This is a genomic window from Candidatus Buchananbacteria bacterium CG10_big_fil_rev_8_21_14_0_10_42_9 (assembly GCA_002773845.1).
Classification (GTDB): domain Bacteria; phylum Patescibacteriota; class Patescibacteriia; order Buchananbacterales; family 21-14-0-10-42-9; genus 21-14-0-10-42-9.
This window is the reverse complement of sequence record PEZZ01000029.1, coordinates 1-47,966: the sequence shown is the minus strand read 5'-3', so window position 1 is coordinate 47,966 and position 47,966 is coordinate 1. Positions and strand designations below refer to the sequence as shown.

At 40.9% G+C, this 47,966-nt stretch carries 38 protein-coding genes and 1 tRNA gene; 6 read left to right on the top strand and 33 right to left on the bottom strand.

Annotation, left to right across the window (positions count from 1 at the left end; all coding sequences use genetic code 11):
* The 6 genes from COT81_03810 to COT81_03785 all read right to left on the bottom strand — a co-directional run.
* Nucleotides 1–797: hypothetical protein (locus COT81_03810; protein ID PIS04972.1), on the bottom strand; the 797-nt coding region annotated here is incomplete at its 3' end.
* Nucleotides 798–802: 5 nt separating this feature from the next.
* Nucleotides 803–1,384 (bottom strand): hypothetical protein, encoded by a 582-nt coding sequence (locus COT81_03805; GenBank protein ID PIS04971.1) that lies wholly within the window; start codon nucleotides 1,382–1,384, stop codon nucleotides 803–805.
* Complete coding sequence (locus tag COT81_03800; protein PIS04970.1) at nucleotides 1,374–2,015, bottom strand: hypothetical protein; 642 nt, start codon at nucleotides 2,013–2,015, stop codon at nucleotides 1,374–1,376. The genes COT81_03805 and COT81_03800 overlap by 11 nt, the downstream gene beginning before the upstream one ends.
* Before the next feature lie 3 nt (nucleotides 2,016–2,018).
* Nucleotides 2,019–3,824, bottom strand: coding sequence for a hypothetical protein (locus tag COT81_03795; GenBank protein PIS04969.1), 1,806 nt, complete (start codon nucleotides 3,822–3,824; stop codon nucleotides 2,019–2,021).
* Nucleotides 3,821–4,576, bottom strand: coding sequence for a hypothetical protein (locus COT81_03790; protein PIS04968.1), 756 nt, complete (start codon nucleotides 4,574–4,576; stop codon nucleotides 3,821–3,823). Before COT81_03790 ends, COT81_03795 begins: the two co-directional genes overlap by 4 nt.
* Nucleotides 4,576–5,355: a prepilin peptidase gene (locus COT81_03785; protein PIS04967.1), complete on the bottom strand. Its 780-nt coding sequence runs from the start codon at nucleotides 5,353–5,355 to the stop codon at nucleotides 4,576–4,578. The genes COT81_03790 and COT81_03785 overlap by 1 nt, the downstream gene beginning before the upstream one ends.
* Nucleotides 5,356–5,410: 55 nt before the next feature.
* Here COT81_03785 and COT81_03780 point away from each other — a divergent pair, with 55 nt between their 5' ends.
* A complete protein-coding gene (locus tag COT81_03780) occupies nucleotides 5,411–6,196 on the top strand; it encodes a hypothetical protein (protein ID PIS04966.1) in 786 nt (261 codons plus the stop codon).
* A gap of 46 nt (nucleotides 6,197–6,242) precedes the next feature.
* Here the strand turns inward: COT81_03780 and COT81_03775 are convergent, their stop codons facing one another.
* The 9 genes from COT81_03775 to COT81_03735 all read right to left on the bottom strand — a co-directional run bounded on the left by COT81_03775 (nucleotide 6,243) and on the right by COT81_03735 (nucleotide 14,570).
* Nucleotides 6,243–6,767: a hypothetical protein gene (locus COT81_03775; GenBank protein ID PIS04965.1), complete on the bottom strand. Its 525-nt coding sequence runs from the start codon at nucleotides 6,765–6,767 to the stop codon at nucleotides 6,243–6,245.
* Nucleotides 6,768–6,897: 130 nt separating this feature from the next.
* The gene (locus COT81_03770) at nucleotides 6,898–8,103 is read right to left on the bottom strand and encodes a hypothetical protein (protein PIS04964.1); all 1,206 of its coding nucleotides are present in this window, start codon (nucleotides 8,101–8,103) and stop codon (nucleotides 6,898–6,900) included.
* Nucleotides 8,104–8,134: 31 nt separating this feature from the next.
* Complete coding sequence (locus COT81_03765) at nucleotides 8,135–9,211, bottom strand: hypothetical protein (protein PIS04963.1); 1,077 nt, start codon at nucleotides 9,209–9,211, stop codon at nucleotides 8,135–8,137.
* Nucleotides 9,212–9,213: 2 nt separating this feature from the next.
* Nucleotides 9,214–9,600 carry a response regulator gene (locus COT81_03760; GenBank protein ID PIS04962.1) on the bottom strand — a complete coding sequence of 129 codons (387 nt, stop codon included), beginning with the start codon at nucleotides 9,598–9,600 and terminating at the stop codon, nucleotides 9,214–9,216.
* Between the two features lie 27 nt (nucleotides 9,601–9,627).
* A complete protein-coding gene (locus COT81_03755; GenBank protein ID PIS04961.1) occupies nucleotides 9,628–11,373 on the bottom strand; it encodes a hypothetical protein in 1,746 nt (581 codons plus the stop codon).
* Nucleotides 11,374–11,376: 3 nt separating this feature from the next.
* Nucleotides 11,377–11,685 carry a hypothetical protein gene (locus COT81_03750; GenBank protein ID PIS04960.1) on the bottom strand — a complete coding sequence of 103 codons (309 nt, stop codon included), beginning with the start codon at nucleotides 11,683–11,685 and terminating at the stop codon, nucleotides 11,377–11,379.
* The gene (locus tag COT81_03745; GenBank protein ID PIS04959.1) at nucleotides 11,682–12,380 is read right to left on the bottom strand and encodes a hypothetical protein; all 699 of its coding nucleotides are present in this window, start codon (nucleotides 12,378–12,380) and stop codon (nucleotides 11,682–11,684) included. Before COT81_03745 ends, COT81_03750 begins: the two co-directional genes overlap by 4 nt.
* Before the next feature lie 3 nt (nucleotides 12,381–12,383).
* Complete coding sequence (locus COT81_03740; protein ID PIS04958.1) at nucleotides 12,384–13,352, bottom strand: hypothetical protein; 969 nt, start codon at nucleotides 13,350–13,352, stop codon at nucleotides 12,384–12,386.
* A 30-nt stretch (nucleotides 13,353–13,382) separates the two neighbouring features.
* Nucleotides 13,383–14,570 carry a hypothetical protein gene (locus COT81_03735; protein ID PIS04957.1) on the bottom strand — a complete coding sequence of 396 codons (1,188 nt, stop codon included), beginning with the start codon at nucleotides 14,568–14,570 and terminating at the stop codon, nucleotides 13,383–13,385.
* A 257-nt stretch (nucleotides 14,571–14,827) separates the two neighbouring features.
* On the opposite strand from COT81_03735, the gene COT81_03730 reads away from it, so the two are divergent.
* The 5 genes from COT81_03730 to COT81_03710 are packed head-to-tail and all read left to right on the top strand — an operon-like array spanning nucleotide 14,828 to nucleotide 20,697.
* Nucleotides 14,828–15,379 carry a hypothetical protein gene (locus COT81_03730; protein ID PIS04956.1) on the top strand — a complete coding sequence of 184 codons (552 nt, stop codon included), beginning with the start codon at nucleotides 14,828–14,830 and terminating at the stop codon, nucleotides 15,377–15,379.
* 47 nt (nucleotides 15,380–15,426) lie between these two features.
* Nucleotides 15,427–16,314 (top strand): zinc metalloprotease HtpX, encoded by an 888-nt coding sequence (locus COT81_03725; GenBank protein ID PIS04974.1) that lies wholly within the window; start codon nucleotides 15,427–15,429, stop codon nucleotides 16,312–16,314.
* Nucleotide 16,315: 1 nt separating this feature from the next.
* Nucleotides 16,316–18,775 (top strand): ATP-dependent Clp protease ATP-binding subunit ClpC, encoded by a 2,460-nt coding sequence (locus COT81_03720; GenBank protein PIS04955.1) that lies wholly within the window; start codon nucleotides 16,316–16,318, stop codon nucleotides 18,773–18,775.
* Nucleotides 18,776–18,777: 2 nt separating this feature from the next.
* Nucleotides 18,778–20,052, top strand: a complete 1,275-nt coding sequence (locus COT81_03715) for a hypothetical protein (GenBank protein PIS04954.1) — start codon at nucleotides 18,778–18,780, stop codon at nucleotides 20,050–20,052.
* Complete coding sequence (locus tag COT81_03710) at nucleotides 20,053–20,697, top strand: hypothetical protein (GenBank protein ID PIS04953.1); 645 nt, start codon at nucleotides 20,053–20,055, stop codon at nucleotides 20,695–20,697. It begins immediately after the preceding gene.
* Between the two features lies 1 nt (nucleotide 20,698).
* Here COT81_03710 and COT81_03705 read toward each other — a convergent pair whose 3' ends face one another.
* From COT81_03705 to rsmA, 18 genes are all read right to left on the bottom strand, one after another.
* Nucleotides 20,699–22,783 carry a DNA helicase RecG gene (locus tag COT81_03705; GenBank protein PIS04952.1) on the bottom strand — a complete coding sequence of 695 codons (2,085 nt, stop codon included), beginning with the start codon at nucleotides 22,781–22,783 and terminating at the stop codon, nucleotides 20,699–20,701.
* Nucleotides 22,784–22,785: 2 nt separating this feature from the next.
* Nucleotides 22,786–23,310, bottom strand: a complete 525-nt coding sequence (locus COT81_03700) for a hypothetical protein (GenBank protein PIS04951.1) — start codon at nucleotides 23,308–23,310, stop codon at nucleotides 22,786–22,788.
* Nucleotides 23,311–23,399: 89 nt separating this feature from the next.
* Nucleotides 23,400–23,471: transfer RNA gene (locus tag COT81_03695), tRNA-Arg, on the bottom strand.
* Between the two features lie 80 nt (nucleotides 23,472–23,551).
* Entirely contained in the window at nucleotides 23,552–24,058 is a 507-nt protein-coding gene (locus COT81_03690; GenBank protein ID PIS04950.1) for a hypothetical protein, read from the bottom strand.
* A 79-nt stretch (nucleotides 24,059–24,137) separates the two neighbouring features.
* Nucleotides 24,138–24,854, bottom strand: a complete 717-nt coding sequence (locus COT81_03685; protein PIS04949.1) for a hypothetical protein — start codon at nucleotides 24,852–24,854, stop codon at nucleotides 24,138–24,140.
* Nucleotide 24,855: 1 nt separating this feature from the next.
* The gene (locus tag COT81_03680; GenBank protein ID PIS04948.1) at nucleotides 24,856–25,443 is read right to left on the bottom strand and encodes a hypothetical protein; all 588 of its coding nucleotides are present in this window, start codon (nucleotides 25,441–25,443) and stop codon (nucleotides 24,856–24,858) included.
* Between the two features lie 7 nt (nucleotides 25,444–25,450).
* Nucleotides 25,451–27,343 carry a conjugal transfer protein TraC gene (locus COT81_03675; protein PIS04947.1) on the bottom strand — a complete coding sequence of 631 codons (1,893 nt, stop codon included), beginning with the start codon at nucleotides 27,341–27,343 and terminating at the stop codon, nucleotides 25,451–25,453.
* Between the two features lies 1 nt (nucleotide 27,344).
* Nucleotides 27,345–27,971 carry a hypothetical protein gene (locus tag COT81_03670; GenBank protein PIS04973.1) on the bottom strand — a complete coding sequence of 209 codons (627 nt, stop codon included), beginning with the start codon at nucleotides 27,969–27,971 and terminating at the stop codon, nucleotides 27,345–27,347.
* A 100-nt stretch (nucleotides 27,972–28,071) separates the two neighbouring features.
* Nucleotides 28,072–28,509: a hypothetical protein gene (locus COT81_03665; GenBank protein PIS04946.1), complete on the bottom strand. Its 438-nt coding sequence runs from the start codon at nucleotides 28,507–28,509 to the stop codon at nucleotides 28,072–28,074.
* A gap of 2 nt (nucleotides 28,510–28,511) precedes the next feature.
* Nucleotides 28,512–29,879 carry a hypothetical protein gene (locus COT81_03660; protein PIS04945.1) on the bottom strand — a complete coding sequence of 456 codons (1,368 nt, stop codon included), beginning with the start codon at nucleotides 29,877–29,879 and terminating at the stop codon, nucleotides 28,512–28,514.
* Nucleotides 29,880–29,881: 2 nt separating this feature from the next.
* Nucleotides 29,882–31,054 (bottom strand): methionine adenosyltransferase, encoded by a 1,173-nt coding sequence (locus COT81_03655; GenBank protein PIS04944.1) that lies wholly within the window; start codon nucleotides 31,052–31,054, stop codon nucleotides 29,882–29,884.
* Nucleotides 31,055–31,064: 10 nt separating this feature from the next.
* A complete protein-coding gene (locus COT81_03650; GenBank protein PIS04943.1) occupies nucleotides 31,065–32,372 on the bottom strand; it encodes a hypothetical protein in 1,308 nt (435 codons plus the stop codon).
* 2 nt (nucleotides 32,373–32,374) lie between these two features.
* Nucleotides 32,375–35,209, bottom strand: coding sequence for a hypothetical protein (locus COT81_03645; protein ID PIS04942.1), 2,835 nt, complete (start codon nucleotides 35,207–35,209; stop codon nucleotides 32,375–32,377).
* Nucleotides 35,206–36,036 carry a hypothetical protein gene (locus tag COT81_03640; protein PIS04941.1) on the bottom strand — a complete coding sequence of 277 codons (831 nt, stop codon included), beginning with the start codon at nucleotides 36,034–36,036 and terminating at the stop codon, nucleotides 35,206–35,208. Before COT81_03640 ends, COT81_03645 begins: the two co-directional genes overlap by 4 nt.
* Before the next feature lie 2 nt (nucleotides 36,037–36,038).
* A complete protein-coding gene (locus tag COT81_03635; GenBank protein ID PIS04940.1) occupies nucleotides 36,039–36,299 on the bottom strand; it encodes an excinuclease ABC subunit C in 261 nt (86 codons plus the stop codon).
* A 23-nt stretch (nucleotides 36,300–36,322) separates the two neighbouring features.
* Nucleotides 36,323–46,144, bottom strand: a complete 9,822-nt coding sequence (locus COT81_03630) for a hypothetical protein (protein ID PIS04939.1) — start codon at nucleotides 46,142–46,144, stop codon at nucleotides 36,323–36,325.
* On the bottom strand, nucleotides 46,145–47,023 hold the full coding sequence (locus COT81_03625) for a hypothetical protein (GenBank protein ID PIS04938.1): 879 nt from the start codon (nucleotides 47,021–47,023) through the stop codon (nucleotides 46,145–46,147).
* A 218-nt stretch (nucleotides 47,024–47,241) separates the two neighbouring features.
* The coding region (rsmA, locus tag COT81_03620) for a ribosomal RNA small subunit methyltransferase A (protein PIS04937.1) at nucleotides 47,242–47,966 on the bottom strand (725 nt) is incomplete at its 5' end.

Here is a 47,966-nt window from a genome sequence, read left to right as displayed (position 1 = left end):
TTAAAGAATGTAAAAACTTCATCTAAATTTTTACACTCCTTTTCTTGGCGGTGCACTTTAAAACCTAATTGTCTAGCCAGGTCGTGCAATTCGTGATGATGGCTTTTAGCGGCGGCACCATCAACCACATCATAAGCAGCGAAGTCCAATTTACGCGAAGCGGCTAGTTTGGGGTCAAGCTGACGAATTGATCCAGCCGCTAAATTACGCGGATTAGCATAAAGTTGTTCTCCGGCAATCTCTCTCTGTTTGTTTATGCGATCAAATTCTTTTTTGCTTAAAAAAACTTCGCCGCGAATCTCGCATGTTAAATTTTGGCGCAAACGAAGTGGAATCGCATCAATGGTTTTTAAATTTTGAGTCACGTCCTCGCCAACCGTACCGTCGCCGCGAGTTGAACCACGCACAAAAAGTCCTTTTTCATATTCCAGTGAGACAGCAAACCCATCAATTTTTAGCTCGCAAAAATATGTAAATTTGTCTTTGACTAATTTGGAGATACGTTGTTGCCAATTTTCCATATCCCCCCGCGAAAAAGCGTCAAACATGGAGTACATTGGAATTTTATGAGGTACTTTAGAAAATTTATCTAACGGTTTACCGCCAACGCGCTGGGTAGGAGAGTCCGGCGAAATTAAATCCGGAAACTGTTGCTCTAAATCATCAAGTTCTTTTTTAAGTGAATCTAGCGCCGCATCAGAAATTTCTTGCGTATCTAAAACATGATAAAGATAGCGATGATGATTAATTTCCTCGCGCAGTTTTTCTATTCTTTTTTTAGCTTCGCTTTTTTGCATATAACTTAAGGATAAAGCTCATCCCAATGTTCTTGTTGCCATTGCCAATTACTAAAACTTATAATGCTTTGGCAATGCGGCCACGGATAACTGCCGTCATCCCAACAATCAATAAATGGCGGTAAAAGATTGATTCTTGAAGTGTGAAACATCACATCTTCTTGAGGTGTATCATATTTACCAAAGGTATAAATTATTTTTTGGCCGCCTGCGGAATCATAAGCATAGCAAAAACTCCCCCCGCCAATGTCCGGATCAGCATACCAATTTGTATCGCCGCAGTTTTCTGCTGCTGTAAATGTTCCAGTCCCTCCATTTAAAATATAATAATCAAGCAACAATTGCTCAACTCCGGAATCAACCACATAAGATGCTTGTATAGAATTTGAAACATTATCATAAAAACCGCCCACGCCGCCAACTACATCATAAGGGATAAATCGACCTTGTAATACAATATCGTTGATCGTCAGTGCCCACAGTAAAATAATGGTAACAATAAGCGAAACAAAAATAATTACATAGCCTTGCTCGGGCTGATGTGGCTTTGGCTTTTTTTGTTTTCTAAATAAACGATTAAATTTCATATAAGGCTTCTGTAAAAATTCCGTCATAGTTACGTGGCGCGACCGTGCTTTGAATAGTAATCGGTGCAATGTTAACATCGCGTGGCTTTGCGCTTAAAGTAAATCTAATCAGAGAATGATCATCCCCTAGATAGGATGAAACTTGCCAACGAAAATTAGTCACTTCTATATTGCTTGGCGTTAAATCCCAAGTCCCACCGTTTATGCAATCACTGCCGGCTAAGGGATTAGCTTCTTCGGTAGTGTTGATGCATTGACGGGTTCGTAATACTCCGTCTTCTACAAACACGGCGTGGGCCCTAAAGTCATTTTCGATTCGATCAATTAAAGTTGAATATTTTAACACCCATTCATTCCCCGAGTCAGTTGGGTGAGAAAATAAATTGTACCCAAAATCAGGCGGCCCTTCCTGTTTTTTAACTCGAACGGGATTTTTCATCTCCCTCACTAAATATTCAGTTGCTTGCTGTAGGGCATAAATAGTTTCACTTTCACCTTTTACTCTTTTGACAATGCCAATATAATAATTAAATCCGCCAAACACCAAAAGGGCAAAAAATGAAAAAACTGTGAGCGTTACAAGTAACTCAATGAAAGAAAAACCTTGGTTATTTTTGATTTTAAGAAGCATATTTTATTCTCCGGTAACAATTTTATACATCTCTTGGTCAGACAAAGCGCGCCTATAAATTTGAACCCAGGATAATCGTCCCCAATATGGCAATTCATTAACCTCAACACCACTTTTACCCAATACTCTGTCCTGAGGTCCAATGACATTGTGAACTGGGGCTATGGTGGCAGTTGAATCGCTGACAAATTGGCCGTTAATGTAAAAACGAACATTATTGCTTGGTAAATTAAGATCCCAAGTCACGCCAATTTGTGCAAAAATGGTTTGGGTGCCCCAGTCAGGAATTTGGGGGCCGCAATGAACTTCAAAATCATTACCATCACCTATCACAAACGATAGTCTGCGAGTATCGCACACATCCTTGCCGGGTACTCCAGAATCAAAGCCATAGCCAAAAGCGTAGGGATTGTCTTCAAAATCCGCCGTGCCCGCGCCAAAATCCGCTTCTGTTACCTCATGGCCTAAAAAGAAAGCCTCGTCATTGCGGGTATTAAAAATCCATAAACTAATACTCCCTTCGGTCGTTAAATCTAATAAATCATCGCCGGCGTCTTCATCAATTTTTTCTGGCAATAAAACATAATCACTATCCACTCCAGGGAAAGAAAGTGACCCGGAGCCGCCAACCCGGTAAGGCGCGCTCTCCCCGGGCATTAAAAAGTAAGCATTGGCAGAAGTAGTGTAATCAATATCGCGTAAATTTGGATCAGAATTATTTTCATCGCGGACCGGGTTGTAATCACACACACCGTCATCATCATCGCAAAAACCGTCATCAATGCCGTTCACGCAATCAGAATCGTTAGAGCAGGCATTACCATTATTAAATCCACCGGCACAGACAGAATTTAAATCGTCACAGTTATAATCATCACCACAAAATTCACCGTCCCGTTCTCCGCCATAGCAATACATCGGAAATTTACCTGAAGCGCTGTTATCATTACCCTCCCAGCCCTGGATAAAACCATCTGCCCCCCATTCAGTTATTTGATCATCAATTACCTGAACAGATTTATTGTGCGGAAAGCTATATCCCGTCATAAACATGTCCAGAGCCAAGCTCTCCTCTACCCAATTATATAAAGAGCTTGCCAAAGAAACTTCTTGCTTGCCGTTATTCCATGAGACCTTGCTGGTAACTAAAATATATTCGCTGGATAGGCCAATATTTTTACGATCAATTTCTAAGTGCCGCTCAAATGGCGTATTGGCAATATCTTTAGGACAGTGCTCATAATAACCGTCCGCACCTAAGCAAATTGCGCGCCAATTGTCATCGTCTGGATTAGGGTCACCTAAGCCATCGCGCCAACGGTCGCTACAGGTGACCGATAAAAAATTATCTAATAAGGATCTTTTCTCTCGATTCGGCGGAAAGCTATTGTAGTTGCCGTTCCATTGGATACAAACATCGTTACCAAATCCATTGCCTTGGCTGATTGGCACACAATTATAAGGCGTGCCGTATTCATCGCAGTCAGCTTGCTCGACGCAAGTAAAACCGTAAATGTCATCGCCACCGTCGCACATATTAAAGTACCTATCCCAATGGCGATTTCCAAAAAAGGCCACATCCCGTTGCATTTTAGCTAACTCTATCCCTTCAGCCGCAAGATAAGTTGCGATAATTTTTTCACGATTGCCGCGCTGGACCTTAATACTCTGGTTAATTAAGGCGATGGGGCCTAAAATGCCGATGGAAAAAATGACAATTGAAATTAAAAGTTCTATCAAAGTAAAACCGCGCTGTTCGTCTACGGCATATTTATTTATAACTAATAATTTTTTAAACCTTTTACTCACAGTTTTTCAACTTGGATATTCAAAATCCGATCAATAGTTAATTTGCGCCATTCACTCTTATACTCATAGTAAATATCAATTTGCTCTGGACCCGGATTAATAGTGTCGTCCGGATCAGAGGCTTCATAATCTAAATTAGCAAAGCCTAAAGGATACAAACTTCCCTGCTCTATGCCGGGCGGGTGAAAAGTTATTATAGTTTCATCATTTGGGCTGGAGCAAGGATTTGACGGCAAACCGAAAGCGTCAAGCGTGGCTGAGCTAAAATAGCTTTTAGAACACTGGGTTCCATCCCTATCACGATTAACAATTACCATTGGCTCCATATCGGTTGGTGGCTTAATATTTCTGCCACTAGCGCCGCGATAAAAAACCTCGTATTCATGAGCGTTTAAATCTAGCGTCGGGTGGCCAACGGTAATAATTAAATAATTTTCTAAATCATTTTGACCCTCTACATTTGGATACAGGCGCCAAGTTGCACATGGCGGATTTGCCCCGCCGCAACTTGGGCTAGAATCTGATATGGGGGCAGATAATGAAAACTGCGATGCCGTTTTTAAATTCTGAATATCACCTACCAATTGGGTGACCGCTTCATCAAACCTAACATTTTTTTTATTATAATCAACCGTTGTTAGCCCCACAAAAGTCAACAAAACAACAATGCTAATTACTACAATAAGCTCAAAGATTGTATACCCGTTCTGGCTCTTGAGGGCGGCTCTAAAATATAATTCTAAAAAACGCATTAAAAAATATTCAAATACCAATTAATTATCTGTTCTCCCCAAAGCAGGGCCACTATGGTCGCGGCTGCCAAAAACGTTCCGAACGGCAGTTTGCTTTGCATTGATTTTTTCTTAATTGCAATTAAGGTCAGGCCAAAAATTGAACCAGATAAATAAGCTAAAAATAAAGCGACCAGTAAACTTTTCCAACCCAACATAAACCCCGCCGCTAATCCCAGGCGGATATCACCGCCGCCGATCCAAACGCCCTTGGACACAATAAATTGAATTAAAAAAAATCCAGACCCAATTGCCCCGCCAAGCAGTAGGCTTTGCCAGGGATGACCTAAATACAAGTTAAATAACAGGGCAATCACCGCGGCAGGCAGGCTAACTTTATCCAATATCAAATACCAACGCAGATCATAAACGAAAATAACGACCAAAAAGCAAGCAAAAAGCAAAAAAGCTAACAGTTTTAAAGTTAATCCTAGTTGCCAAAGTCCGATAATAAAAATTAAACCCGTGACTAGCTCAACTAAAAAATATTGTTTTGAAATTGGCTGGCTGCAACTGCGACATTTACCCTGTAAAATAATAAAACTCAATAATGGTATATTATCGTACCATTTAATCGGCTGCTTACACTCGAGGCAGGCTGAGCGCGACCATAAAAAAGAGCGCCCTTGATGCATACGAATAATTACCACATTTAAAAAACTGCCCACAAAGGTGCCAAGCACAAACAGGATAAGTAATTGAAGTTCAAAATTTCTGAAAAAAGGCTCTAGATCAGGCATTAAGTTGCAATATTAACCGTTTAATTATACCATATTTTAACATATCCTAATCATCATGAAAGTATCCATTATTATTGTTACGTTTAACTCTTGGCCAGAAGTTCAAAATTGCCTAAAGTCAATTTTTGAGCATACTTCAAATTTAGAAATTGAAGTGGTGATGGTAGATAATGCTTCTAACGACCGCACTGCCGCTAAAGTCAAAACACAATTTCCTCAAATTAAGTTAATTGAAAATTTAAAAAATTTAGGTTTTGCCGCCGCTAATAATTTGGGAGTAAAAAATAGTTCTGGGGGCTTTTTACTTTTTTTAAACCCTGACGTTGAATTGTTTAAAGATGCATTAAATCAACTACTGCAAGCTAGCAAAAATGATACTTCTGCCGGAATCATTTCCGGTTTATTGATTGACCAAGGTGGTAAAATTCAAACCACTTACATCCGCAATTTTCCAACGCCGCTTAAAACAATTTTATTTGATACTAAACTAAAAGTTATTGCCGAGCTAATGCCCGGCCTTAAAAGATGGTATTACCCAAAAATTAATATGGGGTTAAAAAAACAAAAAGTCGACCAGCCGGCTGGAGCGTGCATGATGATTCGGCGCGAGACATTTAAAAAAATTGGCGGCTTTGACGAACAATTTTTCTTGTTTTTTGAAGACGTGGATTTGGCTTACCGCCTAAAGCAGGCGGGTTATAAAAACTATGTCTTGCCAAAAGTTAAGTTAAAACATTTGGGCGGCATGAGCATTGCCAAAGAGCGTAAAAGTAAAATTAGGTCTCAATTTTTAAAATCAGCCAAGCAATATTTTAAAAAGCAAAAGAAGCTGAGGAAATAAAAACAAGGGCCTAAACGACCCTTGTTTTAAACTTTATACTTATAGATTACGGACAAGCTCCGTTAGCAATGCCATCCTGAGTTGCACATATCAAGCTACCGCTTGATGCACCTAGGTTTCCAACTGTACCTTCAAGATAGGCTTCAATGTTGTAAGTTGTAGCGGTTAATTGCTCGTAAGCATAGTCACAAGTAGCTGTCGAAGCACCAGTACAAGCCGAGGCAGCACCTGTCTCGCTTGGATCGCGAGGTACGGAACCCATATATACCTCCCCAGCTGCCGTATCAGCAAATCCATTAGTTTCACTTAGGGTATCAGTACTGCCTGATATACCCAAAGGATCAGGCGTACCATCTACGGCTTCGGCCGGATATGCTTGCGTGTCATTAAATAGCAACTCCAAGGCAGTTTGAATTTGTTTCACGTCAGCCACCCGTTTGGCATCTCGCGCTTTTTCACGCGCTGAGTTTAAGGCAACAATTGCAATCGTTGACAATAATCCGATAATTGCAATTACCACAAGCAATTCAACTAAGGTAAAACCTTTTTTATTCGTGGTTAATTTTTTCATTTTGCCACCCCCTTTCGTTTAAAATTTTAGTCGCGCCCAAAGCGCAAAATTTATTAATTATTGTTTGTTATTATAATGCAATTCTACAAAACTTATCAACAGCAAATATATTATATCACTTTTTGATAAACTAACCAACTACCGCTAAATTATAAATTGGAATAATTATAGCCGCGACCATCGCCCCAACGGCTACCCCCATCGCAATAATAACTGCCGGTTCTATTAGGCTAACTAAATTACTTACTAAATTATCAACTTCGCGGCTATAAAAATCACCCACCCGCTCAAGTACGCTACTAACCTTACCGCTCTTTTCGCCAATACCTATCATTTGGGCCACCATATAAGGCATATTTTTATTAGTGCTCAAAACATTTGAAATTAAATTACCGTCTTCGACTTCACGTACTACCCGCAATAACAAATCATGATAAACGGTATTGCCCACAGTGTCAGCAGTAATTTGTAAACTTTTAGACAGTGGTACTCCCCCTTCTAGTAATGTGGATAAACATTGAGCCATCTTTGTTACTGCGACACCTTGAAATAATTGGCCAAAAATTGGCAAGCGTAGCAAACCCAAATCCCACCAATATTTAAATGCAGGGTATCGTAAAGCAAATCTAATGGCCACAATAATGGCCACAATAACAATAATTAAGACTATCCACCAATTGACAAAAAAATCAGAAAGGCCAATCAGCAATCTAGTTGCGATTGGCAATTCAACTCCGCTTTCAGTTAAAATGGCAGTCAGGCGAGGAATTGTAAAAACCATCATTAAAATTCCAACCGCGAAAAGGCTAGTCAAAACCAAAGCCGGATACATCATTGCCCCGCGGATTCGATTTTTCAAATCATAATTTTTCTCCTGGTAATCAGCTAAATACTTCAATACTTCATCCAATCCACCCGAGGTTTCGCCAGACCTGACCAAGTTGATATAAAAATCGCTAAAGACTTTAGGGTTGCTCGCGAGCGCGGCGGAAAGCTTTGACCCACCCTCAACTTCAGAGGCAACATCATCAATAACTTTTTTAAAAGTTTCGTCGCTAGTTTGCCGAACTAAAATTCTCAATGCTTGGACCAGCGGCAGGTTAGCCGAAGTCATAGTTGACAGTTGCCGCGAAAAAATCACTACCGACTTATCCGATACTTGATTTAAAAAACCAAAAACATTTTTTAGTTTAAAAGTTGATTCTTTTTTAAGTTTTAGAATAGTTAAAGCCTTATCAATTAAAATATCGCCAGCCACAAGTTCACTCGGGGCTTGAATCTTGCCGGAAACTCTTTGATTGTCTTTATTTAAAGCGATGTATGAAAAAATAGCCATACTAGTTTAGACTGGCATTAACTGATTTTATTTATCTGGCAATCAATGACCTAAAATTTTGTTTATCAAATGATTCTTTCTCAGCATCTTCAACTAAAACTTCCCCGGAACGCACTAAATCTACCAAGGCTTGATCTAAATCAACCATACCTTCATTTTTAGAAGTTTGAGCAATGTTTATTAAGTTTTTGTATTCCCCCTTCCGGATAGAAGTTTTAACCGCATCATTGTTAATTAAAAGCCCGGCGGCTAGTTTTTTGCCGCCGCCGCCAACTTGGGGCAGTAAACGTTGAACTAAAATCGCGCGTAGGCTATCTGAAAGCAATTTTTGGGCTCGTTCCTTTTCTTCAACTCTAAAATTACCAATTAAATATTCAACCGTTTGGAGAATACCGCTCGTGTTTAGAACCAAAAAAACTAAAACATTATTGTTGGCTACTTCTAAAATTGAAGGGATTAATTCAGGTTCATGGTTTTCGCCAACGGCGACCACGTTAACATCTTCACGCTGGCAATGCAGTAAGGCATCATGAAAACTATTAACATCAACCCCAACTTCACGCTGTTCAATAATACTTTTTTTATTTGTAAACAAATATTCTATCGGTTGTTCAATTGTGACAATATTATGATCGCGCTTTTGGTTGATATGCTCAATCATAGCGGCAACCGTAGTAGTTCTACCGGCGCCGTATGGTCCGGTTACCACAATTAAACCTTTATCATTAGCTAAAATTTTTTCAATGCCGATTGGCAAACCAAGGCGTTGTATGTCTGGCACCGAAATTGGTATATAGCGCAGTGACACAGACGGTTTGCCTCGCTGATAAATTATATTAACTCGAAAACGTAGATTTTGCGCAAACTCATAGGTAAAAATTAAATCTTTATTCTTGGCTAATTGCTCCTTTTGGCCTGAGGTTAAGACACTATCGATCATATCTAAAATAAACTGCTGTTTCACCGCCGGGTAATTTGCCATCTCAACCAAATCATTGCCAATGCGCATAACCGGGGGGCTGCCGGCGGACAAATGTAAATCCGAAGCTTGATTTTTAGCCGCGGTGGTCAAAATTTTATTTACTTCCAAACTGCCAGCTGTTGCCATAATTACTTTTTATCTAAAATGTTTTTTATCTTGGTAATTACTTCTGACGGCATAAAATGAGCCTTAATTAAGTAATCATCAGCGCCCAGATCAAAACCTTTTTTAACTTCATCTTTTTGCGATAAATTAGTCAACAAAATAACGGGTATATTTTTAGTTTTACTGTTTGATTTCAACTTACTTAAAACTTCAAACCCGTCCATTTTAGGCAAAATAATATCTAACAACACTAAATTAATTGTTTTTTCGCTAACCAATTTTAAAGCGCTTGCGCCATCTTTAGCTAGGGCCACTTCATAGCCCTCTAATTCCAATTTTGTAGCATAAAGCTCAGCCAAAAATTCGTCGTCTTCAACCAGGAGAATCAATTGAGATTTTGATTTTGCCATTTTTTTGTTCGTGCTTACTTATTATAGCTATAATTGAGAAATGCGTAAAACTTCATCAACTGTGGTGTCTCCGCGAAGCGCCTTAATCACACCATCTTGCATTAAAGATAAAAAATTTTGTTGCTTTAAATGCTCCCGCACATGAGGCCCGGGGTCTTCTTTATTAATATCTTCTTTAATTTGGTCGGTAACGACGACAATTTCGGCCACCGCAACTCTACCCTTATATCCAGTCCCGCCGCATTTATTACAACCATCCCCCTTCCAAAAAGTAAGTGGTTTGTCTATTTGAGCGTCAACTAGGTATTTAGGCGGCACCTGCCCGAGTACCTCAATCATCTGATTTTCGGTTTTGGCCGGAAGTTTGGCCTTGGTTTTACATTGAGTACAAATACGCCTGGCCAAACGCTGGGAAATAACTAAACGTAAGGTTGAGCCAAGTAAAAATGGCTCTACTTCCATATCAATTAACCTCGGAATAGCACCGACGGCGTCATTTGTATGCAAGGTGGAGAAAACCATGTGCCCGGTCAAGCTGGAATGAATTACCAGCTCAGCCGATTCGTTATCTCGAATTTCTCCAAGCATAATCACATTTGGATCTTGACGTAATATTGACCGCAAGCCGGAAGCGAAACTATAACCAATTTCAGGGCGAACTTGAGATTGGTTAACGCCTTCCATATAATATTCAATCGGATCTTCTAAGGTAATAATGTTGGTATCCTCATTATTGAGCTCTTGCAAAATAGTGTACAAGGTGGTAGTTTTGCCGGAACCAGTCGGGCCGGTAAGTAAAATTAATCCGTGTGGTTTTTTAATTTGATCTAAAATAATTTTTCGGAACTCGGCGTTAAATCCAAGCTCCTCTAAAGTCGGAACTTTTTTAGAGGCATCCAGGATGCGCAACACTACCTTTTCGCCCTCAGCTACCGGCAAAGTAGAGACACGAAAATCAACCATCTTATCATCAATGGCCAAACGAATTCGCCCGTCTTGCGGCTTTCTGGTCTCGTCAAGCTTGAGGTTGGCCAAAACTTTAATGCGTGACACTATCGCTGAATGAATGTACTTGGGTAAAACTAATGAAACACGCAGCAGCCCGTCAATGCGATAGCGCACCTTAGAGGCGTTAAAATCTGGTTCAATATGAATATCAGACGCGCGGCCTTCCTGTGCGTGTTTTAAAATAACTAACACCATTTTAGCCACCGGAGCAGATTTGATAACTTTTTCTAAATCTTCCTTGGTGTCAACCTTGACGTCGGGCACCCTCTCGGTAAAACGAGCCTGCTCACCAACGTTTTCCAAAACTTCTTTGGCCTCTTCTACCAAAGCGGAATACATGCGCGACACTCGATCAAAACTTTCTTGCGAAATCACGTAGTATTGAGGGTTTAAATTTTTTTCATTAGCCACAAACTCGACCGCCTCTACCGCTTTAAAATCTTGTGGGTCCAACATGCCTACTTTCAAGGTTGACTGGTCACGTTCAAAGGCGATAAATTTATAATTTTCAGCAATCTCTTGAGTGAATGTATTTAAAACTTCGTTGCTTATTTTTTTATCCCGCAAATCAGCATACGGAATGTTTAGTAGCTCGGCTTTAACTTGAGCCAGGGCTTCGCCATCAACCAACTTATTGGCCAGTAAATAATCCTCCAAGCTTTGCTGATTTTTTTGAGCAGCATTAATCACATGCTGCTGCTTGTCGCTTGGCAATAATTGTTGCTCGACTAATTTTGAAACTAACTGTTTTTGATCTACCGCCATATATTAAGGCTCAACTATTAATTCCGAAAAAGGCGCAAACGGCTCACGGCTTCCGGTTGGTATAAAATAATCAATTTCATAACCATAAGGCTGCAAATTTAAATAATCTTCATCCGTTAAAAAATCTTTTTTAACTTCCCCGTTAATCGGTGTAAAAAACTGAGCCGCTTCGTCAGGGCGTAAAAAAGTGCTGGTTATCGGACTTAGTCCCGGAAAGGTAAAGCCGTTATCATAATTTCTATAAATTAAATACCCTGAAATTACAAAATTGATAACAATAATCAAAGTTAAGATAACATTTTTTTTGCTCATGCGCTCGGGTAATAATAAGTTATCATATTTAAAGTTACGCTATCTTGGCCGGGGGTAAAAGTGATCTGCCTTAAGTCTAACAACCGCAAGCTTGACTCAACCGTCTGCAAAAGTTGCTTATAATTTTCATAGGCTAAGTCTCCCTGCATAGTGACAACAACTGACAATTCAACCACCTGCCTTGAGCCGCTGCCATTGGCCGCCAAACCTGCGCCATTAGCGGTAGTATTGGCTGAATCGTTGCCCAGTAATATCCCCAAGTCAACTATATTTGATTGGCTGGAACCCACGGCATTCCCAGCTTGAGCTTGAGAATTTATCGGCGTATCGACTGCCACGCTTTCAAGCGTTAAATTATTTTTTAAGGCAATATCTTCAAACATGACATAAAGTTCAGCAATTTTAGGTTCTTTTGGTAAAACCGAATCTAATCTTTGGTTTTGCTCGGCAGTGACCGAAGAAATGGCCTTGTTGAAACTTTTTAATTTAGCCAAATATGCCTGCTGTTCTATCAGATAAGCTTGACTTTCTTTCAAGCTAAAATCATTGGTCGTTCTGGTTTTTTGATAGGCTGGCTGCAAAAAAAGCATGTAACTTAAGCCCACGATAGCTACAAAAATTAAAAGTAAAATCCAATTGAAAAAATTATGAATAATTTCTTGGGGGCTATTCTTTTTACTTAAAAACTGTCCCATAAATTATTGGCTGGGCTTAAAAATACTTGGATTAACTTTTAAGTTAATAACAAAATTAACTAGTTCTTCCGCTTCAACAACTGATTCGGTAATTTCAGCATCGCCTAAAAATATCTCCCCCTGGCTACGCTTAACTTGATTTACTGTCACATTACTAAACATGTCCGGCTGCCTCTGAAAAGCAACTAGCTGTTCAGCCGCCGCCTTAAAGCCGCGGCCAATCGCTTCAATGGTCACGTTGCCTTGAGCATTCGCCGACATATTCGTATAAAATACGTCATGAGAGATAGAGTTTTCCAACAATTCAAAAAATGGCGACCAATAAATATGCTGGCGGAAGCGATCGTCAAAAACGTATAATCTGTTTTGCAACGCTTGGGCTTGAGACAAACCCACTTGCTCTTTATCAATTAACTCGTTCATCGACACAATTTCTTTTTCAACTGCTTGTAAGTCGCTGGCGACTTGAATTTGATACCATATAATCAGCGAGTAAGCCACACCAACCGTTATCAAAGATAAAATTACAACCAGCGCCAATAAAGAAAATTTATCTTTCCATTTAATATCGCTAGAATCAATTAAGCCTTTGGGGATTAAATTAATTCGCCCCTGAGACTTATTTTTTTTAGGCTTTTTGGGCTTGCTCGGCTTTAGCTTTTTCGGCGGTCGGGGTGGAGGCGGTATTTTTATATCGCCAGTCGATGCGGGGGCCGGAGGGCCATTTTTTTTATTGCCATTTCCCTTAGCCAAACCTTCAAAATCATATGGCACATCCTCTACGGCTGACAAAATATCAACCGGCGCTTTAGCTTGGCTGTTTGGTTTACCTTTGGGTTTAATTTTTTTATCAGAGCCCTCTTTTTTAGGGTCGGTTAAGTTAAGCGGACCTATTTGGTCTTTGACCTTGCCTTTAAATTTATCTTCTTGCCCGCGTAGATCGTCAGGCAGCAAATTGATATTATCTGCCATAGCAAATTTTATAGATTCAAAGTCTCATATTTATACAATATTCCTCATCGCCAATCCTACGGCCGGGGAAAACCTCGGCCCGATTTCATCTAGCACTGGTTTTAAATCTTGAGGATATATAACCCGTGACCACGGATCGCCGATATAGGCTTTCATATCCAGCTCTTTAGATAAATATTCCGGCAAGCCGGCTAAAAGCGATGAACCGCCAGTTAGAATAATTTTTTCAATATGTGATTTAGCGTTTTTGTTTTGATATAAATTTTTAGTGTACTTTATTTCATTCAAAACAGGGGTAAGCACTGACATTACGGTTTCCGGAACTGATTGGCTTTGCGCCCCTTCGGTTTCAAGACCAATATCATATTTAAACTGCTCAGAGCGCTGCAGGCTAATATTTAAACTATTGGCAATAGCCTTGGTGATAGTAAGCCCGCCTACATCAATACTGCGGGTCAAGTAAGGAATGCCGCCAGTGACTACCGTGATGCTGGTAGCCAGTGACCCCATATCAACTAGCATAATGGATGACTTGTCTCGCCCAACCAACGATCGGATCAAAGCAAACGTTTCAGTATCTAAACTGATTAACTGCAAGCCCGCGTGTTTAAAAATTTGCATATGCCGCTGAACTAAATTTTGGGATACGGCAGTCAGTAAAATTCTTTGCTGTTGAGATTGAGATTCTGATTTTATTTTTAAATGTTTACGCTCTTGAAAGTTTTGGGTATCGTTAGAATTTTTGCCTGGCTCAACATTTAACGTGGCGGCTAAGGCCGGCGATTCAGGCAAACTTTCATCTTCTAAAACCTGCCAATCTAAAATCATTTCTTCCGCCGGAAGCGGCACAACCTTTTTAGCCTCCCAGCGAATGGCCGAGGCAAGCTCCTTTTTGTTCATTTGAGGCAGGCTGATAATTGAGCTAAAAACTGAAAAAGCCGGCAGCGAAGAAATAACTTTGGTTGAGCTAACTTGAGCTTTTTTGCAAACCGCTTTAATCAACTCTGCCGTTTTTTCAATATTAACCTCCTTATCACCTTCAACTAAGGGGTCAGAATAGCCATAAGTTACAAGCTTGGGGCGTCCATTTTCATTTTTAAGCTCGCATATCTTTACACTTTTAGAATCAAAATCAACGCCCAGGTAGCTAACCGGTGAAGAAAAAAAGCCCATAGTTTTGTTTTTTATTTCATTAACTTTACTGCTTAGCAAAACCAATAAACAATGTTTGCCGCCAAAGCCACAAATTTACTAAATTATAACATATTTATAACATCAAAACTAACTTAGTTAGAACTAAAATATGTTAATAAGTCAACTTTCATCACGTCTCTATTCCTTTACATTTTGACGCAATGGCATCAAGCTAGTTTAGGCAATATTCTATTTAAGTTGCTTTAAAGCTGCTTTGACAAAAAGCCCATTTCTTTCTATAATTTAACTTAATAATAAAATAATAATTCTTCTCAAACACTATGGACATAACACTTGTAATCATCGCTATCGTTATAGTCATTGCTCTTTGGCTAATCGCGTTATTTAACGGTTTAATCAAGCTTAAAAACCGCACCCAAGAAGCTGCTTCTGATATTGACGTGCAACTAAAGCGGCGGCATGACTTAATTCCTAACCTGGTTGAAGCTGTTAAAGGATATGCCAAGCACGAAAAGGAAACTCTGACCAAGGTAATCGAGGCGAGGAATATGGCGATGAAGGCACAAGGTATGGGCGACAAAGCCAATGCTGAAAATATGCTCTCCGAAACACTAAAGTCAATCTTTGCCCTATCGGAGAGTTATCCAGATTTAAAAGCGTCCCAAAATTTCTTGCAACTCCAAGACGAATTATCCGACACTGAAAATAAAATCCAAGCCGCCAGACGATTTTATAACGGCAACGTCCGAGACTTTAACACAAAAATTCAAGTTTTCCCGAACAACTTAATCGCAAATTCTTTGGGATTTAATAAATTTGAATTTTTTGAAGCTAAGGCCGGGGAAAAAGAGAACGTATCAGTAAAATTTTGATCTCTACAATTTAAAGCTTGGCTTATAAGTGTTTAATTTTTGATTTTGTGTATTCGCAAATTGACAGCAATAAACGTAAATCTTGGATTCTCATTGCCTTATTTATTGTATTCATAGTTGGTTTGGGCTGGTTTTTCGGAGAGGTTATGGATTATGGCAATGAGATAATTGTGTTAGCCTTAGCAATATCTTTAATCATGTCTTTTTTTAGCTACTTCTCTGGCGACAAGGTAGCCTTAGCAACTTCCGGGGCAAAAGGGCCAATTAATAAAAATGATAATGCTTACGTTTACCGGATGGTCGAAAACCTATGCATTACCACAGGAGTACCGATGCCAAAAATTTATATTATTTCAGATCCAGCGATAAACGCTTTTGCCACCGGCCGCGACCCAGAACATGCAAGTGTTGCAGTTACTACCGGAGCAATTGATAAATTAGAAAACGAAGAGCTGGAGGGAGTATTAGCCCACGAACTTTCACACGTTAAAAATTATGATATTCGGCTAATGATGATAGTAATTGTATTAATTGGCATAGTCGTGCTTTTCTCTGACATTATGTTAAGAAGTTTCTTTTGGGGCGGCGGGAAAAAAAGCCGATCAAATCAAGGCGGCGCTATTTTATTGCTAGTCGGTTTAGTGCTAGCAATTTTAAGTCCGATTATTGGAAAGCTAATTCAATTGGCGATATCTAGGAAAAGAGAATATCTAGCTGATGCCTCGGGCGCGTTGATCACCCGCTATCCGCAAGGCTTAGCCAGCGCTTTAAAAAAAATCGGTCAAGAAAAAAGTAAGATGCGGCGCGCCAACCACGCTACCGCTCACCTATATTTCGCTAATCCCTTTGGTGGGGCGCAAAAATTCTTTGATCGCGCCTTTGCCACTCACCCGCCGCTTGATGAACGTATAAAAATTTTAGAAAACATGGCCTAACATGATTCCACAAGTAATAAAAAAATTCTCAACTAATTCCCGGCAAGTGCTAAAACGATCTTGGGTTTTAGCCCAGCATCTTAAGCATCAGGAAATTCTGCCAGAGCATTTGCTTTACTCTTTAAGCTTACAAAAGGGCAGTTTAGCGAGTGAAATTTTATTTCGGCAAAATCTATCGGCTGATAGAATCAAAGCGCTATTGTTTAAACATGAACCGACCGGTAAAAAACCAGGCGATCGTCCAACGCTTGGCAAAAATACAAAAAAAATAGTTGAGCGCGCTGTCCTTAAATCCTCAAACTTAAAACACTCTTATGTCGGCACCGAACATTTACTCGCCGCTTTAATTGATAGCGACGACATTAGACTTAAACAATTTTTGAAGAAACACTCCACTAGTGTTTATGAGTTGCATGAGCAAGTTAATACAATTTTAAACAGCACTTCAAAATTTCCAGATTTCGCCCGATCGCTAAATAATTGGCAACAGCCAACTGAAGACAGCCTGGGTGATAAGCGCTTAAAAAGCAGCCAATCCATTTTGGATTTGTACGCAGTGGATTTAACAGACCCGGTCATCCAAAAAGACATCGACCCGGTAATTTCCCGCGAAGAAGAAATTGAACGTTTAATTCAGATTTTAAGCCGCCGCACGAAAAATAACCCCATTTTATTGGGTGATCCCGGAATTGGTAAAACTGCTATTGTTGAAGGTTTAGCCAAAAAAATTGTTAACCAAGAGGTGCCCGAGGCGCTAGAGAATAAAAAAATATTTGCTTTGGATTTAACGGCTTTGGTTGCCGGTACTAGCTTTCGCGGTGACTTTGAGGGGCGCATGCAACAATTAATATATGAGTTGAAAGAAAATCCAAATTTAATCGTTTTTATTGATGAAATTCATACCATTGTGGGAACCGGTTCAGCTTCTGGCTCTATGGACGCGGCTAATATTTTAAAACCAGCGCTTGCCAAGGGACACTTACGTTGCATTGGAGCAACCACGCTACAAGACTTTAAAAAATATATTGAAACTGATCCCGCCCTAGAACGGAGGTTCCAGCCGGTAATGGTGGCACCGCCGGACCATAAAAAAGCAGTTACGATTTTAAACGGGATTAAACATAATTATCAAATTTTTCATAATGTTGAAATTACCGAACAAGCTATCACCGCCGCGGTGAAACTGTCAGAACGCTATATCCAAGACAAATCTTTGCCTGATAAAGCGATTGATTTAATTGATGAGGCGGCAGCCCGAGTCAAGGTGAGTAAAAGCAATACTGGTTCAGCCAAAAAAGTAAGGGAACTACAAAAAGAATTAGAAAAAATCCAAAACCAAAAACGCAAGGCGGTATTGAGCGAAAATTACAATGAAGCTCATATAGCTAAAAAAGAAGAGGCGGAATTAAAAAATCAAATTAGCGCTTTGAAAAACAAACAAAAAACTTCGACTGACTACATTGGCACCATTGAAGCTAATGATATTGCGGAGGTAGTTGCTCGCATCACTAAAATACCCCTACATAAAATTTTAGCCGAAGAAAGAAAGCAAATCTTGAACTTAGATAAAATTTTAGCTAAAAAAGTTATCGGCCAAGAGCACGCGATTAAAACTGTGTCTGAATTAATCAAACGATCCCGCGCTGGAGTGACTAACCAAAACCGCCCCATTGGTTCATTCTTATTCTTAGGCCCGACTGGAGTTGGCAAAACATTTTTAGCTAAAGCCTTAGCCGAACAAGTTTTTGGTAGCCCTGACAACTTAATTAGAATTGACATGTCAGAATTTTCTCAAGAATTTAATATTTCTAAATTGATTGGCTCTCCGGCGGGATATGTCGGCTACAAAGACAGCACCAAGCTAACAGATTTGGTCAAACAAAAGCCGTACTCTTTAGTACTTTTTGATGAAATTGAAAAGGCGCATCGTGAAATCTTTAATTTACTGCTACAAATTTTAGAAGACGGACAATTAACCGACGCCACCGGACGCGCCATTAATTTTAAAAATACTATTATTATAATGACTTCTAATTTAGGTTCGGATAAAATTACGTCTGGCAGTATCGGCTTTGACCGGGAAAATTTCCAAGAGGCCAAAATGATAGAACATGAGATTGCCCAACGAACCAAAGATTTTTTCTCACCTGAATTTCTAAATCGGGTGGATAAGCAAGTTATCTTCTATCCCCTATCCAAAAATGCTTTGCAAAAGATAGTTGCAATTCAACTAAGCGAGCTAAAAAACAGATTGGAAGAACACCGCGTTGACTTAAATTGGGATAAAAAAGCAATTCAGCACATAGCCCAAAAGTGCCAATCCATCCGGCATGGCGCGCGCGAAGTCAGGCGTTATATCACTCATGAGATAGAATCAGAAATCGCCGAAAAAATGCTCCAACAAAAAAATTTGGATAAAATCCCCTTAACCGCCGAGGAAAATAAGATAAAAATAAAATAAATATGCCTAATTTAAATTGGCGACTAATTGGATTAATTTCAGCCTTTTTGGGGGCAGTAGTAATTATTGGATATGTACTTTGGTTATTTTTTTTCCGGCCAGTTATTGCGCCCGCGCCAATAACTAATGTAAATGAAACACCGGCTTTGACTAATGGCGGCTTACCGGTGGCCGGACCAGGCGGGCAAATTCCAATCATTGATGATTTAGAGGGTGGTCTGCCAAGTCAAATTTTAGCTAACTTAGGTGTCAATGTTAATGCCCCGGTAGAAATTCCCACAACTCCAACTGAAGTAGCCGCTGGTGGCGTGACTCAAACCACCGCCTTAACTGCCAATACCGCATTAAGCCCTGCTTTATCAAGTAATGGACTGGACGTAAACTTTTATGATCCCAACAATCAAAAATTTTTCAAAGTTAATTCTGATGGAATTTTGCAAGAGTTATCTGACCAGCAATTTAGCAACGTTCAAAAGGTTAGCTGGGCGCCAAGTGGCAACCGGGCAATTTTAGAATTTCCCGACAATAGTAAAGTTCTTTATGATTTTTCTAGCAATAAACAAATTACCTTGCCAAGTCATTGGGAAGAATTTTCTTTCGCCGCCAATTCTGGGGGATTCGCCTTTAAAAATAACGCTTTAGATCCTGAAGACCGATGGCTTGCGGTTTCTAACCTTGACGGAACTCAAACCCGCTTAATTCAAGCGCTGGGAAATAATGGAAATATTGTTGATGTTAATTGGTCACCCAATAACCAGATGATCGGAACCTATACCAAGCCGTTAGATGGCCAACGCCAAAATTTATTTTTCTTGGGCTTTAACGGAGAAAATTTCAAAAAAACAATTATCCACGGATACAATTTTAAAGGTCAATGGTCACCAACTGGTAAACAAATCTTATACAGCGTTTCTAATGCCGCCTCTTTGTACCAACCAAGCTTATGGATAGTTGATGCCGTGGGTGACAACATTGGTTCCAACCGCACTAATTTAGGCTTGTCCACCACTGCTGATAAATGTCATTTTGCATCCAACACGGATTTATATTGCGCGGTGGCGACGGAACAGCAAATTGGTTCTGGCATTGAAGGTAATGAACCGGAAATTGGTTCAGATGTTATTGTAAAAGTTAATTTAAACTCTGGGTCAAAATCACTGGTGGCTATTCCCAACGGGGCTTTTAATATTTCCAATATTGTGACATCTGATGATGATAGATATCTTTATTTTACTGAATCCACTACCGGCCAACTTTATAACATTAAACTTCGTTAAATGAAAAAGCTTGTAATTACTTTATCAATTTTTGCTTTATTAGCAGTCGCCATGCCAGTTTTTGCGTATCAACTGCAAGTCAACATACCCGGACAAACAGTTAGCGGGGAAGGTATTGTTTTATTGCGTAACTATATAATTGCCATTTATCAATTTGCTATTGGAACTATAGGAATATTGGCAATAATAGTGATTATGATTGCTGGACTGATGTGGCTTATGGCCGGAGGAAGCCAAGATAGAGTAAAAGTCGCCAAAGAATACATTGCCGCCGCTCTTACAGGGTTAGTTATAGCTTTAACCTCTTTTGTTATTTTATACGCTGTCAACCCTGAACTCACTAGCCTTGAAGGCCCTGACTTGGGAAAGTTAAAGCCTGATATTCAATCCGATGAGCCAATAAATAATACTATTGAAACTGGAATTACTCGGGAACAATGCAAACAACGATGTGGAGATGGAAATGAAATTTGGCATTTCAATACAAAAACGCAAACCGGCACCTGCTCTTGTAAGAGCCAGGAAGCACCTCGGGGATGTTTTGATAACATAAATCTTTGCGAACCAGGCATAGAGTCGTGCTGCCCAGCAGCAGCGCCGGATCAAAATATTGGCCAGTGTGTACCAAACCCCCCTGGTTGTTAAATTACTCAAAATGAATAGCTGAGGTTAATGACTGTAGTTTTTGAGCAAGTTTAGAGTGATTTTTTAAATTTGGATCATTGCTTAATACTCTATCAGCATGTTTTTTAGCTAACTCAATTAGTTCCACGTCGTAAAAACTGGCTAAATTTAACTGCTCAAAATAGCCAGATTGGCGAATGCCATATACTTGGCCAGCGCCGCGAAACTCCAAATCCTTTTCCGCAATTACAAATCCATCGTTAGAATTTGTCATAACTTTTAACCGCTCAATTACTTTGGGCGATTTTTGATCCGTAAATAAGAAGCAAAATGATTGGTGGTGAGACCTTCCGACCCGCCCGCGAAATTGATGCAATTGCGCTAAACCAAAACGTTCAGCCCCCTCAATCATCATGACAGTAGCGTTTGGCACATCAACCCCAACTTCAACTACTGAAGTTGACACAATAATAGCTAACTTGCCGTCAGAAAATTCCTGCATCACTTTATCCTTCTCTTTAGCCGGCAATTTACCGTGCAATAATCCAATTTTTAAAGTCGGGAATACTTCTTGATTCAACTTTTCGTATTCTTCGGTTACGGCCTTTACGCCTAATTTATCGGATGGATCAATGAGCGGACAGATTACAAATGCCTGCCGTCCGGCTTTAATATTTTTTAAAATAAACTCATAGGCTTTGCCTCTGTTTTCTTCAGTCACTAATTTCGTCACGATCGGTTTTCTATCTTTAGGCATTTGCTTGATGACAGAAATATCTAAATCACCGTACAAAGTTAAATAAAGTGAACGTGGAATTGGGGTAGCCGTCATGGATAAAAAATGAGGCAACTCGTTATCTTGGCTTTTTTCTTTTAGTATTTTTCGCTGGGCCACACCAAAGCGATGTTGCTCGTCAATTACAACTAATCCTATTTTAGGCAAAAAAACATCATCTTGGATTAAGGCATGTGTGCCAATGACTAAATCAACCTCTCCTTTTTTAATCAAAGATAATAACTTAGCTTTAGTTACTTGAATTGCTCCAGTAATTTCTGAAGCATAAGCTTTTTGAGATCTAGAAAGTAATCCAATGCGTAATTTTGTGCCAAAAATTTTCTGCAGGGTTAAAAAATGTTGCTTTGCTAAAACTTCGGTTGGAGCCATTAGCACCACTTGATAGCCATTTAATACACAATTAAAAGCAACCATTGCCGCTACCACGGTTTTACCAGCACCAACATCCCCTTGCAATAAACGGTTCATCGGTTTGGGTAAAGACATGTCTTGAATTATTTGCCAACTCACTTTTCGCTGATCATCGGTTAAATCAAAAGGCAATGACCCTACAAACTCTTTTATCCGATTTTCTTTAAATTCAATCGGCGTGCGGGAAGCGGCTTGCATTTGATTTTTGGTTTGCAAAACCTGCAATTGCAGCAAAAACAATTCATTAAATTTAAGCCTTTTCAAAGCTTGTTTTTGATCTGTTAAGTTCTTTGGGAAATGAATCGCAGCGATAGCCTCATCTAATCTCATAAACTTTTGATCAGAAATGATTGCAGGCGGCAACCATTCATCAACTTTTTCAGCCAAAGGCAAAACATAACTAACCAAAAAACGAATTTGCTTTTGGGTTAAATTGCTTGTAACTGGATATATTGGAACTAAGCGGGCGGTGTGGGTGGTAATTTCTTTTTTGACATTTTCATAAGTTGGATTAGCTAAATATACACCGGCTTTATCCAGCGCTACTTTACCCGATAAATAAACTTCATCCCCAATATGCAAAACTTTACTTATATACTTTTGATTAAACCAAATAACTTTGATTGAGCCGCTTTCATCGCTTACCAAACTTTCCGTAATAAAAGTTTTTTTACGGAAACTGCGACGGCTATCCAATAATTCAATTTTAATTTTTACCGTGGCTTGCTCACCGGGAGTTAAGTTTTTTACCAAAAAAACTTTGGAATAATCATCGTAGCGAAAAGGGAAATAATAAAGCAAATCTTCAGCCGTACTAATACCTAAATGTTTTAAACGCCGGGCAGTTACCTGCCCAACCGAGGTTAATTTTTCAACGGAGGTATTAAAATCAACGGCCATAATTATCTTTTATATAAAAATATATTATGGCCATTTTTTATGGGCTGCCAATTAGGAAAGGTGAAATAGTATGAAATCACGTGCGCGCCAGGCTTTAATTCATGGCGCAATTTTTTTTCTAAATTTAACATCATGTAGCCAATGCCAAAAACGGTAATTAAATCGTAATTAGCTAAACTTACGGACCAAAAATTCTGGTTCAAAATTTTAGCCTGGCTTCCGTCTTTAACTTTTTGCCTTGAACGATAAACTAGCCATGGATTAATTTCATAGCCGGTTGTTTGAATGCCTCTCTTAGCTAACGCCAAAACTATGCGTCCATCGCCAGATCCAAGATCTGCCGCTTTATTTATAGCTGTCTGACCTTGAAGAGCTTTCACTTCTGAAATAATCAGACTTAATGTTTTTTTGTTGGTACTGGCAAAATAAGCGCCGCGAAAGACAATCAAAAAGAAAATTAACACAAATAATGCCACCGGCAAGGTGACAAATAAAGTAATGAGAAAAAAGAACAAAAGTTCGTTCATAATAAAATTATAGCGTCACGAGCAGGCCCCAAGCACCAAATGCGACTAAGTCGCATGGTACGGGGTAAAATTCAAACTTACTTATCATGTGTCCCCACGAGGAGTCGAACCTCGATCTCAGCCTCCGCAAGGCTACATTCTATCCATTAAACTATGGGGACAAATACAAATATAACTCTACGTCCAGCTCAGCTGCCTGCCCGCCGGAATGAATATGGAGACGGGAGCTAGGAGGACGTGTTTATAGTTTTAGCAAACGAGTTAATTGATCAGATAACGGTTCGTTTTCCCGCTCAAAATCTTCAGTTAAGTACTTAAGCAAAATGCGACGAATCGCGACCGGATTTTGATCAACTAAATCAACACTAATCCGCGGCTGCCAGATGCTTTTGGGCTCAAAGTACAAAGCTTTAACATCCGGCGGTTGGTAAATAATATAGAATTTATCTAATTCGTTCCACGGGAAAAAGTGTTGGGCTATTATAATGCCATCTTCGTTAATTGTAAAGTCAACCATTTGAATATTACGCTGATGCATGTATGACAACAATACGGCTAAAATCACAATTAGCGCAAAAAGCAAATTGGATGTGGCGATACCGTAAATGATTAAAAATAAAGCCAAAATTCCGGCCGCCACAAACCAGACAGCCCCTCGGTTGTGGCTGATATATTCAGGAAATGACCAGTTGGCTAAAACTTCACCATGGTCAACTTCAGGATGCGGTTGATTAATTCTTTCTGGCATATACTATTTATTCAAAGCCCAAACCGCGCTAAGGGCGGTATCCAGTATGATTAATTGCATTAAATAATAACGGGTCATGTCAATTTTTAGCCACAGCCGCGGCATAAACACTTTTGGCGCCGGCTTGCCTTAACGCCTTGGCCAAAGCTTGGAAAGTGGCTCCCGTAGTAACTAAATCATCAACTATTAAAATCGATTTGCCGCTGATTTTTTGAGGAGCAATCACTTCAAACGCTTTATCAATATTGCTAAACCGTTTATTGGCTAATAATCTAGCTTGTGGGTTAGTGTGGCGGATGCGAACTACTGCGTCGCTAATAATTGGGACATTTTGAATTTGTCCAATTTGTTTGGCAATAATTTCGGCTTGATTGAATGCTCTGAGACGATAACGTTTAGGATGTAATGGTACAGGAATGATTAAATCGTAGTTATCGGATAGCACATTACGGTCTTGAAGCTGTGACATGTACATTGCTAAACGTTGGCCCAATTTAACTGACAATTCCTTTATATAGTCGTATTTGGAAATCTTAATGGTCTCTGCAATGAGTGGATGTTTATAATAGTAGGCATATACTAATGAATCAATTAAGCCGGAGGGGCAATTTGGGCATTGCCCGGGTAAAGAAATCTCTGAGTGGCAAATACTGCAGATAAAGTGTGAGTTAAAACTAACCAGATCAAAACATTCATCGCAAGCGTAAGCCCCGCCCCTGCCGCAACTGATACAAGATTTTGGAAAAACCAAATCTAGTACCGGGACTAATAACTTTTTGGCAAGTTCATGTTGCATATTATTGCCAAGTCGCTTGATTAACTAACCAACCATCCCCTATTTTAACCATATCTAAAAGTAAATTTTGATACTTTAACTGATAATTCACCGTACTCTCCCGAGCGTCTTTACGCTGAACTGAAGCCATGACTTGGGCATTAGCGTCTGAGAGTGAAATAATTTTAGCTGAAACTACTTTGGTAGTAACGCCTTGATAAACTTCTGTATTTTGCCCTAGCGCGGACTGATTAATTAAAGCTTGCGTTTGACGCACAAAATCTTCGGTCATTAAAGCTTGCACGTCTTTTAAGTTCTCAAAATCTGACTGGTTAGAATAACTGCCATAACGTTCCGCAAAAGTTCTAGCCACAGCCAGTAATGCCGAACCAGTTTCAACTTGTTCGGGTTGGACCACCGCGCCGCTGCCAAGCTCTACCCCAAAATCATTATTTGGGGTTAAGCGTTGGAAGGTTTGCGATTGTTCAGATTGATTAGTGTTAACCGCCGGACCATCATCGCTGCGGGTTAAAAAAATAATTGCAATTACTAAAATTACTATAACTACAAGAATTGCGATGATGATTTTATTTCGTCTGGAAATTTCCATATGTTTATTAGTTATCTTCTAATTCCTTAGCAAATTCTTTTTTGGATTCGGCAATCTCTAAAATTTGGCGCGGGTCAGAAGTAATTAATTGGTCTTCAGTATAGGAAGCGACTACCTTAATCGCCACGTGTTTTTGTCCAGCAAAAAATATTCCTTCGCCAACGCCAGATTCAAGCAATAAATACTTTTCACCTTCAGTTAGGTTAAAGGTCTTTTGAATTAAATCAATTGACGAAGAGGATTGTTTCATCAATAGTTGTAAGGCGGAATTAGTCACAATTGCTTGGCCGTAAGGTGAAAGCAAAAAGTCGTTGACGTCTTGAGTGATTGTAGTTACACCGAGATAGTATTTTCTGGCGCGTTTTACCAAGGCGTAGATAAATTTCGCGGAATCTTCGTTTTGCATAAGCCACCAACCTTCGTCAACGACCAGTAATCGGCGTTTTAATTCAGAACGGACAATATTCCAAATATAATTAATGATTGAATAAATGGCGATTGGTCTTAGTTCGTCCTCCAAATCTCGTACTGAAAAAACAATTAGCTGGTTATCCATATTCACGGTTGTCGGACTGTTAAACAATCCAGCAAATGTGCCTTCCGTATACTTTTTCAAACGCACGGCCAAATCTGAAGTGCCTTCCATGCCTTCTAAAACTTCTTGGAAATCTTGCATAATTGGTGGCTCAACTTTGGATAGATCGGCATCCGGTGTAATATCTTTTTTGGCAAAAGTTTCAATTAAGGCCCGGTCAATAATTGAGTCTTCTTGGTGTGTTAATTTGCCAAGCATTAAACGCAATAAACCTTTAATGGTAATAACCGAACCGCGAATAACATCTTCGGTTGACATCTCACCTACTGGCTTAGGTAAATCAAACGGATTAATTTTAGCCTCAGAGCTAAGCGAGATGTTAATATAGGTGCCGCCAACCGCATCACACAAATGTTTATATTCACGTTCCGGATCAATCACAATAACATCAGTGCCAAGCATCATGCTGCGCAACACTTCTAATTTAATAGCGTAGCTTTTGCCGGCACCGGAAGTGGCGAAAACAACAAAGTTTGCGTTTTGCAAGGAAAATCGGTCAAACAAAATTAAGCTATTATTATGCCGATTAATGCCATACAAGATACCCTCATCTGAAGTAAGTTCAGAAGATACGAACGGAAAAGAAGCCGCGATCGGCGAAGAGTTCATGTTAAAAGAAATCAATAACTCATCATTGCCCATTGGAATAGTTGAGTTAAACCCTTGTTCGGCTTGGTACAAAACTTTTTTAGAAAAAACCAACCGTGAACCAAACATCGCCTCCACGTCGTCAGAAATTTGGTCAAGTTTTTCTTGGCTATCAGAATACAACGTCACATACAAACCAAACTGAAAAAAATGCTCGGTGCCTTGAGTTAAATCATCTCGTAAAGCTTCAATATCGCGCAAAGCGGCTTCACGAATCGGGTCACGCGGCATACCGCGTTCACGGTCAGCGGTTAACTGCGCTTCTAAAGCTCCAACCTTGTTTCTTAGTTGTTTTAAAATAATGTCAGAACGCACCGGATAAAAGTACATTGAAATATCAAGCGGCACGTTTAAATTTATAATTGGCGCAAACCAACCAACGGCAATGTAACGCGGGTAAGCGACTATAAATAACGTCCGCACAAATTTTGTGCCTAACTTCAAATAAGTTGGCTTAATTTCAAAAGCCGCCGGAGAAATAATGTCTTTAATCGAAACTGTGCCCTCCCGGTAAATACGCTCTTCTTCCAGCGTAATTTTAGCGGCCTCAATTTCTTGCTTTTCTCTTTCTCGGCGCTCGGCTAAAGTCAACTTCTCAGCTTCTGAGCGTTGTTGCTCCCTTTCTTGGCGTTTAATTTTACCTGGTTCAAATGCCATATTAAGTTACTATATCAATTTCGCTTAAATTTGATAATTTTTGTCGGCTCGAAACATCAGGATTGTAAGTATTATAATAAAGTTCAATTAAAGATTGGGTGTCTAAAACAACTGTTTGCAAACCCATACTTTGTAAGTTAGTAGAAACGTGGGCCACTCGCTGATCTAATTCATGCTTGCGGCGATTAAAAGTTTTTTGGTTTAATTTTAAACTTTTTGGCGCTCGGAAAAGTTCAATAAAACGCTTGAAAAAACCCTTACTCTTATCAGACACTGGATCGTATGGGATAACCAAATAAAATCGCTTGGTCATGATATCGCCTAGTTCAACGAGTTCCGAAACATATTGGCGATAATCGGCTATTTGCATACGCAATAATTCATTAGTTTGTTCTTTTTCTGATTTTTCCAAACGTCCTAAATATCCGTCAATGTCTAACTTGCGCGACTGGATCACTATTTGAACCGGAAAATCAACCGCGTTTAAAAAGGTGACATATCCAGAAATAATAGCGTTTTGTTCGTCTTCTGACTTCAAGGCAAAATTAATGCTGGACACTAGCAACACAGTGCGCAAAGTGCCGTCGCGCATAACAACCACGTTGTCCCGAATTTCAGCAATATCAATATAACGCTGGCTGGCTGGAGCTTTGGGGCGTTTTTTAGGCTTGGTCGTTAAATCACTCCTTGCTTGTGTCGACTTTTTGGCTTTTTCTTTTTTGGCCATACTACTTTTTAATCACTTCACCTTGATAAACACCGCCGGTATCGACTAAAAGCGAAAGCTCCGCTAAGCGCGTACTAGCGACCGGCTTTTTGGTTCTGATTGTTTTAGCTTCAACCTCTTTAATAGGCCTTAAGGCCTCCTTTAAATCGGCGTTATTTAAAATCTTATTCCAAATGCGCAATCTTGGTTTTTTAAAAGTTTGAATCACATTTAAAAAAAAGTAATGAATGGGTCGGCCGTTGATTTTGGCAAAAGCTAATAGTACCGTTACAATTAAAATAAATAAAGCGATAAAAATAAACACTACAAAACTTGCTGTTTTATAAGCGACAAAGCCAAAACCAACGCCCACTAATAAAATAATAAACTGGCGAACGGTAATTGGCCCAATGATTTTATCTTCTACGTCAATATATTGCGGAACAGTAAATTGATGCATAATTAATGGTTGCGTAATTTCATATTTAAATCCATAATCGCTTTAAACTCATCTTCTGATAAAGTCGGAATTGATTTTGATTCACGAGTATTTATTATATCAGTAATTGACCGTTTCTGACTAATGCTTTCATGCCCCAAATTGACATACATTTGATTTATAGGGCTTGATTTCCAAGCTTTAATGCCATTGAGTTTTTGAGTAAACGATTCCTTGCCTAAGGTTTCAATCTTATCTTGAATTTTTTGTACTGCATCGTTGGGATTTGGAGATAATCGACGAAATTCAACCAAATCAAAACTTTGCAACTCTTCTACCGGCCCGGTAAGTTTAGCTTTCTTTTTAAATATTGAGGGCTTAGATTTTTTAGCCTCATTTTTTGATAATTCTTGTAAAACGTCGTTTTTCATCTGTTGAATTTCAGGCGAAACTTGCGGGGCTTCACTGGTTTTGGATTCCGGCGTAACCGATGACGCGGGAAAACTTTCATCTGGCTTGGCTTCTAGCTTTGGCGCTTCACTTTCTTCCGTTTTTTGAGTAACCGGCTTTTTTGGCATTGCTTGCTTTTCGGTTGATTGAGGCTGAATTTTTTCTGATTCCGGCGCGATTGATGCCGGAGCAGTCAATTTCGGTTCGGTTGTTGGTTGCGGGGAGGGCGCTGTCATCTTTGGGTTCACAACCGCTCCCTTGCTATCGCTAACCGCACGCGATTGATTAAACTTTTCAACCAAAGCTGCCGGTGGCGCGTCCCATCTTTTTTTCTGCTCTTGCGCCAATTCAATCTTAGAAGTATCAAGGCGGGGTTTCACTTCTACAATTGTGCTATGTAACTTATCATAAGCAACGTCTAATAAAGACAAGATTTTTTGGGTTTTTGGGTCGTCCAGCTCCACCCCGCCAACTTTTTGGCTACGCTGTAATGTTTCACGCGTTTCTAGTTTCTCTCTCACGCCGCGCAAATGGGAAAATATAATATTACTAAAGCGGTTATCCAATACCGGATCGTCAAAACTCACGCCTGACTGAGATTTAATTTTATCAACCACCTCGGTTAAATTAAGTTGGTTTTGCCGGTTATCTTCAACAAACTTTTCTTTAGCTTGAACGTCTTTTTCATCATCTGGGAAAAGCACAAAATCAGCTGGCGCTGACGGTTTTTTCTTATCAGTATCGCGTGGACCAATTGGAAAATCCGCCAAAGTGTCTAAAGGTGCTGGCTCAACTTTTTCTTCTGGCGCCTTAGGTAAACGCAACTTGCCCGCCGGTTTTGATTGTGGCGAACTTGGCTGTGTCGGCAGCGCTGGCTTATGGTCAGAGGTAATTACTTGCTCTTGACCTTGGTCGTCTAAAATTATTATTTCGTCAGTCATGGCTAAATCTTTGCTTCACGGCGAAAAATTTTAGCTTTATTAATTTTCTCCCAACTAAACTCCGGTTCTTTCCTGCCAAAATGTCCATAAGCCGAGGTTTGTTTGTAAATTGGTCTTAATAAATTTAACTCTTTAATAATCCCGGTCGGGGTTAAATCAAAATGCTTTTTTATCAATCGCTCAATTTTATGATCCTCAATTTTTGCAGTGCCAAAAGTGTCAACTAAAATGCTAATTGGTTCGGCCACGCCAATAACGTAGGCCAACTGCACTTCGCATTGCTTGGCGATGCCAGAAGCGACGACATTTTTAGCCACGTGCCTCGCGGCGTAACTTGCTGACCGGTCAACTTTTGACGGATCTTTACCGGAAAACGCGCCGCCGCCGTGGCTTCCATGGCCGCCGTAAGTGTCAACAATAATTTTACGGCCAGTTAATCCAGCATCAGCTGGCGGGCCGCCTTTGACAAATTTGCCAGTCGCGTTAACAAACACCCTGGTTTTGCGATCCCAATATTTTCCCGCCACTGGTTTAATTACTTTAGAAATAACATCTCGCTCCACTCTCTCCTCACTCACTTTGCTGTCATGTTGGGCGGCTACAACCACCGTATCTAAACGCTTAGGCTTACCCTTTTCGTATTCAATAGCGACTTCCGTTTTACCGTCAGGCCGTAGATACGGCAAAGTTTTATTTTTTCTAACTTGTGATAGACGACGCGCCATTTTATGGGCCATCATTAATGACAGCGGCATAAGTTCAGGCGTTTCGTTAGTTGCAAAACCAAACATTAAGCCTTGGTCGCCAGCGCCTTGTTTTCTAAATTTACCACGTCCAGCGTCAACGCCTTGCGCAATTTCTGGACTTTGTTCATCAATTGCGACCATCACGCCACAATCTTCCCAATGAAAACCGCCGTCATGGTGCACGTACCCAATATCACGAATAGTTTCGCGTGCAATTTTTGCGATATCGACATAACCCTTGGTTCTAATTTCTCCAGCTACAACCACAAGCCCAGTAGTGACTAAAGTCTCAATGCCGGCGCGAGAGTGCTTATCTTGCTTAATTAGCTCATCTAAAATTGAATCTGAAATTCGATCAGCAACTTTATCAGGGTGGCCCTCAGTGACTGATTCAGAAGTAAAAAAATAACGACGATTGTGTTTAGCCATATAACTTTACTTAATCATTAAAAAATTTGAATTCGCTTTCCGCGGCATTAAAATAAGCAATTCGCTCAAAGCCGCTAACTTCATTTTTTTTATAGATATTGGATATATTAATGCCCACTCTGGCAGCGTCGTGCTCAGACATATTTAATCGCTCCATTAAAATATAGCGTAAAAATAGTTTCACAAATTTTGGCTGGTTGGCGTTATTGTGAAATTCAGCAACTAAATCATCACCGTATTTCTTTTGCCAAACGGAGGCCAAGAATTTATGCAGCTGTTCATCTTCAGCTAAAAAGTTACCTAAGTCATTTAAGTCAGCTAGCACTCTAAAAGCGGCAATAGTTTTAATTTCATTTTGGTCTTGCACGGCTTTATAAAATTCACGCCGCAAACCTTCTAAATTACCATCAAATTTCTTAGCGTATTTTTCAGCTTGAGCCATAACTTTTTGTTGCCTAGCCGGATCGCCTGTATAGGCGGCCTTAGCATTGGCGTGCGGGTCTTTTGTGGCTATTTTTTCTTTCACTAATGTTTCATTATCTGGATTGACGTCTAAAGACCCTTGACTTTTTTCTTCGCTGGTTGGCTTAATGCCATACTTCTTTAAAATTTCCTTGTCAATATCTTCAATCACTCCTTTGTGATACACTTTAACTTCGCCGCTATCCATTATGATTGGGATAGAATGCTCAAGTCCTTCCGGTGTTAATGAAGATAGTTTCATCGACTCAAATAGACCAATCAATCTCCTGATTTTTTGCTTTTTATCAGCGGATAACTTTTGAAAATCTGAATCATTAGAAAAATATTCATTCATCCTAAGATTACCAACCGGATCAGCACCAACTTTATTCAAATAGTCATTAACCCAATCATTTATTCTTTGCTTGCCGTCCGGCCCAAGATCAATAGTTATAAGTTCTTCGTTGTTCTGTATGGCTTGGCGAATTTGCCTTTTGAACACATCCCTATCCTCATATACTAGAATAGATACCATCCGGCCATTAATTTTCCGCTCTAAGTCAAACAATTCCCCAAAGTCTAGCGCAATAGTTAGCTTGGTTCTTAATAGCTCTAAAACAGTTTCTTGAGGTAAGGCAGATAGTGACACAAACTGATATTTTGCGAGTAAATCTTCATAACGTGGTAACAAACCTGGACTAATTTGTTTAGACAACTTTTGATTTGACAATATTTTATTAAAGTCTCGGATAAATTTTTTGGCAGATTCAACTTCATCAAACCTCAAAACTTCCTCATTAAAAATAACTTCGTATCGCTCCAATGTTTCTTGGTTGTTCAATTCTATTTCTTTCATATTTAAACTACATGCCCCTGGGCAGCTTTAATGCTTTCCTCAATACTTTGGGCATCGGATCTAACCGATTGACCCAATTTTGAATTAATAGCATTTATTAACTTCTTACCGCTTAGGGCGTCAATTAGCCCGGTTTTGATAGCCTCTTCTATTTGATCTTTTCGTAATGCAAAATGAGCTAAAGCATTAGGGTTCAATTCCCCTCTACCAATCCTATAGACAATATCATTGATATTAGAAGCTATGTAATTTAATCCAAACTTATCAATCACGTACGAACCGTCGGCATTATGATATCCATATGACAGACGGTTGGCGTTTTGTTGAAAAGCTCTCGGGTTAGCTTTATTTATCTCAATTTCCACTAGCATATTATGCTCTTCCTGAGTCAGTAAACGTTTAGCCCCCGTTTTATCCGTACCGACTAATCTCGACCCAGACCGTTGATTGTTATCCTCATTAATATAAGCAATATCATCGAGTAATCTCAAGGCGCTTTGCTCCCCCATGCCGAGCTGTTTAACAAGTATATTATTGACAAATTTTTCATACCCAGGCATATCGCCATCCAAATTAAACTCAGGTAAAATCTCATTACCATTATAATCTTGAGCAGCCTTTATCATCAAAGCGCTAAAACGTTCTTTCTCACCTTTGTTTAAAGCGTCGCGAGCTTGAGCCAAAAGATCAGAAGCATCCATGGCATTTCTCGGCAATTCTGCTAACTCTTCATTGATGGCTGCCCGCTCTGCTCTTTCTGTTTCTGGCCGATGTGTTCTTATGGTCATGGCTTTTAACTCTGACTCTGTTTTACCTTTAAAAAATTTCTGCTGAGCCTCATCCCGGTAGGTTTTATTTTCCTGGACATAAGTTTCTATCTCGTCGTTAATACTTCTTAATTTAGACCGATTACTACTAATGTCAACGGCAGCCAATGCCTTGCCGTTGTGGTTATTGTATTTATCTAGCTTATTGGCTTCACCTTTGGTTTGGGCTATCTTTTCTTCCTTTTGCTTAATTTCGTCCTCTAATGCTTTAACCTGATTAATATCGCCCCCCCGCTCCGCTCTTCCTCTTTGAATAGCTAGCTGGGCTATTATTGCTTGATCGTCTGTTATTTCAGTATCAAGTTTTCTTAGAACAGCTTCAATTGCTTCTTGAAATTTGGTTGATGAAATTTCATTCCCATTACTGTCATGCATCATCGTATCTAACTTGACAATGTCTTTTTGGACAATGGATTTCTCTTTTTCGCTTTCTCTTATTTTTTCTTTGGCTATGCCTTGCTCAATCAACTTTTTCGTTCCGGCGTCATAAGAATCAATCTGATCTGCCGTTAAAGCGCTTAGCCCGCCTGTCGTATTTGCGGCTAGCTCGTTAACTTTAGCTTTAGCCTTTTCATAGTCTTCTAACTTTGTCCCTGGGAATATTCTTGCTTTCTGTATTAACCCCTTGGTAGCTTCAATTGGCCTTAAATTCCTAAAAAAATCAGCTGCCTCTCCAATCGGTTTAGTAAAAGCTTGGCGATCTAAACGCGCGTGATTCTTCTTGTACCCCTCGCGGATAACCGTTGGCGATAAAAACTTGGTGAATCTACCCCTGGCTAATTGACGATCAACTTTTCTACCCAGTGCCCCAGCAGTGAAAGACAACCCTCTCATACCGGTTGATTTAATCTTATTCGACGCCGCACTAGCTAGTCCTGCACCGGCAGTACCGGCCCTTGAAGCAACCGCCAAACCAACCATTAAGAATACTACTGCCACTACTAAGCTTAAAATATAATCAACTGATCCGGCATTTGAAATGCCTATTGTGTTTAAGGCTTCTTGGATTCTGTCTGCATTCTGGTTGGATGAAAAATTTAACTCTGACCCTACGCGCGTGCTTAACAAAAGGAAAAAGAGTAAAATGGGACCGATAAGAACATATTTAACTAGCTCGCTCCACCATTGTCTAAAATAACTCTCTCCCCCAGGTATCGCTGCGGCCAAAAATGCTATTGGTGATAAAATAATTAACACCCACAACGCAATAATACGTGCGGCGAACATAACAACATAAACAGCGACCACGATTAGTGTAATGGACGAAAGAATTAAACCTAAAATAGTAGAAATTAATAATGAACTAAATGTAACACCCGATTCTGTTTCAATGCTAACCACCCCTTTTAGCCCTTCTAAATAGTGTTCAAAAGAATATAATTCCGGGGTACTAAAAACAGTTTCTAGTAAGCTTTCATATCCTATGCCTTTAATTTGGCCGTATAAGGCGTTCATAGCCACTTGCCCAAAATCAATTACCAATCCCGTGATAGTGCGAGAAAAATTTATCAGAACTGCCATCAAAAGTAATCGAGGAAGAGCTTTTTTGTAGTTGTATCTTTCAATTTTTAAAATAGTGGCCACGGAAATCAGAAGCAATATCAGTATAAAAAACATATTTGATATATCTCGAACAAATGGCCAGCCAACCAGCACGGGCTGTGCGTTTACATAGTTCGAGTATTCGGTCAATATTCCCAAAACACCATAAAGCACAAATCTCAACAGATTTACCAAATATAATATTGCATTCGCAGGTATACCAATTATAGTAAATGCTAACCCCGTCAATCCATCTGAAACATATGTTCCTACCTTCCTAAAAAACCCACCTGTATGTTCTTTGTCGTTAACATTCACTACTACAATTGGCTGAGAATCTTCTTCTTGGGCAAAAACTGGTCCTGAAAAAATAGGGATAAGCAAAAATGAAATTGTTAAAAATAACCATGCCATAAGAATGCCGCCAATTGCGACTTTGCTTTTAAGAAATGTAACAATTATATTCATGCGGCTTTGGCTAATCGTCTTGGCGGCTCTATAACTAAATTGGCTATCTGTTTATCTTCTTTTATAGCTTTTTGTAATTCATTTTCGGCTTGTTGTCTAAACTTTCGTCTTTCTAAAATCAACCATCGAACAGTCAATAAAGAAGTAAATGTCATCATCGGTAAGAAATCAATAAAAGGTATAAGTTCTGCCGACATCCCGCCAAGCATTCTGATGTATATTCTAAACATCGCCCTGTACATTAGGCGCCGAGCCTTAATAGACGTACGGCCTTGATACCTTGAAGCCCAATGAATCAAGAAACTATTTATGAAAAAAGTCATTGCCCAAATAAAAATCTTCGCAATCCATGCTGTACTGTAGCTGGCAATTGGGTCTAAAATATCATATAACACTGCCACAAACACCAAAACAAATAGCGGCCAATTGGCACCTTTAGCAGCTTGTTCGGATAACTTTTGGCCTAAAATGACTGCCCTTTCAGTGATTGTTTTGTGCAATTTCTTTTCATCTTGAAGATTTTGAAAGCTAACCTTTTCAGCCTTTAGAATATTTCTTGCCCTAGCGGCTTGTCTGTCGGTTTTAATAATTGGTTCGGCATAAGATATTGATTGGGCCGCCACTGCAGCTTGGCCTAAAGATAAAGCAGCAGAAGAAATTTCATTTTCAGCTTGCTCTTCCAATTCATCAGCCTGCTCGGCTTCTGGCTGCTGTCTTTGACGATTAGCCTTTACCAATTCTCGGCGCCAAAGCTGAGAGTAATCGCCTGGCTTGTGCAATGAGAATTGCGGTCCAGTCAACCTTTGATTTTGCTTTTCGTCTGCCATATTTACCCCATTAGAGCTAAAAAGCGTTTTAATCTGTTTTTTAAGTATCGTTTTCCCATGCCAGTCTTAAGATATTTTTCTCTTGCAAAAGCATCTCCACAATCAAGACATGACTCATAGTAAATCAACATAAAAAGGCGGCGGCCTTTAGTTGATGCCACTTGATTGCCATTATGTTCCTTGAAACGCTTTTTTAAATTATTAGTGGCGCCGGTGTACCATGCTTGATCTCCTTTGCTTTGTAGAACGTATGTATAATACATAAATAATGTTATCTCTAACGGGGTTAATTACGCGTTACAATTATTGTGCCGTTGTAGGATTGGAAGGAGTTCAATCCGCCTTGGCACGCGGTACCGTAGTAGCCCCAAGTATTTGTAAGTCCCCCGGTTTGAACATCAATCGGCTGGCCGCTCGTCGGTACGTTTTCCCGATGATCAATATTAGCGTTACACCAACCCCAATTATCAATCACTTGAATCCGCGGTTGAATATAGCAAGTGTTTGCCGGCACGGTGCCTAGTGTCGGGTGTGAGTCGCCGGCGCAATAGATTGATTGGCTGCTCGCTGAACGAGCTAAAATGTCAAAGTAATTGTATGAGTGCGAAAGTTTAATCGGCTCATCTTGATTGGATCGGTCTTGGATACTCTTTAAACCGGAAACTGAAATTGTACGCCCGTCCCCCCAATCAATACGGTAAGCGGCAATTGGCTCTTGGTTAGCGTCAACTTGGGTATTAAATTCTAAACTCACTGAACCAGCTTCACTAATTTGCACTTGTTTGCTCGCGCCAAAATCAATTTCTCCGGCAATGCTAATGCGGCTAACAATTGGGGCGACCGCGCAGTAATCAACGCTAATATTTTGGCAAGATCCACCCGGTCCGCAAATAGCATTAGTGGTGCAAGGCACTCCGCTATTACTGCAAACCGCTAAGGGGCGGATATTATCGGGGCACTCTTGCCCTGACACCGGCGGATCCCAAAGGTCAGAAATTCCGTCACCGTTAAAATCATCGGCGACTCGGCTTATTGGATTTTGTCTCTCGTAGCCAACAGTATTTAATTCCCATATACCAAAAGCGCGGGCAAATAAGCGTTTGACCCGATCAGCACCTTTAGCAATGGCATTATCTTGGCGAATATCAAACGGGATTGGATTGCCTGAAGGATCATCTTCTGGGCCGCCATCGTCAGTGTAATTTAACAAGTCACAAACTTCCCCTTCAACCGGACACCCGCCAGACAAATAAAGCCCTGCTCCGCGCACATTAGTTTGACATACGCCAAAACCGCAGTCAGCATCACTTTGGCACTCTAAACCGCTGGTTTGCGGGTCATCACTGCTGCAAAAACCAATTGTTGGACGATTGAAGTACGGGTATTGAACACAAACTGATCCTGAAACTGAACATCGGCCGACTAATCCACAAGTTGAACCACCGGAGCTACCGCTAGTTTGCACACAAGTGCCATTGTCTGATGGATTTGGATCAACACATGTTCCTAGGCCGCACTCACTATCATTATGGCAGGCATTGCCATTAAAATCTGGATCGCCAGTGCATTCTGAAGCCGTACAAGCTAGCGATAACGACGGATCGCAGGTAATCCCGTCATTAATTCCGCCATTACACGTATAAACTGCCCCGCCGCTAGGTAATTGGCTAATAAAGTCATCGGTAAAAGTTTTTTGGTCTGTTTCAGGCGTTGAGCCAATACAGGCAAAAACCGAACCTGAACGCGCTTGATATGGAGGGGCAAATGAAGCATCTGGGTTCTCTACTCCCAATGGTTGCAAACCATCAGCCGTACTGTTATCCCAAAGCTCTGGCCGATTGATCGGATCTGGAGGTTGAGCCGCGCCAAACGGTGCTGAATCACTGCTGTAGATAGTGAGCGTATCGTGTAGCTCAAAGTCTGAACCTTTATCCACCCGCGCATTCCAAGCTTTGTTTGACCCGGCCCGAGTTACGGTTTGACTAAAGGCGCGACATTCTAAATTGTCAAAACCTGTAAAACCATCAAACTGCAAGTTAAACCGGTGACTGTCGCGGGTGGAACAACTACCTTGGTCAATAGCGCAAGCCTGGATAAAAGCTAAATCTCCGCGCGAGTGATTTTGGGCTGTTTCTTCAAAAAATCCAACGTAAGCCGAACAGTAAGTATCACCGCCGACAGATAAGCCCCAAACAAAGGCTGGGTCAGTATATTCATATGAAGAATTCATTACATCAAATGTGCGTACTGTTCGCCCGGTGGGAGATTGTTCAGAAAATGGAATAAGATTACCTACGAAGTTTCCAGCGCAAGCGGTTAAACCGCCCGGGAAAGTGACGTCTAAACGAACCCGCTCCAATAAACCCAGCGAAGCAAAATCTTTTTCGCTCTCGGATATACCGGCCGCGTCCAAAGTCCTCGGTGCGCCATTACCTTTGCTGTTCAACGGCTGGGCATCTTCATGTCTAAACAACACGCAATCTGGCGTAAAGGTCGGGAAGTAGCCGCCAACACAGGCTTCGGCCACAGTGATGATGCCTGTGTCTTCGATTTTTTCAGTTAAAGTCAAATCATTGGCTAAACATTGATACAGCGGAAAGCGGTCGTTGTAACCTGCCACTAAGTCGCGTTGATCGCCTTTAATCATATTTACCGGCCACCACTGCAAACACAAGTTAGGGTTTCGCGGATCCTCAAGTAAGCAATAACCGTTGATGCCTTGATAAGTGATACCTTCATCGCCGGTGTATTCGCAAGACAGCGAATCGCTTTCAGGATATACTCGACAAGAATTTCCTACCAGCACGGGCGATTGATTAATTGATTGAACTTCCAAGGCTGGGCGCAACTTAACTAAATCCACAAAAGTTTTACCTTCTATAAAACAATCCGGATCGTCAAAACCGCCTTCGCACTCGGCCGAGCCGTCAGTGTTATACATTCTAATTCTAACCTTGGTAACATTGCTTGGAGTTGAGAAGCTTACCAAACGCTGGCGCCAGCCAAGCCCGGCCGGCTGCTCAATGGTTGAACCGCTAATTACATTAGTGCGACCACCGTCATCAATTACAACTTCTATCCTAGTAGCAATGTTGCTATTTCCGCTTGCTTCACCAACATCTAACTGACGAGTATTAATTAACGCCGACAAGACATATTCGGTATTAGCAAAGACATCAAAGGAATCTGAAATAACTCCAAAATTTGAACCAAACCGTAAAATTGCATTGCCGTCTTGCTGGGTAATCCCTTCAGTTTCGGCTGTGACTGGATCAGCAATGACATTAAATAAGTTAGACGTCCACACTCGACTAAAATCAGGGAAGCTCCAACCCAGCGGTTCAGAATCGGCGGTAAAGATTTCAAAACTCGGATTTGGCACTTCGGCCACTTCCCCAACTTGCGGCATTAAGCTGTATTGGTATTGGCCTTCAATCGCAAAGGACCCGGTGCTATCAAAGCGATACCCGGGCGTTGAATAACCGGACAGATTTCGCAGGCGGCTAACATCGCGATAAGCGAAGGTTTGATTAAGCGGTGTTAAATTGTTTGCGACTAATTCAGACGAAGGCGTAACAAAATCGTCACATTCACCATTGGCATCAAATGAACGGCAAGTCACTAAATCAACGCACACATCTTGTTCAATGCCGTCTAAGCCAACAACTTTAGTACGGCTGCTGCAATCTAACCACTCAGCACATTCACGATCCGGCTTAACTTTGACAATTGAGTTGCTATTACAATTACCGGCGGCGCAACTCGAACTCGCCGTTTCGCCGTTATCTGTTTGGTGGGAGTTAAAAATTAAATAGCTGCTGTCGCTTTCGCCGATTGAATAATTGACTTCGCTACGGTCATTGAATAACACACACCCCTCTTCGGCATTAACAATACCATTACAAGACTGATAATCAGCATCGTTTTTAAGATGGTAATAAACTCCCGTTTCTTTGACAAAAACGTCCTCAAAAATAATCGGCACGGAAGACAAATTAATAGATTCGTCTGAGCCAAAGTACACGCGACAACCGTTATTTTGTTCGTCAATAAACACCCGTCCGCTAAAGGTTGTGAAACCTCCTGTTTCAATATTGAACAGATCGCTTTTGGTTATAACATTAGCCGGCACAGAGAGTTCAGCCACGTCATACAACGAACCGTTGAAAGTCACATTATCACTAACCAACATACTGTTGTCAAACGACTGTAATTTTTGGTCGCCGGTCGGGTCAGCGCAAGCTAGGGTGGCGCGTAAATTACCAGACGTTGGGACGGAACTGCCCGGTGGTACTGCCGCTTCAAAACCAACGGTATACAAAGTACTGCGGCCTAAAATTAAATCTTGATGAATAGCTTGGCCACTATTATATTGAAACGCCGGATTGCCAATTTGGCTCAAAATGCTTTTAGCGCCGACAAGGCCGAATTTGCCGTCATTAGTAAAGACCGGCTGGCCCGACGGCAAGCTCACCGGACCCGACCAATTATCCACTCCATTAGTTAAATCCCCCAACACATCTTGGTCGAAGCCGCCGTTAAATATTTGATTTTCCCTATTTGAAGACCCTGGATCCACGAATTCAGTACAGCTATTATCACGCGCGCTACATAGACCGGCCCAATTCTGGCAATTCCCATCATCGTTAGAGCTGTTGTCATTTGGCCCCAAACAATCTTCGTCAGTGCGGCACTGTTGTCCATCGTTAAACCCGCCAATGCAAGCCCGGTCAGGGCGCAAAACGCCAAGTGGCGTGTTGCCAACTGGGCACGCTTCGTTAGTGCCAGACTTATACCAACGGGGAATCGAGTCTGCGCCTTTAGCCGCAAACTCACAAGTTCTATCGCCCGGAGCTTTAAAATAAGATAAGCCATTACCACTTTGCCACGCCTCACAACCCAAAGCTTCACTTTCGCAAAGGGTGGTACCGAAAGTTTCAGGATCCTGAATCAAATACACTGTTTCATAATCTGACACCTTGCCGGTTTGGCCATTAATTTCAGGTAAGCCAAGCTCCGTACATCCTTGAGACGTTGACGGACAGTAAAAATTTGGATCATTAACCAAATAAGTAAGGTTGTCTGACGGCACATTAACTTGTGCCAATGGGTCGCCAAGGTTAAATTGTTCGGCAAGCGAAGAATTGGAATTATGGGTATCAATAAAGGCTTCGCATCCGGCCGCTGAAGCTCGGCATAATTGATCGAACGATTTTAGATATTGCAACTGGCCGAAACGATCAGTGTATTCTTGGCAACCAAGCATAAATTGCGGGGCGTTTGGTTGAGGATAGGTATTCGGATCTAAGGCCGGGTTAGAATCACAGCTTAACGGAATATCCCAAGAATCTTTAATAAGGTATTCAAAGTCTTGAACTTGTTTTAAAACGACATTATCAATATAGAATGTGTCGGCGGCCGTACAGTTTGCACCGCAATCCCTTCTGAAAGACAAAATCGCTTCTGGGGACACGTCCCCTATGGTAAACGGACCAAGCAAATAATTTTGCCAGTTTGGCCCCACGCCAATATCTGTAGCAATTTGAATTTGGTTAAAAATTGCCACATCAAAATTTGCATTGCTTGGGTTCTGCGAGGCATTCTTGGCCCAAAAACTTAAAAGATAATTGCCATTATTAACTAACCGATCATCTAAAATGCCACAAAACGTATCTCCAAGTAATATCTCACAAGTTTCACCGTTTCTCATTTGAGCTAGGCAGGTGCGAGTAGCATCATTGTATGAACCATCCGCCTCAGTACAGGTGCCGCTCCCATCGGCATCAACATACCCGGCACTATTGGTACTGCCGGATAATGTTTGCGCGGAAGTAATCGTTGGGTCTAATTCAGAAGCTGAGGCAAGCGAGTGGCCGCCAACGTTGGTTGATTCTGAAGATATATCGCCCACATGCCACTGATTAGCGGCGTTAAACTCAAAAGTGTCGGTAAAGACATTGAAGACATTTGGCGCCGCATTACCGCGGTATTCCCGGCAACCGGCTTCCGCCACGCCACAAGATTGGCCCTCTCCCGGCACCGCGTTAAAGACACAAGCGTCAACGGTTCCATCATTATCTATATCTTCTTCAACGCCGCCGAAAGCTTGGCAATCGTTTATGCCTAAGTCAACATCAGTTGCTCGGTACGGAACGCAGTTGTCGGTACACGAAATTGTTTGTTCGATAATGATGTAAGACTTATCGCCATTAGGCGCGATAAATTCTTTACAGAAAGGATTATTAATCGCGTCTTGCAAATTCTCGCAACGGCCAAAGTTAGAGGCTAAATTAACCTGTGCCGGGCAAACCGAAACTGTAGGGTCGCATTCAGTAGCCGGATCATTAGATAGTTGCAAATTGTGAACTTGTAATTGGAAACCGGTGACATCCGAGCCAACCCAAGTAAAGAAAGTGCCACATGAATTGCCAGCGGATACCGCGTTTTCCGGTTTTACGCATTGGCGCAAGAATGTGTAATACTCTAAACCTTCCCCGCCGCGTGCGACTTCATCCAAATTAGTAAACTCTTGGCAGCCAACTGCCGCCGCGTTACATTGGTCGCCCCGGTCGGGAATTAAATAAACCGGAAATTGTTCATTTTCATAATTAGTGGCCGATTGTTTAAAGGCAGCGTAGCCGACACATTCTGATGGGCAATAATCTCCTTCAGCCGGGATGCCAGGGATAGGAATATCGCCGTTAGTCGGAGAGAATAAATCACATCCAACCTCGTCGGCACTACATACCCCCGCGTATGAGCCACATTCAAGCGGATCGCTTTCAGGATCGCCAGTGCAGCCCAAATATGAAGGCGGCTGTTTAATATGCAAATTATCTAAAACGATACCAAAATCCCCGCCGGCGTTAGCTACTTGGGCGTTTTGAATTGAACCATTGACAGTAAAATCGGAAATATCACCAAAGGTAACGTCGTCATACCATACCTGGCCATTAGTCGAATTATTGCCTAGGCTTAACTCCACTTCGCTCACCAGCGGACAATCATTATCGCCGCCGGGGCAAGCGTTCCCCCCCACGCTACAAACTCCATTTTGACAGAAATTTTGCGATGGGGTGTATAGCATATTAAACTGCCGCCATGAAGATGGTAAATTGAGATTTTGGCTTTGAGAGTTAATTTGGCTGCCACCGGCAAATTCAGTAATAGTTAATTGACCGGTTTGGCCGCTGCTATTTTCACCCAAGCCCCACGCTGAATAAATGTAAGGCACGCCAGGAGTTATGGCCTGGCGGGATGGTGGTCCGGCATAAGTTACGCTTTGCCCTGGCGCAAGCTCAACTGATTGATTACCAATATGAGACTGGTTAGTGCTACCAGCTATTGGCCAGCCGGTACCAACCTCTTCAAAGCTTGAATTTATGGCGATTAAGTTCCGGCCAAAATTCTGGTTGAGGCGAAGCAGGTTAGAACATCCAGCTTCCGAGGCGGAGCAAGTTTGAACGTCATCGTCAAAGTAAATTTTACTGCCATCTAAATCCGACTGCCCAATTAAGGTTACCGTGGCTTGTTCATTCAAACATTCTTGAGTGATAGTTGCTTCATCCAGCCAAAACGTACCCACCGGATTATCAGTTGCATAAATTTGAATTGTGGCGGTATTCGCGCCAGCATCAAAATTACATGCGATTTGTTGCCAAGTGCCTTTTTGGGGCACAAAGCCTTGTGTGTTACAACCAGCTGACCCGGAACTCACTTGCAAAAACACATTGCCCAACTGCAAACTGTTGTAGACCCAAATTGAAGCCGTGTAGGTGTTGCCGGCAGTCAGACCGGTTAAAGTGTTAGCTTCATTTTGTAAAATGAGCTGTGAATTACCGGCTTGCGTGACACCACCATTAGTGAAGAAACGAAGTGAGAAATTACCAGAAAATACTTTTTCATTTGAGCCTGTGACGCGAGTTAATGAAAAAGGCAGATTATTACCAACCCGCACCCAGCTAGCGGCTGGATCGTTATTAATTAGCGGTGTTGGGTGAGAAGTTTCAAAACTGCCGTTAGCGACTTGGTTTGGCAAGTCAGAGCATGACGGCACAATACATTGCACTCCGCCTGGCTCAATCGTACAAGACTCCGAACGGAAACAACTTTGCGATGCCGCATCCCATCCAGGCGAAGTAGCGCTGCACGGATTGCGCAAGAATAAAAAGGCACCTTCGTCAGATTGGCAAGCTTGTTCGCCTTGCGGCACAAAACAAGACACCGACGCGCTACAACCGTTAGGGTTATTACATTCTCGTAATACTTTTTCTTGCTCTTCAGTACAAGTCCAAACTCCATTAAACGGATTGTATTCAGTGCAATACCATTGGCAACCAACCGAATCAACACTGCAACCTTCAAAATCTAAAGTGTTTTTAAGGTAACTTGCGGTAGTGACGTTGCCGCTTGTGCCGCGAAAAGTTTCGCAGGTAGCAAAGTCCTCACTACATCTGTTAGCTTGAAAATCCCAAGTTGGTTTTTCTTTGGTGCAGTAACCATAGGTTTTACAACTGCCGTCAATATCTTCCTCTAAACAGCTTTGCTGATCGGCACAGTATTCAGCCCGGGTGACAACACGCTGGGAGCTTGAACCGCTGCCGGTAACTTTATCGTCATTCAAATAATTACTAAAACCTTCCAAGGCACAAAAAGCTTCTGGAGCTTTTAATACCCAATTTGGATCAACTAAACCAAAGTATGGGGAATTAACATCGTTAAAAGCGTCTACTAAGTCTCCCAACTTTTGTTCGTCCCCATTAACACCAATATATTGCGCGGCTAACTCCCATGATGCTGGAACAATGCGATGAGTTCTTAATACAAGAATACTGCGATAGGGTAACCCCTGATTGTAAGGAGGCTCAAAACCGCCTGAAATAAATCCGAACGGAGCATTAGGGTCAAGTAAATCCTGATTAATGGCTTGTTGCACAGTTAATTCATTTTCAACAGCTTGGCGAAATTTTTGATCAATCACGCAATTATTTGGGCCTGGATTATTAATGTTGTTACATTGAGAAAGTTCCACCAAAATTTCTTGGGGCCCGCCAACCCGTCGGCCAACCTCAAAAATACTCGCAAACCTGTCGCGGGCGGCTTGTAATCCGCTGATTTGAGAAGAAACAGAAGATCCGGGCAATCTAACATTGACGGCTGGCCGACTGCCACGACTGCCGCTGAACGAGCGCAAGCCTTCAAATAATTTTTTAAACATCTCGCCGGCTAAAGTTTGCACAAACGTGTCAATGGCGTCAGCCACAATATCTCCGGTGCGAGCCTCCTGAATATTAGCCGGCCTAACGATTAAACCTTCTTCGGCTTGCCTTCTTAACAAATCTCCAGGAGTTAAAATTTCACCAGTAATTTTATCAACTATATCTTCAAAATCGCCATCGGAACGCTCTCCGCTACTCACAAATGCTTTGGCAATTAACTCGCCTAAATAATTTTTTTGAATTTCCCCCCCTATCCCCAACTGATTAGCACGCGGATCTAAGGAAGCGACAAAAAAATCTGCAAAGTCCGCGCTGCCTAATCTTGACCGCCAATTCCCGGCTAATTCAGTTAAAGTGCAAGATGGTGGAGACGGCGGCTCAAAGCCTGGTAAGCCAAGCGTTAAACTTAATCTAAAAGGAATGCCTGGGTCACATAGACCTGCATAATTAATGCCAAAGCCATCGCCCAACAATGTTTCCGCAAAAATACCGGCACTTCTGTCAAGTTGGCCTAAAACATAATCACCAAAACTTTGTTCATAAAATAAAGATGTTTGGCCTTCCCCCCCAGATACAATCGCCACCGCTGAATCATGGGCAAGATTTTGCAAAAAGAAATTAAGTGCTTGTTTAAATGCGATGGCGGCTGCTCTTTTTAACTGCTCTTTTTTCTCTTCGGCTGCTACTCTTCTAGCTTCCTCTCCGGCATCTCTAGTAGTGACGTCAGGGGAAACTGTGTTAACAGCTGGGTCTGAAACCGAAGCGACGCCACTGCCATCAGCGCCAGGCACATCGGCTGCTAAAGACTGGTTTAAGGGAGCAATCAATGAACTCAGCAAGAGAAAAGTAGCCAGGCAGATAAAAAAGTTTTTAACCAAGAAAGATTTCATCTAAAATGTCTTTAAAACCTCATCGGCTAGGTTAATAATTTCCTCATCGCTCACTTGATTTAACTGCGTTTCAGTTAAACCTGCTTCTAACAAAGCTTGGCGTAACTGAGATGCAGACATTTGTGAGATTATAGATTTGACATCAGTTGAGCTTGAATCTAAGTTTAAAAAACTATCGTCAAATTCTATCTCAGATTGCGTCGCGCTTGCGGCTTGATTATAAATTTGTGCTAAATCATTATCACTCAACAAATCTAAATCAGCCTGCGGCACTCCTTCGTCAGCTAAAATATTTCTTAAATCATCTGCCGAAATAGCGGCCCCGGTCGCAGTATAATTAGCAGGCAAATTGCCTCCCGATAAAACACTATTAGCTTCTTGCCGTAATTTATTTTCACAGTCTTCGCCGGCTAAACAATTGGGATCAGTGCCATTTTGAATTTCATCATAATCAGAAATGCCGTCCGAATCAGAATCGGCTAAATAAATACTGGTGCCGTAAATCCCTAGTTCATCAGCGTCACTAACGCCGTCACCGTCGGTATCACCTGAGCCATCAGCAATTAAGTTGGCCTGGAGCGCGGCGGATAAATTTTGAGTCGAGTTAGGTTCGCCCTCGGGAAAAATTGGAGAAATATTGAAATTGGCACTTACCTGCCAAACAGCAACAAAAAACGTCAGCGCGGTAACCACGACTAACGTTTTAGGTAAAATTGAATCTGCGTTTTTTAAAAAGTACTTTTTGCCGGCAGTTATTCTTTCCTTTAAAATCGATTCTTCAACTTCGCCAATCGGTGAACCGTAAAGTGTGTCTAAACTATATGAACTGCCGCCAAAATTTGAATTTCTATTTTGTTGTTTTGTTTGAGGGCCCGCCACAAGATAAAATTAAAAGTGATGGATAACATCATCCCGCACTTAGCGGGAAATTTTTTAGGTTGTATTTTTATTTTTATTTTGAGCTCCTAGCCTTTACTATGAAAATCTAAAAATCATCTAACTTTAGATAAATTATAGCACAAAATTCTAACCAATTGAAGAAGATTTTAGGATATATTTTACTTAATTTGTCAATAAATAAATGCTTAAGAAAATTATTATTTTGCCTTGTGCTGATTTAGCTTTTGCCCAATTTTATCCCATTGCTCTAAATATAATTCTTGTGCCCGTGAGCGTTGAGATAGCTCCAAGTCATTAAAAATTTGCTTAATTAAGCCAATTTTTATCTTAGTGCCATTGTGTAAATTGTTGGCCAAATATTTACGTTTAGCCGAAAAGCCGATCTTCAAATAGCGAAAAAAATCCTGTTCAGGAGTTTTAAAATTCCATGTATGCGACACTTGATCCAATGCCACAACAGCTGAATCCACGTTAGGTTGGGGATAAAAATTTTTTTTATCAACATAAAACTTTATGGTTGGGTAACAATAAGCTTGGACTGACAAACTTAATATGCTCATTTGGGGAGGTTTAGCGCATACGCGTTGGGCTACTTCTTTTTGTAGCATTAATGTCATTGCACTTGGCTTTGGTTCTTGAGATAAAAATAAACGTAAAAAATTTGATGTAATGTTGTATGGCAAATTGGCTACGATTTTGTAACTTTTTGAAAGTGGCAACGCTTGACGATTAATTTTCAAAATATCACCTTGAATTATTTCTACGTTGTTTCGGTTACCTAAGTTTTTTTGAAGTTCGGCGAGTAAATTTTTATCAAGTTCAATTGCGACTACTTTTTTTACTTTTTCGGCCAATTGGGCTGTTAACGTGCCTATGCCCGGTCCGACTTCCAGCACTTCTCCATTTTTTTTAAGCTGTGCCG

Excerpts from the sequence above, each read along its gene's own strand:
- COT81_03805 (PIS04971.1), bottom strand. The coding sequence starts at position 1,384 with ATGAAATTTAATCGTTTATTTAGAAAACAAAAAAAGCCAAAGCCACAT.
- COT81_03800 (PIS04970.1), bottom strand. The coding sequence starts at position 2,015 with ATGCTTCTTAAAATCAAAAATAACCAAGGTTTTTCTTTCATTGAGTTA.
- COT81_03790 (PIS04968.1), bottom strand. The coding sequence starts at position 4,576 with ATGCGTTTTTTAGAATTATATTTTAGAGCCGCCCTCAAGAGCCAGAAC.
- COT81_03785 (PIS04967.1), bottom strand. The coding sequence starts at position 5,355 with ATGCCTGATCTAGAGCCTTTTTTCAGAAATTTTGAACTTCAATTACTT.
- COT81_03780 (PIS04966.1), top strand. The coding sequence starts at position 5,411 with ATGAAAGTATCCATTATTATTGTTACGTTTAACTCTTGGCCAGAAGTT.
- COT81_03775 (PIS04965.1), bottom strand. The coding sequence starts at position 6,767 with ATGAAAAAATTAACCACGAATAAAAAAGGTTTTACCTTAGTTGAATTG.
- COT81_03770 (PIS04964.1), bottom strand. The coding sequence starts at position 8,103 with ATGGCTATTTTTTCATACATCGCTTTAAATAAAGACAATCAAAGAGTT.
- COT81_03765 (PIS04963.1), bottom strand. The coding sequence starts at position 9,211 with ATGGCAACAGCTGGCAGTTTGGAAGTAAATAAAATTTTGACCACCGCG.
- COT81_03760 (PIS04962.1), bottom strand. The coding sequence starts at position 9,600 with ATGGCAAAATCAAAATCTCAATTGATTCTCCTGGTTGAAGACGACGAA.
- COT81_03755 (PIS04961.1), bottom strand. The coding sequence starts at position 11,373 with ATGGCGGTAGATCAAAAACAGTTAGTTTCAAAATTAGTCGAGCAACAA.
- COT81_03750 (PIS04960.1), bottom strand. The coding sequence starts at position 11,685 with ATGAGCAAAAAAAATGTTATCTTAACTTTGATTATTGTTATCAATTTT.
- COT81_03745 (PIS04959.1), bottom strand. The coding sequence starts at position 12,380 with ATGGGACAGTTTTTAAGTAAAAAGAATAGCCCCCAAGAAATTATTCAT.
- COT81_03740 (PIS04958.1), bottom strand. The coding sequence starts at position 13,352 with ATGGCAGATAATATCAATTTGCTGCCTGACGATCTACGCGGGCAAGAA.
- COT81_03730 (PIS04956.1), top strand. The coding sequence starts at position 14,828 with ATGGACATAACACTTGTAATCATCGCTATCGTTATAGTCATTGCTCTT.
- COT81_03720 (PIS04955.1), top strand. The coding sequence starts at position 16,316 with ATGATTCCACAAGTAATAAAAAAATTCTCAACTAATTCCCGGCAAGTG.
- COT81_03715 (PIS04954.1), top strand. The coding sequence starts at position 18,778 with ATGCCTAATTTAAATTGGCGACTAATTGGATTAATTTCAGCCTTTTTG.
- COT81_03710 (PIS04953.1), top strand. The coding sequence starts at position 20,053 with ATGAAAAAGCTTGTAATTACTTTATCAATTTTTGCTTTATTAGCAGTC.
- COT81_03705 (PIS04952.1), bottom strand. The coding sequence starts at position 22,783 with ATGGCCGTTGATTTTAATACCTCCGTTGAAAAATTAACCTCGGTTGGG.
- COT81_03700 (PIS04951.1), bottom strand. The coding sequence starts at position 23,310 with ATGAACGAACTTTTGTTCTTTTTTCTCATTACTTTATTTGTCACCTTG.
- COT81_03690 (PIS04950.1), bottom strand. The coding sequence starts at position 24,058 with ATGCCAGAAAGAATTAATCAACCGCATCCTGAAGTTGACCATGGTGAA.
- COT81_03685 (PIS04949.1), bottom strand. The coding sequence starts at position 24,854 with ATGCAACATGAACTTGCCAAAAAGTTATTAGTCCCGGTACTAGATTTG.
- COT81_03680 (PIS04948.1), bottom strand. The coding sequence starts at position 25,443 with ATGGAAATTTCCAGACGAAATAAAATCATCATCGCAATTCTTGTAGTT.
- COT81_03675 (PIS04947.1), bottom strand. The coding sequence starts at position 27,343 with ATGGCATTTGAACCAGGTAAAATTAAACGCCAAGAAAGGGAGCAACAA.
- COT81_03665 (PIS04946.1), bottom strand. The coding sequence starts at position 28,509 with ATGCATCAATTTACTGTTCCGCAATATATTGACGTAGAAGATAAAATC.
- COT81_03660 (PIS04945.1), bottom strand. The coding sequence starts at position 29,879 with ATGACTGACGAAATAATAATTTTAGACGACCAAGGTCAAGAGCAAGTA.
- COT81_03655 (PIS04944.1), bottom strand. The coding sequence starts at position 31,054 with ATGGCTAAACACAATCGTCGTTATTTTTTTACTTCTGAATCAGTCACT.
- COT81_03650 (PIS04943.1), bottom strand. The coding sequence starts at position 32,372 with ATGAAAGAAATAGAATTGAACAACCAAGAAACATTGGAGCGATACGAA.
- COT81_03645 (PIS04942.1), bottom strand. The coding sequence starts at position 35,209 with ATGAATATAATTGTTACATTTCTTAAAAGCAAAGTCGCAATTGGCGGC.
- COT81_03640 (PIS04941.1), bottom strand. The coding sequence starts at position 36,036 with ATGGCAGACGAAAAGCAAAATCAAAGGTTGACTGGACCGCAATTCTCA.
- COT81_03635 (PIS04940.1), bottom strand. The coding sequence starts at position 36,299 with ATGTATTATACATACGTTCTACAAAGCAAAGGAGATCAAGCATGGTAC.
- COT81_03630 (PIS04939.1), bottom strand. The coding sequence starts at position 46,144 with ATGAAATCTTTCTTGGTTAAAAACTTTTTTATCTGCCTGGCTACTTTT.